At 68.6% G+C, this 43,610-nt stretch carries 35 protein-coding genes and 2 pseudogenes (1 of these 37 running past the window's edge); 22 read left to right on the top strand and 15 right to left on the bottom strand.

Translation table 11 applies throughout. From position 1 onward, the window contains the following. Window positions 1-573 precede the first annotated feature (573 nt). The 4 genes from H295_RS0138500 (at window position 574) to H295_RS47365 (ending at window position 7,046) form a co-directional block, all read left to right on the top strand. Window positions 574-2,982 carry a DEAD/DEAH box helicase gene (locus H295_RS0138500; protein ID WP_020139654.1) on the top strand — a complete coding sequence of 803 codons (2,409 nt, stop codon included), beginning with the start codon at window positions 574-576 and terminating at the stop codon, window positions 2,980-2,982. A gap of 58 nt (window positions 2,983-3,040) precedes the next feature. Next, window positions 3,041-5,140, top strand: a complete 2,100-nt coding sequence (tap, locus tag H295_RS0138495; RefSeq protein WP_020139653.1) for a telomere-associated protein Tap — start codon at window positions 3,041-3,043, stop codon at window positions 5,138-5,140. 5 nt (window positions 5,141-5,145) lie between these two features. Continuing rightward, complete coding sequence (gene tpg / locus H295_RS0138490; protein WP_020139652.1) at window positions 5,146-5,706, top strand: telomere-protecting terminal protein Tpg; 561 nt, start codon at window positions 5,146-5,148, stop codon at window positions 5,704-5,706. 674 nt (window positions 5,707-6,380) lie between these two features. Beyond that, the gene (locus H295_RS47365) at window positions 6,381-7,046 is read left to right on the top strand and encodes a hypothetical protein (protein WP_158691088.1); all 666 of its coding nucleotides are present in this window, start codon (window positions 6,381-6,383) and stop codon (window positions 7,044-7,046) included. A gap of 534 nt (window positions 7,047-7,580) precedes the next feature. Here H295_RS47365 and H295_RS47700 read toward each other — a convergent pair. After that, a complete protein-coding gene (locus H295_RS47700; RefSeq protein WP_199788643.1) occupies window positions 7,581-7,730 on the bottom strand; it encodes a hypothetical protein in 150 nt (49 codons plus the stop codon). Window positions 7,731-8,092: 362 nt separating this feature from the next. Here H295_RS47700 and H295_RS48265 point away from each other — a divergent pair, with 362 nt between their 5' ends. Together H295_RS48265 and H295_RS0138470 are read left to right on the top strand one after the other, a co-directional pair. Beyond that, on the top strand, window positions 8,093-8,359 hold the full coding sequence (locus H295_RS48265) for a hypothetical protein (RefSeq protein ID WP_234021726.1): 267 nt from the start codon (window positions 8,093-8,095) through the stop codon (window positions 8,357-8,359). A 165-nt stretch (window positions 8,360-8,524) separates the two neighbouring features. Further along, window positions 8,525-9,166, top strand: coding sequence for a nucleotidyltransferase domain-containing protein (locus tag H295_RS0138470; protein WP_020139647.1), 642 nt, complete (start codon window positions 8,525-8,527; stop codon window positions 9,164-9,166). A gap of 296 nt (window positions 9,167-9,462) precedes the next feature. On the opposite strand, the gene H295_RS0138465 is transcribed toward H295_RS0138470, so the two are convergent. Next, window positions 9,463-9,954: a hypothetical protein gene (locus H295_RS0138465; RefSeq protein WP_020139646.1), complete on the bottom strand. Its 492-nt coding sequence runs from the start codon at window positions 9,952-9,954 to the stop codon at window positions 9,463-9,465. A gap of 166 nt (window positions 9,955-10,120) precedes the next feature. Next, the gene (locus tag H295_RS48260; protein ID WP_234021774.1) at window positions 10,121-10,495 is read right to left on the bottom strand and encodes an ArsR/SmtB family transcription factor; all 375 of its coding nucleotides are present in this window, start codon (window positions 10,493-10,495) and stop codon (window positions 10,121-10,123) included. Window positions 10,496-10,645: 150 nt separating this feature from the next. Here H295_RS48260 and H295_RS46240 point away from each other — a divergent pair. The 3 genes and pseudogenes from H295_RS46240 to H295_RS44285 all read left to right on the top strand — a co-directional run. Beyond that, a pseudogene (locus tag H295_RS46240) lies at window positions 10,646-10,921 on the top strand (ATP-binding protein); the annotation flags it as partial. 298 nt (window positions 10,922-11,219) lie between these two features. Then, window positions 11,220-12,080: an NAD-dependent epimerase/dehydratase family protein gene (locus tag H295_RS0138450; protein ID WP_020140688.1), complete on the top strand. Its 861-nt coding sequence runs from the start codon at window positions 11,220-11,222 to the stop codon at window positions 12,078-12,080. Window positions 12,081-12,248: 168 nt separating this feature from the next. Continuing rightward, a complete protein-coding gene (locus tag H295_RS44285; protein WP_020140687.1) occupies window positions 12,249-13,118 on the top strand; it encodes a LysR family transcriptional regulator in 870 nt (289 codons plus the stop codon). Here the strand turns inward: H295_RS44285 and H295_RS0138435 are convergent. Both H295_RS0138435 and H295_RS48500 read right to left on the bottom strand, forming a co-directional pair. Continuing rightward, window positions 13,069-13,545, bottom strand: coding sequence for a hypothetical protein (locus tag H295_RS0138435; protein WP_020140686.1), 477 nt, complete (start codon window positions 13,543-13,545; stop codon window positions 13,069-13,071). The two genes, H295_RS44285 and H295_RS0138435, sit on opposite strands and share 50 nt — an antisense overlap. 351 nt (window positions 13,546-13,896) lie before the next feature. After that, entirely contained in the window at window positions 13,897-14,148 is a 252-nt protein-coding gene (locus tag H295_RS48500; RefSeq protein WP_078616874.1) for a transposase, read from the bottom strand. A gap of 50 nt (window positions 14,149-14,198) precedes the next feature. On the opposite strand from H295_RS48500, the gene H295_RS44275 reads away from it, so the two are divergent. Continuing rightward, the gene (locus H295_RS44275; RefSeq protein ID WP_020140684.1) at window positions 14,199-14,453 is read left to right on the top strand and encodes a hypothetical protein; all 255 of its coding nucleotides are present in this window, start codon (window positions 14,199-14,201) and stop codon (window positions 14,451-14,453) included. A gap of 178 nt (window positions 14,454-14,631) precedes the next feature. On the opposite strand, the gene H295_RS48495 is transcribed toward H295_RS44275, so the two are convergent. The 3 genes from H295_RS48495 to H295_RS0138410 form a co-directional block, all read right to left on the bottom strand. Beyond that, window positions 14,632-14,763: a hypothetical protein gene (locus tag H295_RS48495; protein WP_020140683.1), complete on the bottom strand. Its 132-nt coding sequence runs from the start codon at window positions 14,761-14,763 to the stop codon at window positions 14,632-14,634. A gap of 328 nt (window positions 14,764-15,091) precedes the next feature. Further along, window positions 15,092-16,189 carry a barstar family protein gene (locus H295_RS0138415; RefSeq protein WP_020140682.1) on the bottom strand — a complete coding sequence of 366 codons (1,098 nt, stop codon included), beginning with the start codon at window positions 16,187-16,189 and terminating at the stop codon, window positions 15,092-15,094. Between the two features lie 309 nt (window positions 16,190-16,498). After that, complete coding sequence (locus H295_RS0138410; protein WP_020140681.1) at window positions 16,499-17,107, bottom strand: TetR/AcrR family transcriptional regulator; 609 nt, start codon at window positions 17,105-17,107, stop codon at window positions 16,499-16,501. A gap of 81 nt (window positions 17,108-17,188) precedes the next feature. Between H295_RS0138410 and H295_RS0138405 the strand changes: the two genes are divergently transcribed. Further along, entirely contained in the window at window positions 17,189-17,965 is a 777-nt protein-coding gene (locus H295_RS0138405) for an SDR family oxidoreductase (RefSeq protein ID WP_420706289.1), read from the top strand. A 520-nt stretch (window positions 17,966-18,485) separates the two neighbouring features. Here the strand turns inward: H295_RS0138405 and H295_RS0138395 are convergent. The 4 genes from H295_RS0138395 to H295_RS0138375 all read right to left on the bottom strand — a co-directional run bounded on the left by H295_RS0138395 (window position 18,486) and on the right by H295_RS0138375 (window position 22,579). Continuing rightward, a complete protein-coding gene (locus tag H295_RS0138395; RefSeq protein WP_020140678.1) occupies window positions 18,486-19,136 on the bottom strand; it encodes an HAD family hydrolase in 651 nt (216 codons plus the stop codon). A gap of 43 nt (window positions 19,137-19,179) precedes the next feature. After that, on the bottom strand, window positions 19,180-19,338 hold the full coding sequence (locus H295_RS47360; protein ID WP_020140677.1) for a hypothetical protein: 159 nt from the start codon (window positions 19,336-19,338) through the stop codon (window positions 19,180-19,182). A 1,106-nt stretch (window positions 19,339-20,444) separates the two neighbouring features. Then, window positions 20,445-21,434, bottom strand: coding sequence for an aldo/keto reductase (locus H295_RS0138380; RefSeq protein WP_020140675.1), 990 nt, complete (start codon window positions 21,432-21,434; stop codon window positions 20,445-20,447). A 212-nt stretch (window positions 21,435-21,646) separates the two neighbouring features. Continuing rightward, a complete protein-coding gene (locus tag H295_RS0138375; protein WP_020140674.1) occupies window positions 21,647-22,579 on the bottom strand; it encodes an oxidoreductase in 933 nt (310 codons plus the stop codon). Window positions 22,580-22,693: 114 nt separating this feature from the next. Here H295_RS0138375 and H295_RS0138370 point away from each other — a divergent pair, with 114 nt between their 5' ends. Further along, window positions 22,694-23,287, top strand: a complete 594-nt coding sequence (locus tag H295_RS0138370; protein ID WP_020140673.1) for a TetR family transcriptional regulator — start codon at window positions 22,694-22,696, stop codon at window positions 23,285-23,287. A 277-nt stretch (window positions 23,288-23,564) separates the two neighbouring features. Here H295_RS0138370 and H295_RS0138365 read toward each other — a convergent pair whose 3' ends face one another. After that, the gene (locus tag H295_RS0138365; protein ID WP_020140672.1) at window positions 23,565-26,507 is read right to left on the bottom strand and encodes a glycoside hydrolase family 3 protein; all 2,943 of its coding nucleotides are present in this window, start codon (window positions 26,505-26,507) and stop codon (window positions 23,565-23,567) included. 454 nt (window positions 26,508-26,961) lie between these two features. Here H295_RS0138365 and H295_RS0138360 point away from each other — a divergent pair, with 454 nt between their 5' ends. The 7 genes from H295_RS0138360 to H295_RS0138330 all read left to right on the top strand — a co-directional run bounded on the left by H295_RS0138360 (window position 26,962) and on the right by H295_RS0138330 (window position 37,808). After that, complete coding sequence (locus H295_RS0138360; protein ID WP_020140671.1) at window positions 26,962-28,647, top strand: extracellular solute-binding protein; 1,686 nt, start codon at window positions 26,962-26,964, stop codon at window positions 28,645-28,647. Window positions 28,648-28,725: 78 nt separating this feature from the next. Continuing rightward, a complete protein-coding gene (locus H295_RS0138355) occupies window positions 28,726-29,730 on the top strand; it encodes an ABC transporter permease (RefSeq protein ID WP_020140670.1) in 1,005 nt (334 codons plus the stop codon). Next, entirely contained in the window at window positions 29,727-30,668 is a 942-nt protein-coding gene (locus H295_RS0138350) for a carbohydrate ABC transporter permease (RefSeq protein WP_020140669.1), read from the top strand. The genes H295_RS0138355 and H295_RS0138350 overlap by 4 nt, the downstream gene beginning before the upstream one ends. A gap of 170 nt (window positions 30,669-30,838) precedes the next feature. Further along, window positions 30,839-33,190: a sialidase family protein gene (locus tag H295_RS0138345; protein WP_020140668.1), complete on the top strand. Its 2,352-nt coding sequence runs from the start codon at window positions 30,839-30,841 to the stop codon at window positions 33,188-33,190. A gap of 137 nt (window positions 33,191-33,327) precedes the next feature. Further along, complete coding sequence (locus H295_RS0138340) at window positions 33,328-33,585, top strand: hypothetical protein (RefSeq protein WP_020140667.1); 258 nt, start codon at window positions 33,328-33,330, stop codon at window positions 33,583-33,585. An 85-nt stretch (window positions 33,586-33,670) separates the two neighbouring features. Then, window positions 33,671-35,656, top strand: coding sequence for a beta-galactosidase (locus H295_RS0138335; RefSeq protein WP_020140666.1), 1,986 nt, complete (start codon window positions 33,671-33,673; stop codon window positions 35,654-35,656). Between the two features lie 16 nt (window positions 35,657-35,672). Further along, window positions 35,673-37,808, top strand: coding sequence for an alpha-galactosidase (locus H295_RS0138330; RefSeq protein ID WP_020140665.1), 2,136 nt, complete (start codon window positions 35,673-35,675; stop codon window positions 37,806-37,808). Here H295_RS0138330 and H295_RS46985 read toward each other — a convergent pair. Continuing rightward, window positions 37,805-38,752, bottom strand: a pseudogene (locus tag H295_RS46985) (IS5 family transposase). The gene H295_RS0138330 and the pseudogene H295_RS46985 overlap by 4 nt on opposite strands. 113 nt (window positions 38,753-38,865) lie before the next feature. Between H295_RS46985 and H295_RS0138325 the strand changes: the two are divergent. Beyond that, window positions 38,866-39,531 (top strand): nitroreductase, encoded by a 666-nt coding sequence (locus H295_RS0138325; RefSeq protein ID WP_028810138.1) that lies wholly within the window; start codon window positions 38,866-38,868, stop codon window positions 39,529-39,531. 151 nt (window positions 39,532-39,682) lie between these two features. Further along, window positions 39,683-40,492 (top strand): class I SAM-dependent methyltransferase, encoded by an 810-nt coding sequence (locus tag H295_RS0138320; RefSeq protein ID WP_234021773.1) that lies wholly within the window; start codon window positions 39,683-39,685, stop codon window positions 40,490-40,492. 303 nt (window positions 40,493-40,795) lie between these two features. On the opposite strand, the gene H295_RS0138315 is transcribed toward H295_RS0138320, so the two are convergent. Further along, window positions 40,796-42,358: a ricin-type beta-trefoil lectin domain protein gene (locus H295_RS0138315; protein ID WP_020140662.1), complete on the bottom strand. Its 1,563-nt coding sequence runs from the start codon at window positions 42,356-42,358 to the stop codon at window positions 40,796-40,798. An 827-nt stretch (window positions 42,359-43,185) separates the two neighbouring features. Here H295_RS0138315 and H295_RS0138305 point away from each other — a divergent pair. Continuing rightward, window positions 43,186-43,610: the start of a BTAD domain-containing putative transcriptional regulator gene (locus H295_RS0138305; RefSeq protein WP_158691113.1), read on the top strand. 2,488 nt of this gene lie beyond the right edge of the window; 425 of the gene's 2,913 nt are visible here — the first part of the coding sequence; it begins with the start codon at window positions 43,186-43,188; its stop codon lies off the right edge, out of view.

Here is a 43,610-nt window from a genome sequence, read left to right as displayed (position 1 = left end):
CCCGCGGAGCGGGATATGCAGCGCTGGCGCGCTGCATAGAGAACGGCTCCGCTGACGCTCCGCCAGATTTCCGCGCAAGCGCGGAAATCGAATTCCGCAAGCGGAATTCTGAGTGCGTGTTAATTCGCGCAAGCGCGAATTAAGGAAATCCCGCAAGCGGGATTTCTGAGGCTGGCAGCAAGGCGTGTGCATCACGCGCAGGACTGTGTAGGGCTTGGGATTCCCAGCTATCACCCTAGTAACGGGTGTGACGGACCGTCGGCTTGGACGGGGTGCCGACCTCGTTGTAGTGACGGGTTCCGCTGCGCTCCACCCTGAACCCCTTCCCCACTGTCTACCCGTCCCGGCATGTTCGCGTATCGCCCTGTCAGCATAGAGGGCAGCCGACTGTTCGTGGGTGAGATTGAGTCACTGTGCCACCCGCGGGTGTGAAGTTGGCAGACGGTTGATGCATCATGAGTTCTGGGTGTGTAGAGTCTGGGATCAGATGCTACACCCCTACCACCGCGCACCTGCGCCTGAATTATATTTACTATTACGCGCCGCATTCCGCGAAAAAGGAGAACATGGGGCATGGCCGTGAAGCTGCGTGATCACCAGATCGAGGCCGTTTCCGCCATTGTGCGGGGCCTTGATGTTCCGTCAGGCGGTATTCCCTGGAATGGTCTTCGTGGGCAGGTGCACGCCGCGTGTGGGACGGGGAAGACCGTCATGGCTGCCGCGTCGGCGAAGCGGCTTGTGCCCCGGGGGCGTGTGCTCGTGCTGGTGCCGACGCTGGATCTGCTGGCGCAGACCGTGAGGGCCTGGCACGAGGCCGGCCACAAGGGGCCGGCGGTTGCGGTGTGTTCGCTCCAGGACGATCCGGAGCTGTGGTCGTTGAAGGTGCGCTCCACGACGAATCCGATCCAGTTGGCGCTGTGGCACGGGCAGGGGCCGGTGACCATCTACGCGACGTACGCGTCTTTGGGTGTTCTGGCGGAGGCGTTCGAGGGTGTCTACGGTCAGAAGCTTGATCGAGTAGACCTCGCGGTGGTTGATGAGGCCCACAGGACAAGTGGCTCGATGGGTAAGGCGTGGGCCGACATCCACGATCAGAGCGTCATCCAGGCCTCCCGGCGGCTGTACCTGACGGCCACACCGCGGATCTGGGAGGAGCGGCTCAGCCGCGAGGTCGCCGAGGGAGTCCGTGACCCGCTGCCGCGGGAGATGGCGGCTTCCATGGATGATGAGAAGGTCTTCGGGCCCGTCCTGTACAAGCTCTCGCTCGCATCAGCCGTCTCCCGGGGCCTGTTGGCGCGGTACCAGATCATCGTCCTGGAGGTGAAGGACCCGGTCGTCACGCCCGAGCGGCTGATGGGCGAGGAGCGGCACACGGAAGAGGTCCGCGGTCAGCGCCTCGGGGCGCTCCAGGCCGCGTTGCTGCACACCATGGCTGAGCACGATCTGTCGACGTGCATCACTTTCCACCACCGCACCATCGAGGCTCAGGCGTACGCGGAAGGGCTGGAGCGGGTGGCGGCGAAGCTGCACGCGGATCAGCCCGAGACGTACCCGAAGCGGATCTGGGCCGACTGGCTGTGCGGCGAGCACGTCCCCGAACGCCGGCGAGAGGTTCTTGGTTCGTTCGGGTCCACGGCGCAGCGGGCGGTGCTCTCGAACTGCCGTGTTCTGGGCGAGGGTGTCGATATTCGAAGCGTGGATTCAGTTGCCCTATTGGATCCCAAGGGCGCGCCGCACGACATCGTCCAGGCCATCGGCCGCGCACTCCGCCAGAAGCCCGGAGAAGGCAAACTCGCCTCCCTGATCGTGCCCGTCTTCCTCCAGCCTGGAGAGCAGCCCGAGGACATGTTCACCTCTGGATCGTATCGGCCCCTGGTGAAAGTCCTGGAAGGACTGCGGGCTCACGATGAAGAGGTTGTCGAGCTGCTGGCGATTCCTCAGGAGCCGCAGAAGGACGTCGCGCAACCGTCTGTGAACATCGGCTCTGCGCCCGGGGAAGGCGAGGAAGAATCACGGCTGCTGCTCCGTTTTGCCGCCCCCAGGGATCCGGTGATGGTCGCGGACTGGGTGTCCTTCAACGTGATCGATACCGAGCGCCAGGACTGGGCCCGCGGCTGGGCCAAGCTGAAGACGTACGTCGAGCGGGTCGGGAACGCCCGCGTGCCCTACGGACACCGCGAGGGCGCGACACCGCTCGGGCAATGGGTGGCAGAGCAGCGGCGGGCCTTCTTGGCTGGGGAGATGAGCGGGCTGCGTGCCCGCCGGCTGGAGCAGCTAGGCATGGTGTGGTCCCTGGCCGACGAACGCTTCCAGGAGAACCTGGAAGCCGCCAAGGCGTACTACGACCAGCACTGGACCCTCTGCGCTCCCAGGTCAGCGGCGATGCTGGACAGGCCGTTGGGGATGTGGCTCGCGAATTTGAGGCGGCCCGGTGCGTTGGACGGGCACCCGGAGTGGAAGACCGCGCTGGAAGCCGTGGACAAGGACTGGAACCCGGACTGGCCGGCGGACTGGCAACGGCACTACGCCGCCCTGCGCGAGCTCATGGCCGACGAACACGGACAGGCTGGTGAGACCGAGGTACTGCCCGGGCTCACCGTCCACGGCATGGACATCGGGAAATGGCTCGCCCGGCAACGGAAGCCGGAGGTCTGGCAGGCCCTTCACGACGGGCAGCGCGAGCGCCTGGAACAGCTCGGCATCACGCCGCCAGCCCCGGAGCCGGAGGCACCCGCGGAAGCGTCCACGGCGCCCGTGAGCGCCTTCGAGAAGGGCGTTGCGGCCCTGGCTCAGTACAAGGGCCGGGAAGGGCACCTGGCAGTGCCTAGGGGGCACGTAGAGGTGGTCGAGATCGACGGCCAGGAGCACGCCGTCAAGCTCGGAGTGTGGGTCATGAACCAGAAAACCCGGCGCGCCAAGCTGAGTGCCGACAAGCTCCAGGTACTCGCCACGCTGGGGCTGGGGTGGGCTGGTCAGGGTTAAGGGATGGGCTAAGTTTGCGGTTAAGACGTTTCGGGTCTCGACGTGAAGGTGCAGGGTCATGGCGTCTGAGGAAGAGCTGTTCGCGTCCGTCGACGCTCTGCTGAACGAGGAGCCGCATCTGCCGCCTCCGGCGGAGCGGGCTCGGCTGCGTGAGGCTGCCGGCATCACCCAGGCCCGCCTGGCCAGCGCGTTGAAGACCACGACCCAGTCGGTGAAGAACTGGGAGAACGGCCGCAGCGAGCCGAAGTCGCCGCGCCTTGATGCCTACCAGCGGCTGCTGAACGGGTGGGCGGCAAAGTATCCGGCCCCCGGTGCCGTGTCGGCTGCCGCGACAGTGCCGGCAGCGCCTGCCGCCCCGGCCGCGTCCGAGGCGGCGAGGGCAGACGCCCCGCAGCCTGTCGACGTTCCAAATACGGGGCTGGCGCGCCCCGCCGCCCGGTCCGGCGCGACGTCGCGGCGCCCGGCCCCTCAGAAGGCTGCGAGGCCTGCAGCCGATCCGCGGTTCCCGCACGGTCCGCTCGCGGTGCTGGACGGGGACGGCTGCGCGCACGGCGTCGACGGGATCGTGCTCGACTGCCCGGCGACCACGGTGGTGGAACTGGTGGAGTGGGCGCTGCGCGCCTCCGGCCTGGGTGCGCCGCGTCTGCACCGCAACGGCAAGGACAGCGACCCGCTGATCGTGCTCACCGCAGCGGCCGCCGTGAAGCTCGGCCTGCCCGAGCGCCTGGAAGGCCACGAACAGCGCCGCTCCCTGCGCCTGCCGGAGGACCACCCGGTGGTCAAGCAGGTGGTGAAGGCGAAGTGGCGGCTCACTCAGCGCGGGTTCGGTCCGTGGGCAAGGATCTACCGCAAGGTCCAGGGGCACGAACGGCAGTGCGTGCAACTCGCCATCCTGTCGTGGGACGCCCTCGATGAGCGGTCCTGGCTCGGCGTCTCCGAGATGGAACCTGCTGATGTCGCCCGCGTCCTCGGCACCTACGCCCAGCGGGTCATCACGCCGCGCGGCTCCACGGCCGTGTCCGGGCTGGAGCTGATGACGGCGCTGCGACCGCCCACGCGTGCGGTGCGCGACGAAGCGAGCGGGAACTGGGTGCCCGGCCACAACCCCGGCAGCCTCGGGACCGAGCCGATGGATCCGGCGCCGCCGGAGGCTACACCGGAGCACCCCGTCGTCGTGGACAGCGGCTGGACGGGCGGGTTCCTGAATGAGGAGGCGTACCAGTGGGTGCGCGACGTCAGCCTGCTGAGCGATGAGGAGTGCACGCTGCCCTACGTGGTCGGGCTGGACCTCAACACCGCCTTTCTTGCCGCGGCGGCCCGCCTGGTCGTCGGTCTGTCCGCCCCGGACCACTTCCGCGCCCCGGCGTTCAACCCGAAGATCCCCGGCTCCTGGCTGGTCGACCTCTCCCACGTCGAGGTGGACCCGCGTCTGCCCTCGCCCTTCACGCCGGACGGCGTCCGGCCGGCAGGTCCTGCCTGGTACCAGACGCACACCGTCGCCTATGCCCAGGAGCTCGGCTACAACGTCGCCCCGATCGAGGCGTACCTGCGCCGGGAGACCGGCGCCTACCTGGACCCGTGGCACGACCGGCTCAAGACCGCCTACGTCGATACCCTCGCCGACCTCGGCGTCACCAAGGACCTGTCGGACGCGGAGTTCCTGGCGGCGATGGAGCAGCACAAGGACGTCGACCCGGCGATGGCGGCCGTCCTGGCCGCGATCAAGGCGACCGTGAAGGGCGGCATCGGCAAACTGCGGGAGCGTCCGCAGGGCAGGAAGTACAAGGAGGGCGAGCGGTGGCCGGCCCTCCAGCGTCCTACCTGGCGCCCCGACGTCCGCGCTGCTGTCATCTCCAAAGCGCGCGTCAACATGCACCGCAAGCTGCGCAACATGGCGGCGATGACGGGCCTGTACCCCCTCGCCGTGCTCTCCGACTGCGTCGTCTACCCCTCACCGGGCGACTCGCCGCTGGACTTCCTGCCCTATGCGGCCTCCGGCAAGCCCCAGCCCGGTGGTTTCCGTCTCGGGCCGACCCCCGGCCTGGCCAAACTCGAGGGTGTGCAGTCGATGCTGTGGGCGGTCGACCTCATGGAACAGGGCTACAACCCCGCCCGGCACATCAAGGGCGGCGACGCCGTCCTCGACGAAGGAGAGTAAGCGCTGTGGCCGGAGAGATCGACGACGCCATCGAACGCGCCGATCAGGAGAGCTTCACCCGCCAGCCGCCCAAGACACTCCAGGCACGCATCAACTTCCTGATGAAGCAGCTCAAGACGACCAAAGCCGTCGCCCAGGAGATCGGTGTCAGCCAGCGGTCGGTGGAGCGCTACCGCACAGGCGAACGCAAGCACCCGCCCAAGGCCATCGCCGAACGGATCGACGCCGCCGTACGGGCCCGCTGGCAGCCACAGGTCCGCAAACGCCGCCAGAAACAGGCCGCGACCACCGGCGGGATCACCGTAGAAACCCGCGCCCGCTTCGGATACACCGCACCCATCGGCACCACCGACGACGGACGCTTCCGCCGCCTCACCGTCCACCTCCCCCCGCACTACGCACAACGCCTCTTCAACGCCCGCAACACAGGCGCCGGCGACCAGGAGATGCGCCAGATCATCGCCGACGGCCTCAAAGACATCTACTTCCAAGACAGCGGAAACCGCGCCCAAGGGCTCTCCGACGTCACCCTCAACGACATCGACTACCTCGACCTCGACTACTAACCTCACGGGACTCCGGGCCAGGGTCAGTGGCTGAGTCCGCCGACCGCTGCGCGGGCTCGGCCGGTCTCGAACCGGTCCAACGTCTTCAGAGGCGTGCCAGGACTCGCTGCAAATCGTCTCGGTCGAATGCGTGGCCAGAGACCAACAGAGTTCGGGTGTAGGCGTCCAGAGCAGAGATAAGGTTTTGCGAGAATCCCGCTACTGCGGGTAGATCCCAGGCACCGGTGAGCAGGTCGTCGAGGCGGCTAGGGTCCGCTGGCAGGTGGATGTAGATCTCCCACGGCGGGACACCCTTGAGTCTGGCCCGCTCGGAGCGCGGGAACATCCGGTTTCCCACTCGCTCCAGAGCCCGCAGCACCGCCAATTCAGGTGCAGCTGTCATGTCTAGTGCTGTCGCCATCGCTCGGGTCCATTCGTTCGAGTAACGCCTCAGCAGCGCTCGCCCGGGAGCACTGCCAACCTGACGTTAGGCGGGAGCCGAAGCGGACAGTCGGGTCGCACCGAATTTTGACTCGATTGAGTGGGGGCCACTGCTCTCGCCTTCGCCGTACCCGTCCCCGCCTCGCCCGCGTGGCGGATGGGCGATTGGGCCGATCACCCAGATGGAGGCTGGTCTGCGGTAACGCGTGTCGTGGGTGTTCGGGACGTGCGCTCAGCACCGACTGTCAGCACAGGTGGACATCATGGTCAGCATGGAGTTGAGTGCGAAGCTGCCGCGGCAGCGTGGTGATCGCCTGGTCCTGTATGCAGAGACGGCAGAAGAGCAGCGCTCCGGCGCCGAATGCGACCTCAAGATTCGGGACTCAGGTCGTGCACGACGGAGCGTGAGTGGTTGGTGGGATGACTGGCTGCCATTCGAGGGGGGACTCCCCGACCTTGCAGAGGCCACCTTCGTCAGCGGGCAGCAGCTGGTCAGGGCTCTTGAGGCTCGTTATCCGAGCGTGAAAGTAACTTTGCGTTTCGGGCCACGTGCGGCTTGGTGCTCGGCGAAAGAGCGACGGCAGGGCTCGTGGGCTGAGATGAAGATGAAGCGGCCTCCGCTCCATCCGGATACGGAACGGCTGATCCACGCCCTGAGCCCGGAGTGCATGATCTGTGGAACGACCGCACGGAAGCTGGAGATCGCTCACATCCTGGACTGGCCGACCATCCGCAGCCTGATCGAGACGCACCCCCTGTTCAGCAAGGACGATCACGACCTGCGGCGGGCCGCATTGATGTTCCACGACCCTTGGAACATGGGAGTGCTGTGCCGCGACAAGCGCCGCCGCTCTGGCTGTCATGACCAGCAGGAGGACTCCAGGATCACAACAGAGCAGGTACGGCGAGCGAGGGTCTAATTGGATCGTCAGCCTGGCGCCGAACGCTTCTATGGGCGCTATCTCGATCAGAGCCTTGTCGAAGAACGCAGACGGTTTGGCCTCGACATGAACGTGATGGCCAGGGTGCTAGCGCTCTTGTCGGAGGCCGCGAAGGGCAGGGACCCCGATCTCTATGTCCTCAAGCACGGTGAAGTGAGGGTGAACCGGGCACTTGGTGCCATGTGGTTGGGGGAGCATGACTGTCCGGACCACGGCCCCGGCGATGGTGATCGCTAGGGGGCATTGACAGCCGGCAGCCAATTGCCGGAGAGGCACCCGTGGTCGCCCGGATCTTGATCGAGACGGTGGGCACCCGGATGTTCCCTCCACAGGGCCTCCGTTGGGCCCTGGCGCACTGCGGACACACCGCGCTCTCTGCAATCCACTGATCATTCATGCGCGCATGCTGACGGCTCGATCCGCTTACGTCCTGCGCAGCGACGGTGCGCCGTCGCGACCGCGCCGTCACTCTCCGGTGAACGGACGCTGCCCACGCTGTCCAGGAGCCGCACCTCACGTGAGGAGGGGGGTGAGGGCGGCACGGGTCAGGGCTCTGGGCCAGGTGCTGCCCTTGAGGCGAGCCAACGTGGCGGCACCGGCGGCGGCCATCAGCGCAAAAACGGTGACGCCAGCGACAGCGAGGAGGACGACGGCGACGGTCACGGCAAGCTCCCTGCACACCGTGGGGTGTTGACAGGGATCAACCTCCCGGAATGCCTGTGCGCCATGGTTCAGCGAGACGAAAATGAACACGGCGCACACACCACCTGGGGGGCCAGCACATGCACGAGGCGGACAACAGCCGAGGCCTGGCACTCCTGAGCTGCGCGGACGGCTGGAAGAGGCACGAGCCCGGGCCAGGCTGAATCAGACAGAGCTCGCGGGGTTAGCCGGGCTGGGCCGAGCGACAGTGGGCAAGGCTCTTGCACTTGATGAGGGCGTTCCGTCGGCGAATACGGTGGCCCGTCTGGCACGCGCGTCGAAGCTGTCGGCGGGGGGAGCTGCTGGAGTTGCGGCGGACCGCGATGGAGGAAGCGGATGGGCACCCGACCGACATGCCGGGTCCGGGGCGTCCGATCGAGCAGTGGGAGCCGCACGAGCTGGAAGTCCACCCTGCCGGTCCGTGCTCCATCGCGGTCGGCGAGCGGGCCCTGCCGGGATACGTGGAGCGCCGGCATGACGAAGTGCTGGCCGCGGCGGTACGGGAGGCGGCTCAAGGCCGCAGCCGGATCGTGGTCCTGGTGGGCAGCTCGTCGACGGGCAAAGGACCATGCGCTGGAAGCCCGCCGTGAACGCCTTCGGCATCCCCTTCGACGGCCGACTCTCAGCGGCCCGTCAGTCATCATCAACTACCCCAGTTACACCGTTCGTTTGACAGTCCCACAGCTCGCAGGACTTGTTCATCGCCTTCATCGACTACGGCCAGGGACCTTCGAGTCCGCTGATAGATTCCTTCGGTGAGCGAGCAACTGCCCAGCGGCGGAATCGAGTTGTCACCCGACGAGATCGAAGCCCTCCCCGCCAGGTGGTCGTCATGCTGGGCTCCGAGGGAGGTCGCGCAGCGGCTGGCCGGGATCAGCACGCCCTGGTACGTAGCCGCGGGCTGGGCGCTGGACTTGTTCCGGGGCATGCAGACGCGCGCTCATGGAGACATCGAGATCGCGGTTCCGGCAGCGCGCTTTCCCGAGGTCCGCCAGCGCTTCCCCGGATACGCCTTCGACGCCGTAGGCAGCGGCCGGATCTGGGAGAACGCCGCACCGGAGGTGCTGGCCGCCGTGCACCAGACCTGGCTCCGCGATCCGGCCACCGGCAACTACCTGCTCGACGTGTTCCGCGAACCACACGACGGCGACACCTGGATCTGCCGCCGCGATGAGAGGATCCGGCTGCCCTACCACCACATCGTCCATCACACCCAGGACGGCATCCCGTATCTGGCGCCCGAACTGGTCCTGCTGTTCAAGGCCAAACACGCCCGCCGAAAGGATCAAACAGACTTCGAGGCGACCGTCCCGCACATGACCTCGGCTCAGCGCGAGACCCTCGCCGAGCTACTCGCCCGCGTACACCCGGGACACCCCTGGATCGAGGGCCTGTAGCCAGCGGTTTACCGGTGTGACCGCCTCATCGGCTGTCGCCGGCTCTCGGGGAAGCCAGCCTGCTGGAGACCTTGCGTGGTCTCCCACAACGGGGCCGGGCAGTTCCAGGAGTTGCTGTCGGATGGCAGCATCGCGGGCAGCTGCGGCCGGGGCTCCGACCTCTTTCACGAGCGCAGACAGACGGTCGGGACGACTGAATCCAGGCGCAAGGTCCGTGGCGGCAAGGAAATTGGGTCTGATCCTGTGCCGCCCCGGCCGTCGTGGACGGCCGGGGCGTACGCGTGTTCACCCGTGGGTCAGCAGTTGCGGATGGACCAGACCGGCGTCCAGTCGTAGCTGTACACGGTGTTGTCCGGCGTGAACCGCTTGAGCACGTTGCCGCTCTGACCGTAGAAGTACGAGGTGACCCCGCCGGTCTGCGAGTCGACGTAATAGCCGCCGCCGTTCCAGTACGACAGCGAGTACCGGGCGCAGTTGTAGAGGAAGAAGACCTTCCAGTCACCCGTCGTGGGGTCCCACACGGCGGTACAGAGGCTGCCGCTGGTGCAGTTGACCGAGCTGCCGCTGGCCACGTGGACGACCCTGCTCGCAGTCGGCGAGGTGGTCGGCGAGTTCGCCGCGGCGGATTTGGGCGTCACCCCGGCCGGTGCCGCAGGCAGCACCAGCACGTGGCCGCCCTTGGCCCCGCCCTGCTGCGGAGCGGCCTGGGCCGGGCCCGCGACGAACAGGGCCGCCAGCGCCACAGCCAGCGCGCCGAGGAGCCCGATGATGGATCGTTTGTCACTCATTCTGCCTTCAACCCCCTGAGAAAAAAGGCGACTTGGACGCCATCAGACTGTGCGCGTCCGCCGTTGCCCCACAACACGTTTAAGCCGTGGCTTCAGGGCCGGCTGTCGCTCTTCCTGCCAGTGATCCGGCACGTGAAGGACAGCTGCCGAATCCTGCCGGGACCTGTTACAGGGACGGCCTGGGACGGGCCTCGAACAGGGCGATCCCGACCTGCGTGATGGTGTGGAGGACGTACCTGCCGTGCCGGACGCTGACCAGCAAGCCGGCCCGGCGCAGCACCGCGGTGTGCTGGCTGACAGCGGCGCCGGAGATGCCGAACCGCGCAGCGAGCTCGCCGGTGGTCCGGCCGGTGACGACATCCTCCAGGATCGCAGCCCGGGTCCGGCCGAGCAGCGCACCCAACTCCGTACCCTGCCGGCTGCCGCTGCCCACCCAGTGCGGGGTGTGCTCGACCGGATAGACCAGCACCGGCGTCCAGTCGGCCGCGGGAAGGGCCAGGGTGACCGGTCTGCGGATGCAGAAGAAAGAGGGCTGCAGCACCACCCCTCGCCCCTGAAGGCGGACTTCGTGGTCGACGGGATAGTCGGCCTCCAGCACCGGCGAACGCCAGCGCAGCACAGGACTGAAGCTCGCCAGCAGCCCGTCGGTGCCGCCCGCCAGGACGGCACGGGCGCGGACGGCCCGGTCGGCGTCGACCTGCTCGAAATCGACGAACTCGGCTACCTCGAACTCGACCGCTGCCGCGCCGAGATGCTCTTCCAGGTTCTGACCGAGCGGGAGGAGAAGAACAGTATCGCCATCGCTTCCAACGAAGCGTTCACGGGCTGGTCAAAGACCTTTACCGACCCGCGGCTCTGCGCGGCCATCGTCGACCGGCTCACCTTCAACGCCACCCTCATCGAGACTGGCACCGAGTCCTATCGACTGGCCCGCACCAAAGCGAACAAGATCAGCGGCACGAACTAACCGACCTCAACCGATCCCACTGTCCATTTCGACGGCGAGGCGTTGGAGATCGTCAGCCGACAAGGCAGCGACGTGGTGTGGCGGGGCCTCATCCGCTTCGGGCGGACGCCGGGGAAAGTCCAAGACCTGTTTCGGCATCACTGATACCCGTCGGGTATGGCCGTCCGTGCCGTGGACACGGCGGCAGCTGATGCCAGCCGGGTATCACAGCGGTCGGAAAGGGTCTTGGACGCGGACTGGGCCGGGGACGCAGGCTACATACCGAAGTCACCGACTACGGAGATTGGAGCCACCCCTCATGAAGGTCTTTCTCACCGGCGGATCCGGATACATCGGCCAGGCCACGATCAGCGCCCTCGTCAAGCACGGGCACACCGTCGAGGCCCTCGCGCGCAACGACCGCGCCGGCGACATCGTCAGCTCCGTCGGGGCGACGCCGGTACGCGGTGGGCTTGGCGACCTGAAGGTGCTGAACGCCGCCGCCGCCCGCGCGGAGGCCGTCGTCCACCTCGCGCAGGCCGAGACCGGGGACGAGGACCTCGCGGCGGCCACCGCGATGCAGGACGGCATCGGCAACGGCACCTACGTGCACACCGGTGGCACCTGGGTGTACGGCAACACCGAAGGTGTCGTGGACGAGACCGCCCCGTGGAACCCGCCGGGCCTGGTCGCCTGGCGCAAGCCCGTCGAGGACGCGGTCCTCGCCCGCGCCGAGCAGGGCGGCCGCCCCGTGGTGGTGCAGCCGGGTCTGCTGTACGGCGGCGAGAACCGGCTGATCAATATCTTCTACACCGCCCCCGGCAAGGAGGCCGGCGCGATCCCGGTCATCGGTGACGGCGCCAACCACTGGGCCCTGGTCCACATCGAGGACATCGCGGAGCTGTACGTCGCCGCTCTGAAGGCCAAGGCTGGCTCGGTATACGCGGGTGTGGGCGGCGTGAACCCCACTGCCAAGGACGTCTCCCTCGCGGTCGCCAAGTCAGTCGGTCTGGAGGGCAAGGTCGTGTCCATCACGCTGGAGCAGGCGTACGACCAGATGGGTGTCATCGCGGACGCGTTCGTCCTGGACCAGCAGCTCACCCCCGCGCGGGCCGAGGCGGAGCTGGGCTGGAAGCCGACGTTCACCGACCCGCTGGGCGTCCTCGCGCGCGGCGAATGACCCGGTCCTGACACGTGGGTGGGCGGCGAACGTCCACCTGGTCCGGGCGGTAGATTCATGACCTCATGCCTCGGCCGTCGACGCAGACGACCGGGGCACGTCGTTTCCCGGGACGGTCCGGTGACAGTGCGCGGGACCGTCCCCTCCAGAAAGGAGCGGTGACACCGGGTGGATCTTGACCTGCGGAAACTCCGGTACTTCGTGGCCGTGGCGGAGGAACTCCACTTCGGGCGTGCGGCCGAACGGCTGCATATCGCGCAGCCGGTGCTGTCCCGGCAGATCCGCAGCCTGGAGGACGACCTCGGCGCCGAGGTCTTCGACCGGAACCGGCGCGGCACACTGCTGACCCCGGCCGGTGAACAGCTCCTGAAGGACGCGGTCCCGCTGCTGGCGTCCGCGCAGGCGCTGCTGCGCCGGGTGAAGACGGCCGCGCAGGGCACGCCGACGCTCACCATCGGCTTCATGCCGGGGATCACCGTGACCCCGGCGATGGTGGTCTTCACCGGCCGCCATCCCACCGTGAACGTCCGTCTGCTGCGGACCAGTTGGGACGACCAGGTGGAGGTGCTGCTGGACGGCCGGGCGGACGTGAGCGTGGTGCGGCTGCCGATCAACCCGCAGGGCCTGACGGTCCTGCCGCTGTTCAAGGAGCCGCGCGTGGTGATGCTGCCTGCGGGTCACCGGTTGGCGGACCGAACGTCGGTAAGCGTCGCGGATCTCGCTCCGGAGCATCTGCTCCAGGACCCGGACGCCGTACCGGAGTGGCGGGACATCGCGGAGGAGCTGCGCGAGGGGCGGCGATCGGAGGTTCCGGTCATCCACCAGGTGGAGGAGAAGCTGGAGCTGGTGGCGGCCGGGACCGGTATCGCGGTGCTCCCCCTGTCCACCGCGAACTTCTACACCCGCCCCGACGTGGTGCCCCTGCCGGTGGACGACATCGGTCCCAACGAGGTAGCCCTCGCCTGGGTGACCTCCCGGCGCGCCCCGCTCATCGACGACTTCGCAGCAGCGGCCGAAGAGACCCTGGGCAACCGGTGACCCTCCGGGGACGGGGGGCAAAAAGCGTCATCGCGCGCACACCAGTCGGCGCGGCGGCCGGAGCCGCGCAACGGTCACGAGCGTCGCGCTGGATGCCGTCGAGGACCCGGCAGCCCGCCTCGTGAGAGCGGAGCAGTTCGAAGTCGGCGCGGCGGCCGGAGGCGCGCAACCACATCCGGGACAGGATCTCGGCACTCTCCCGCGCCAGCCCCGCCTCGCGCGAACGGCGGGCAGCGAACGCCTCCAGCACGAGCCGCGCCAGCCCGATGGCCTCCAGTTCGGCCAGCGCGAGCGCCGCCCGCCCGTCCTTCAGGGAGGCACGCGCGGCGAGTTCGGCGGGTGTGCACTCGCCGAACTCCATGAGGTCCAGGCAGCACAACTCGGCGGCCTCGGACAGTCCGACAGCCCGCAGGGGCTCCGAGTGCATCGTTCTTCCATTCTCGTTTTCCGTACAGGAAGTCGCTGCTACACGTAACAAAAGGAAGCAAACTACGTGTCCTGCAATACAGTTGGCATAACAATGGCGCGAAATCGCTGACAGTGCTCGTAACACGATCATGGTTGTGCCTTCTTGAGGCGTCTCCAGCAGATGAGGCTGCAGGCCAATGAGACGAAGGCATCGTGGAGTTCGGTTCGGCGTTCCCAGCGGACGGCGAGGCGCTTGAACTGGTAAAGCAGTGCGAAGGTCTGCTCCACGACGTAGCGGAGTTATCCCAGTCCCTTGATGTTCGGGGCGCCCTTGCGGGAGATGACCGGCAGGATCCGGCGGTGTCGCAGCTCATGGCGCACGGCCTTCGAGTCGTCGTATGCCTTGTCGCCGAGGAGCAAGTCGGGGCGTCTGCGCGGGCGGCCGGGCCTTCCGGCGACGGGCGGGATGCCCCTCGACGAGGGCGAGGGTCTGAGTGACGTCGTTGACGTTGGCCGCAGTGGTGATGACCGTGAGCGGGGTGCCGCGTCCGTCGCAGATCAGATGGTGTTTGCTGCCCGCTTTGCGCCGGCCGACCGCCGACGGACGAGCATCCGTACCCACTGCTCGTCCAGGACACCTACAACAACCGCCGGATGCCCGGTGGAGACGTCGTGTCTCTGCGGCGCGAGGTGCAAGAGTTCACGAGTTCCGGGGAGAGATACGAGTGGGAACTCTTCGCACGCAACCACTGGGTCGACGACTCCATGCTGTACCTCCGGGGCCTGTTGGACCTGCTCGCCCCACACATCGCGCAGCCCGGCTATGGGGGCCACTTCCGGAACATATCCGACACCGAAGTGACTGTCTTCGACTTCCGCGATGGAGGGTACGAGCCCTTCAAGATATGGGGTGTCGACTCGCAGTGACCGGACGGCAAAGGGTTCGCGCCGCGCGGTCGTGCCACATCCGTGCCAGAACAGGCGGGGAGTCACGGGGAATCGGGGCACACCAAGGCGCGTGCCACCGGACTCTGCTCAAGGCGGGGGTCCACAGGTCACAGCGCAAGTCACCCCACCTGGCTCCTAAAGTGGTTGTCCAACGCTGTCACTGAGTCCACACCCGCTGGAACTCTTCGGACGGGATGGCTTCCAACGGGTCCTCCTCAGGGTCGAGCGCCTGGTCCGTCTTGATGGCGATCAACTCACCGCGGTCGGGTACGGCCTCGAAGTACCACAAGCCGCCCTCCTCGTCGGCGTGGCGGAAGTGGTGCCGCCGGGCGGCCCCCTCATCAAGAGATCGGAATTACGCCACGCTCTCTGCTTTGATGCGCTCCAGGTCAACCACGGGATCATCGTGCCAGCGAGCGCGTGCGGTTGGACCGTTCTGACATCCACAGGTGACACCAACGACCCCGGACACCAGCGCTTCCAGGCGATCCTGCACGGCTGGCGTGGCCAGGCGGCTCCCCGACAGTGCCGAGGAGCGATCGAACTCCTAAAGCGGGGGTCGCCGTTCGAATCCTGCCGGGGAAGCCATCCGGACTGGGTAGACCTTCGGACGGGGATCACGCCAAGGTTACGTGTATGCCCCCCTCAGCTAGGACATCGAGGACGTCGGCGAATAGGTCGTGGGGCTGGCCGTCTGGAGTCAGGGTCCGGGACAGGTACTTGCGTGCGGTCCCGGCGCTCCGCCAGAGCAGGGTTGCAGGGGCGGCGAAACCAAAGGTGCCGTGCAAGCAGTCGTCGAGGGCGGCCAGACAGCCGCCGAAGTAGCCCCCCGGCCCGTTCACCGTCTCCCCAAGCGCCAGATACAGGCCCGGTTGGTCGGTGATGTGTCGGCCGTCGAGTTCGTAGGCATGACCAGCCGGCCGGTCGAGGTGAGAACGGCGACATGCCCGCTCGCGGACGAGATCGAGCCAGGCCCCGCGGCGCCGAGTGTCGAGGCCCGCCCAGGCACCCAGGGTGTCCGGCGACCCGGCGAGCCACTGCTCCCAGACGGGCCGGGCGAATTGAGGAACGGGGGTGAAGAGCTGCCCGCCAAGCTCCAGGTCGATCAGATCTGTCCCGTAGGAGGATGGGCGCCAGGAGCGGACTTTGGCCCACAGCAGCCGATCGGTGAGCGGCTCGCCCTGGGCGTCCTGTATCTCCAGGGCGGCCTCCTCCAGGTCCAGTGCCCGCCGGGTGCCCTTCATCAGTGCCGCTCGCAGCTGATCACCCTGGGCAAGTCTCTGCAGGACGAGCAGGGGCACAGCTTGGTCGGCCGGCAGGACGCGGGTGAATTCCCGACAGGAGCCCAGCCACCGATGTCCGTCGTGTACTCGGACACGACCCATGTGTCTCTCAGGCGGACCTTCGTAGTCGTCCAAGCCAGTGAGCACGAGACTGCCGGTCCCCAAGAGTTGTCCTGGGGTCTCCGCGTCCTCCAGCAGCCAGGGCTCAAGTGCATCGTCGTCCGGCACCATCCACACCCGGCTGCCGACCCACCCCTCGACCTGGGCACCTTCCGGCACCCAGCCGAACAGTTCATACGTCCCGCGCCGGGGCTCCCCAAAGAGTCCCTCTACTGCAGCGCACACGCCCCAGACGTCGCCGCGCTCCGTCTCCGTCAGCCTGTACCGCCCGTGCCTGCGATAGTCCCAGTCCTCACGCACGGTCGTAATCATGCCCAGACCAGGCCTTCACGACGAAGCTATTTTCCCAGTCGGTCAAGGTGCCTCAAACAGCCTCTGACCCCAGCGCAGGCGGCCTGGGTGAGTGTCTAACTGCGTGACAACGCAGGCGAACAGCGGCGAACAAGCCCGTACGTACGCGAACCGTCAGTGCAGGTGACAGCCACACCAGCCCAAGGCAGGGCCCCCACCCCAGTTGCTTCGGGACGTTGCGGTCCGACGAGAAGTACACGAACGTCGTGGCCCGGCTCTGTCGCACGGGAGACGAACCGCCCTCCCCCTGAGCGGGGCGGGCCCGGCGTCTCAGGCGCCCGGCGCCGGCCAGGCCGTCATGGTGTACTCGGCCACCCGCCGCAGCTCCTGCGCGCTCGCCCCGTCGCGCGCCTGCTGGGACATGCCCTGGACGACAGCGGCGAAGTAGACGGCCAGGGCCCGGGTGTCGGCGCTGCCCGCGAGGGTTCCCTGGTCCTTGGCGTCCGTCAGTCGTTTCTCGAAGGACCGTACGTTCGCCGTCCGGCGGGCGCGCAGGTCCTCCTCGACGTCCGCGGTGCCCGGGGAGTAGTTGACGGCCGCGCTGATGATGAGGCAGCCGGCCGGATGCTCGGGGTCAGTGTAGGAGAGCGCCGCCTCGTCCAGCATCCTCGCGAAACCCGCGCGCGCGTCGCTCTCTTGGTCCAGGGCGTTCTCCATGAACGCCCCGAAGGTGTCGCCGTAGCGCTCGACGACCTCGGTGAACAGCGCGCGCTTGTCGCCGAACGCCGCGTACAGGCTCGGCGGGGAGACCCCCATGGCGGCGGTCAGGTCGGCAATGGACGTGCCCTCGTAGCCGTGCTGCCAGAACAGCAGCGTGGCCCGCACGAGCGCGACCTCACGGTCGAAGCTCCGCGGCCTGCCGCGCTTGGTCGTCGTCATGACCAGATTTTACAGCGATCGCTATGGAAATCAGGTAGCCTATTTCCGTAGTCATCGCTACAGAATATGGATGTGGAAGGCATGGAGCCCATGGGCGCGCTCGCAGGAAAGACAGCACTGGTGACCGGCGCAAGCCGCGGGATCGGCCGGGCGATCGCCGAACGGCTGGGGAGCGACGGAGCGCTGGTGGCCGTCCACTACGGACGCAGCGCCGCCGCCGCACACGAGGTCGTGGAGACCATCCGGTCCAAGGGCGGCACCGCCTTCGCCGTCCACGCCGAGCTGGGCAAGCCCGCAGACGTGGAGGCACTCTGGGAGAGCTACGACCGCCAGGCCCTCGAACACGCGGGCAGCACGGAACTCGACATCCTGGTCAACAACGCCGGCATCACGCCGCGCGGTGAGATCGGGCAGACCACGCCCGAGGCGTTCGACGAGGCCGTCGCCGTCAACATGCGCGCGCCGTTCTTCCTCACCCAGCAGGGCCTCACCCGCCTGCGGGACGGGGGCCGGATCATCAACACCTCGTCCGGCGCCACCCGGATCGCGCTCACCGACATCATCGCGTACTCGATGACCAAGGGAGCCGTCGACGCCTTCACCTTCACGCTCGCCAAAGCGCTCGGCTCACGCGGCATCACGGTCAACTCGGTGGCCCCCGGCATCGTCGACACCGACATCAACGCCTCCTGGCTGCGCGGCAACGCGCAGGCCGAGGAGTCGGCCGCCGCGCTCTCGGCGCTCGGCCGGGTGGGCCGCCCCGAGGACGTCGCGGACATCGTCGCCTTCCTCGCCTCCGACGACGCCCGCTGGGTGACCGGGCAGACCATCGACGCCACCGGTGGCTCCCAGCTCTGACCGCCGAGCCGGCCGCCTTGGACGAGACGGGACCGCGCCCGCGCACGGGTGTCAACGGGGACACCGCGATCACACGCACACACGACACTCTGCTGCCGGAGGCCCCCATGCACGTCGTCATCGCCTGGTGGGACGAGCGACGCACCACCCAAGCCCGCGATCCGCGGCCTCACCCGTCCGGCAAGAGCGAACTCCATCCCCGGGCCGACGAGTTCCCCGGCCTGTGCACAAGCCGGTGAATCACCGACCCGGAAGCCGACCGCCAGGGACTCGCCCTCACCTGGGACTCAGCCACCAGCGCCGACCACTCACTACCGGCCCTCTCCCAGCACGTATTCGGCTGCGCCCCCTCCCACCGATGGGGCTTCGAACTCGACGACACCACACCCCCGTCCCAGGACAGCCCGGAACTGCCGCCCCGACTGAACCTCCTGCTCCACGCCTGAACACACGCGCGGCGAGGCAACCGCACCCCGGCTCACGGACCCGGATGCCAGCGCCTCCCCACGTCCGTCATGCCTTATCTCGCCGTAGTGATGACGTAGTCGATCGCGGTGGCGACGTCCTGGGCGACATGGGTGGGCTGGTAGGAGTCCTGGGCCCATTGCTGTCCGTTCGACACCCACACGCTTCGAAGCCCGAGCGCGTCGGCGCCGGCGATGTCGGCATGCGGGGAATCGCCGATGACCCACCCGCCCATGAGGGGCACTGCGACGGCATCCGCGGCAGCGTGGAAGATCTCCGGTTCGGGCTTCTTGCGGCCCACCGCCTCGGAGATCACCCAGCCCTGAACGATCTGGTCGAGTCCGGTGCGACGGATCTTGGCTTCCTGTTGGGCAGTGCGGCCGTTGGTGACGATCACACAGGTCCAGCCGTCGGCCTGTGCTTTGTCCAGGGCCTCGCGCGAGAGGTCGGCCAGTACGACGCGATCGGCGGCGCCGTGGTCGAGCAGGGCACGGATGGACTTGGCGGGCACCATGTCCCGGTACCGGTCGGTCATGGCCGCGGCAACATCGTGGCGGGCGGTATAGCCGCGGGCGTCGAGAGCCATCACCCACGTGAGATCGGAGGCGGGCAGGCGATGCTCGGTCAGGAATGCACTGACGGCATCGCGGAAGGCGCAGTCGCGGTCGACCAGGGTGTTGTCGAGATCCAGCATCAGCAACGGCATGATCGGCAGTAGACCACGGGCGCCGATCTCCGGGCAGGTGGGTTTACCACCCAACGTCGACGTGGCCGGCGAGGTAGACGAGGGTGCCCTGCGCATCCGTGCCGAAGGCGGCGGCGACGAGCGTGGGGTCCGCGGTGTTCACCAGGTCGACGAGACGAGTGCTGCGGATCGCCCCGGGCAGATACCCGCAGTCGTCAAGCACCTGGAAGAGAGAGGCGGTTGAGGCCGGGCTCCAGGGCCGTCGCGGTCATCTGATCTGCGCCCCGGGCAGATCCAGGGCAGCTGCGGATCACCGCAACCCGGCAGTGCCGCCCTGCCGTCCTCCTCACACCACAGATCATCCCGCCGTACCCACCTCACGGCCAGGAACCACGAACACCTGCTCAGGGATTCCCTTGCCCGGATCAGAGATCCCGTTGCTCAGATTTGATGTCGGCATGCCCGGCCAAGTGGCTGGAGCTGGACAGGAACTTCACAGCGGGGAGGAGGCTCACATGTTCCTCCGCCGCTCCCCATCCCTTGACTCAGCCGGTGTTCCGGCGCCGACTCGGAGAGCCTCCACACATGCACACACCCCGCGCCGGCCGGCGCTCAGGCTGGTGCCGAGTACGCCGTGACCGGGCCGCTGGCCCTGGGGATCGGCGCCCTGCGCCCCACCCCGGCCCAGGCCACCACACCCAGCCCGCACACAAGAAGTTCGACAGGGACCAGCGGACCACTGCGCAAGACCACCCCCACCGCGAGGAACCTGGCGACATCGCTCCGCCCGTCCGCGACGCCCTGGCTGCGCTTCCTGTACGAGATGAGGACCGCACCGGCTACGAACGCAACGCACTCCGGCACTGAATCGATACCGACCGCGACAGGTGCACCAGGGTTCGAACCGCACCTTTGAGCGGAAATGAGTAGTCCTCCCCCGTACGACCCCACCTTCTCCGCGACCACCCGCACCCCCCACACTGACCCCCTGATTCCACTCCCCAAGGCCTCAGACTCCAGCCCCCCACCCAGACCGCCAAAGAACACGAAACCCACACCAACAACCCCGGGCGAGCTTGACGCCGATCCGGGACAAGCCGTCGGCAGTGGCCTGACAGACGGCCGCCCTTGCGAACCGCCCGGTTCGAGCCTGGTTCCAGGGCACGGCGCAGGACACCGGCCCAGGGACAACTGGCCCTCAGCGTTGTCGCTGCGACTGCCATTGCACCCCCATCGCCGGCGGTCCTACGAAGCGCACGCCGCACGACGGTTTCGATGACCGACCCACGCGCCCTACAGAGCCCCGGTGCGGTGTGTGCGCCCCTCCGCTTACCGGTTGACGGACCGCATCCCTGCCTCGTCGTACCGCTCACCGGCCGCCTCGGGCAGCTCCGCGTCGATGCGGGCCAGGTCGTCCTTGGTCAGGTGGATGTCGACGGCGGCGGCGTTCTGCTCCAAGTAGGTGCGGCGCTTGGTGCCCGGGATCGGCACCAGGTCCTCGCCCTGGGCCAGCACCCATGCGATGGCCAGCTGAGCCGGGGCCACGTCCTTCTCAGCGGCGATCTCCTTCACCTTCGCCGCCAGCCGCAGGTTCGCCTCCAGATTGGCGTCCTTGAAGCGCGGGTTCTGGCGGCGCCAGTCGTTGGCGTCCAGGTCGTCCGGCGAGGTGAACCGCCCGGCGAGGAAACCCCGGCCGAGGGGCGAGTACGGGACGAAGCCGATGCCCAGCTCCCTGCAGGCCGGCAGCACCTCGGCCTCCACATCCCGCGACCACAGCGAGTACTCGCTCTGCACGGCCGTGACCGGGTGCACGGCGTGCGCACGGCGGATGGTCCGGGCGCTCGCCTCGCTCAGCCCGATGTGACGCACCTTGCCCTCGGCGACCAGTTCGCCCAGCGCGCCGACCGTCTCCTCGATGGGCACGTTCGGGTCGACGCGGTGCTGGTAGTACAGGTCGATGTAGTCGGTGCCCAGACGCGTCAGCGAGCCGTGGACGGAACTGCGGACGTGTTCGGCCGAGCCATCCTGCGGGCCGACCGTGCTGATGTCACCCGGTACGGCGTCGTCCATCCGGTAGTTGAACTTCGTCGCAACCACATACTCCTCGCGGCGCCCCCGGATCGCCTCACCGACCAGGGACTCGTTGGTGAGCGGGCCGTACATCTGCGCGGTGTCGAGGAAATTCACCCCGAGGTCGAGGGCGTGCCGGATCGTCGCGATGCCCTCCTCCTCGTCAGCGGTTCCGTAGAAGGCGGACATGCCCATGCACCCCAGGCCGATGGCCGATACCTGCAATTCCCGCAGACTGCGCTTCTGCATGGTGTGTCCCAGCCTTTCCTGCACACTTGGTCATCCTTCGGGCGGCACGAAGTCTCCTGTCCAGCCAGACACAGCCGCCGACACCCCGCATCCCGGGAGGAGCGGGCGCTGAGACGGCCTCGTGCGCCGCTACGTCCCCGACGCTACGACTTCGAGTGCACTCCATGGCAAGTGCCAGCTGAGAACGGCGGTCCGGCTGCCATGGCCGTGGGTCATGCTGAAGGAGCGGGTGCGTAGGCGACGCCGGTCAGTTCCTCGGACAGTGCCCACAGGCGGCGTGCGGTGTCAGGGTCCTGCGCCGCAGGGTCGGGGCGGACGACCGTGGGATGTCCGCGCAACTCCTTCCATCCGTCGGGGCCGAAGAACTGCCCGCCCTCGACGTCCGGTGCCGTCGCGGCGCGCAGCTGGGGAAGCGCGCCGGTCTCGACGTCCTGGGCGAACAGCCGGTTGACGAGGGCGCCTCCCACCCGGAACAGGCCGGTCGGGCCGGTGCGCTGGAGGTTGGTGGCGGTGATCCCGGGGTGGCCGAGCAGGCTGCGTACCGGACTGCCGGCCGCGCGGAGCCTGCGGTCGAGTTCCAGGCCGAAGAGGACATTGGCGAACTTCGACTGGTCGTAGTACTTCACGCGCTGGTACTTCCGGGCGCCCGAGAGGTCGTCGAAGTAGATCTGCCCGCCGTGATGCCCGATCGAGCTGACCGTCACCACACGCGGGTCCCGCCCCTGCCGCAGCAGGTCCATGAGCAGGCCGGTGAGGGCGAAGTGGCCGAGGTGGTTGCCGGCGAACTGTGACTCGTGGCCCTGGGGGCTCAGCGTTCGGGGTGGCGTCATGACCCCGGCGTTGTTGATCAGGACGTCGACCTGCAAGGCGTCGTCATGCACGCGGGCGGCGAACGCCTTGACCGAGTCCAGGTCGGCGAGGTCGAGATGGCGTGTCTCAAGGCTTGCGTCGGGATCGGCGGCGCGGACGTCGGCGACGGCCCGGCGGCCCTTGGCCTCGTTGCGTACGGCCATGACGACGTGCGCACCGTGCCGCGCCAGGTGGCGGGTGGTGGCCAGGCCCAGGCCGCTGTTGGCTCCGGTGACGACGAAGGTCCCGCCCGTCAGGTCGGGGATGCGGGATGCGGTCCATTTACTGTCTGACATGAGGCCCAGACTGCCATTGATGGCACAGTGAGTCAATCAAGGCGTGGCGGGACTCGCCTGGCTCGGACTAGCATCTGTGCCGTGGGAGATACAGAGACGGCCCCGGCGGCCAACATGGCGGAGCGCAAGCGCCGGCTCGTGCGCAGCGAACTGGCTGAGGCCGCGGTCAAGCTGCTGGCCGACCAGGGGTTCGAAGAGACGACGGTCGACCAGATCGTGGCCGCCGTGGGAATGTCACGCCGTACGTTCTCGCGCTACTTCGATTCCAAGGAAGACGTGATCGTGCACATGCTGGCGGAAGCCGGCGTGAGGCTGTGCGCGGAGCTGAACGCCCGGCCGGCCGACGAGCCGCCCGCGCTGGCGTTGCGTCGCGCCCTGTCGGTGTTCACCTCGATGAGCGTCGGCAATCCGGCCAAGATGCTGCGCGTGAGCAGGTTGATCCTCGACACCCCGGCCCTTCTGGCCCGCTTCCTGGAGCGGCAGTCCCAGTGGCAGGCCGAGATGACCGGCATCCTCGCCCTGCGAGCCGGACTGGCCCCGGACGCCGACCTGCGTCCTGCCGTCGCTGCCGGCGTCACCCTGACGGCCTTCCAAGCCGCCCTGCGCCGCTGGGTGGACAGCGACGGCAGCGAAAGCCTGGACGAACTCGTCGATCAGGCTCTTGCCCTGGTCGGACCGGTGATCCAACTCGGAGTCGATGCGGGCTGACCGACTCCCGAACTGCATGTCGGCCCGTCACATGGCGACTGGACAGCGCGCAGAAGAGCACGGCCGCGTACGGTCTTGCCGTCCACGGCGATCGGCCGCAGCCCGCCCGCGGCGGCGGGGGTGTTCCGGGCCGTGCGGAAAGAGCCGACGCGGCGTCCGGCGCAGCACCATCCAGACAGGCCAGCAGCCGCCGCGGCCCCTGCCTGACCAACCAAGCACCCGAACCCGCATGCGCATGCGCCGGCAGAACCACTTGCCCGCACCAACGGTCCGGTCCTTACCGCGTCCCGCCGCCGATCGCGGCCAGGTGGGCACCGCCCCGCAGAACGAGATGCAGATCGTGCACCCCGGTCACCTCCGCGGGCAGCGGTGCGCTGACCGTGCGCCAGTCGTACCGGCCGTCGGTGTCGGCGGGGACGTGGAGGGCGGCCAGCAGGCTGCCGGTGCCGGGGCCGCCGTCGGCGTAGATCTCGACGGTCGCGTCCTCTTGCGTCGCGCGGGACACCTCGGCCGTGATGACGCGCGGTCCGTCTGCCGGACTGCCCAGGTCGACCGAGCGGTAGCGCAGTCCGCAGCAGGTTTCGCCGGTTGCCGGCGTGACCGCCTCCCCCTCCTCCCGGGTGGCGTCGACGAGCGTGCCGCCCACGCACTCGTCGAAGTCGACGGCCCTCAGTCGTCCGCCGACGAGGCCGCGGGCGGGAAGGGCCGGCCCCGTCACGGTGAGGGGCGCCGTCAGGGCGATGGCTTGGGCCGAGTGCCCGATCAGGATCTCGTACTGTCCCGGGTCCACGGCGAAGGCACCGGCTGAGACCGACCAGTGAGCCAGGGCCGCGACGGGCACAGCGAACTCCAGCCGCCGCCGTTCGCCGGGGCCGAGGGAGACCTTGCGGAAGTCCGTCAGTCTGCGCCTGGGCGCATGGTGGCGGGCGGCGAGCGCGCGGGTGTAGAGCTGCACGGTCTCGGTGCCCGTGCGTGTTCCGGTGTTGGTGAGCTCGACGCTCACGGCCAGGGTGTCGTCCTGCGCCGCTTCCTGGGCGGACAGCCGCAGGTCGGAGTAGGCGAAGGTGGTGTAGGACAGGCCGTGCCCGAAGGGGTACAGCGGTGCGGCTTCGTGGTACTGGTACGTCCAGCCGGCGCTGATGATGTCGTAGTCGAGGCGGCCGGGCAGCGGGTCGTCGCCGCGGTACCAGGTCTGTGGGAGCCGTCCCGACGGTTCGGCCTCGCCGAGCAGGATCGCGGCGAGTGCCCGGCCCGTCTCCTGCCCGCCGTGGGAGGTCCACACCACGGCGGGCAGGTGCTTGTCGGCCCAGTCGACGGCGTACGGGTAGCTGCTCATCACGACCAGCACGGTCGCGGGGCGCGCGGCGGCGACGGCGCGCAGCAGGGTTTCCTGTGCGGGCGGCAGCACGATGCCCCTACGGTCCTCGGTCTCGCGGCCGTTGATGTGCGGGTCGTTGCCGAGGACGACCACGGCGACGTCCGCCGAGGCGGCGGCAGCGATGGCTTCGGCGATTCCGTTCCTGACCACCGTCCGGGTCCAGCGTTCCGCCTTTTCGGGGGCTTCGGCGGAGAGGGTGACCCGGCCGGTGGCGGCGTCCACGGCGGCGTATCGGCCGTTGCTGACGTTGCGCAGCAGTACCGTGCCGTCCGGCTGGGGTTCCAGCCGGAAGGTCTCGTGGACGAACCAGCCGTTGGGCTGCGCCTGGTCGGCGGCGAGGGTGAGGTGGCCGTCCTTGAGGGTGACGTAGCGCTCGGTGCGCGCGTTGCGGAGGGTCAGCACGCCTTCACCCCAGTCGAACAGGTCGTGGCAGGCGCCGTCGCCCGCCTGCTGCTCGGCCGAGGGAGCACCGGCCACCATGGGCCCACCGGGGTCGGGCGTCGGCACGCGCAGCAGGCCCCCGGTGGAGGCGGCGCGCAGCGTGATCCGGTCGACTCCCTCCGCGCGGACCGGTTCGGCGCCGCGCTCCTCGAGTGCCGCCCCGAGGCCGGTGGCGACGGTGATCCGGTACGGCATGGTGCCGCTGTACCAGTCCTCGAAGAGGGTGTCCGCCAGCGGACCGACGAGCGCCACGCGCCGACCGGGTGCCGGTGACAGCGGCAGTGCACCGTCGTTCTTCAGCAGCACCACCGACTCCGTGGCGGCGCGCAGCGCGAGCGCACGGTGTGCGGGGCTGTCCACCACGTCGTCGCGGATGCCGGCGTAGGGGCCGAGGTCCGGGTCGAACTCGCCGAGGCGGAAACGTATCGACAGGTGGCGTCGGACGGCGCGGTCGATGTCGGCCTCGGTGAGCAGTCCGCGGTCGACCGCCGTGCGGAGCCTGCCGAGGGTGATGCTGCCGTCCTCGCGCTGTTCGGTGATGCTGTCGACGCCGGCGCGTACCGCCGCCGCGTGGGAGGTGGGGTGGTCGTCGAAGTAGTGCTCCGATTCGGCCAGGTTGGTCACGGCTCCGGCGTCGCTGCAGACGAACAGCTCGTTGCCGGTGGGCTCGGCCCAGCTTCGTACCTCGGTCTCCAGCAGTGGACTGACGTGGCAGGGGCGGCCGTTGATGAGGTTGTAGGCCGGCATGACGCCGGTGGCGGCACCGGACGCGATGGCCGGGCGGAAGGCGGCGAGGTCGTATTCGTGCAGCACCCTGGGCGGCACCGCGGAGGAGGTGATGTCGCGCTCGTTCTCGTTGTTGTAGGCGAGGAAGTGCTTCAGCAGCGGTGCCGTGCGCAGGTGGACCGGGTGGTCCCCGGCCAGCCCGCGGCAGAAGCTGACGGAGAGCCGGCCGGTGAGCAGCGGATCCTCCGCGTACCCCTCCTCGTTACGGCCCCAGCGGGGATCGCGCAGCAGGTTCACCACGGGCGCCCAGACCTGGAGGCTGTGCCGGTGTCCGTCGACGGCGGGGCGCTGGTGGAAGGCACGTACCTCGGTGCCGACGGCCGTGGCGACCTCGTGCAGCAGTTCCTCGTCCCAGGTGGCTCCCAGGCCTACCGCCTGCGGGAACACGGTGGCCGGCCCCAGCCAGGCCACGCCGTGCAGCCCTTCGGTGCCGGTCTTGAAGGGGGCCAGTCCGAGGCGGGGAACTCCTGGTGAGTACTGGTAGAGCAGCTCGATGCGCTCGTCGAGCGTCAGCCGGGAGATCAGGTCGTCGACGCGCTGGGCGAGCGGGAGCACGGGGTCACGGAACGGCAGGTCGGTGACGGGCGGCTCGGGGGTTGTGGCGGCGGTACTCACCTGAGAGGCCCCTTGCAGGAGGTCGAGGGAGAGGACGTGGAAAGCGTGGGCGACTGCGGGCCCGGGCGGCGTACAGCTCTCCTGGATCACACAGCCGTGCAGTCGAAGCGCTTCGACGTTCGCATGACGCTGAGTCGTGTGTCAATCACAGGGCTACCGGCCGTCGCAAGGGGTTTGTACAGCGTTGGCGCCCCTCCGGAAGTCCGACCCGGGTATGGGCTCACCTGCGGATAAGCCGTATGACGGCAAGGCTCGCCACGACCCTCGAACGCGCCTGTTACCGAAAAGTGACCTGGACGGCCCGTTGTCGTGTCCGGAAACGCGGTCTTAGTGTCACCGAAACGTCGAAGCGCATCGACTCGGATTCCGCCCGCCCTCCCGACATCAGGTCGCCGGACGACTCAGCGTCGGCCCGCCCGCCGGTCGGGGCCACGAAAACGAAGGGCCCAACGACATGAGCACCGAGATGAACCGCCGAGCCGTCCTGCGAACGGCCGCCGGCGCAGCGGGCGCCGCCGCCCTCTCGCCGCTGCTGGCCGCCTGTGGCGGCAGCGGCTCCGGTACCGGCAAGGGCGGCACGAGCAGCAAGAAGGGCCTGGCCGCCGCACTGCCCGCCTATGTGCCCAGCGCGGTCGGCAAGCCGGACTTCCCGTCCGTCACCTTCCCCAACGGAGCGGTCACGGAGCCGGGTTACCTCACTTACCCCGCCGAGCCGGTCACCACGGTGAGGAAGACCCCGGGCCAGGGCGGTCACTACACGTCCGCCACGCCGCTCTGGGGCACCATCCCGCCCGCCGGCAACCAGTACTACCAGGCCATGTCCAAGGCGCTGGGCACCACGATCAAGATGCAGCCGGCCAACGGCAACACCTACGGAACCTCCCTGGCCACCCTCTCCGCCTCCGGCAACCTCCCGGACTGGGTGCAGATCCCGGCCTGGATGAACGGGCAGGTCCGGACGGGCGGGCTGGTGGGCCGCCACCTGGCCGACCTGACGCCCTACCTGTCGGGCGACCACGTCAAGGAGTACCCCAACCTGGCGGCCATCCCCAGCAGCGGATGGATGGCGGGCGCCTGGGAGAACAAGCTCTACGGCATCCCGTGCTTCACCAGCGGCACGAGCTTCAACCAGATCATCTTCTACCGGCACGACGTGCTGCAGGACCACGGCATCGACGCCGCCGACATCAGGTCCGCGGACGATCTGATGCGCGTCGGCAGGGAACTCACCGACGCCAAGGCGGGACGCTGGGCGTTCGACGACATCTGGACGTACTTCAACGGTGCGTTCGGTGTGCCGCAGAAGTTCCGGGTGGACGGCGGCGAACTGGTCCACAAGTACCGGACGCCGGAGATCCTGGAAGCCCTCAACTGGCACCACAAGCTGGCGAAGTCCGGCTTGATGAACCCGGACGCGCTGGCCGGCAACGTCAACGACAGCAAGACCCGGTTCTACGCAGGCAAGACCGTCATCACGGGCGACGGCATGGGAGCCTGGGGGGTCAGCGACGCACAGTCGGGACAGGCGGCCAACAAGACGTACCGGCGCGGCCTGTTGCCGGTCTTCGCGGCGGACGGCCACTCCAGGCCGTACGTCTACATCGGCTCGGGGACCGGGTACGTGAGCTACGTCAACGCGCGCCTGAAGCCGGGCCAGATACGGGAGTTGCTCTCCGTGGCCGACTACCTGGCCGCGCCGTGGGGTTCGGCCGAGTACACGATGGCCATCTACGGCGTCAAAGGCGTGGACTACAACCTGGTCAAGGGAGTTCCCGTCGCGACGCCCACCGGGCAGCAGAACGTCCAGCAGGCCACGTATCCCTTCCTGGCCGCGTGCCCGAACACGGTGAACAACCCGGGTTACCCGGAGATCACCAAGGAGCAGTGCGCCTGGCTCAAGGCCACAGCGCCGTTCGCGGTCAAGCCGGTCTTCTGGAACCTGAACGTCACCGTCCCGGGCCGGTACAGCGCCGCCGACACGGCGCAGGCCGTCGAGGACACCATCACCTCCGTCATCCACGGGATCAAGCCGGTCTCGGCCTTCCAGGAGGCGGTCAGCACCTGGCGGCGCAGTGGCGGTGACCAGCTGGTGGGCTGGTACCAGGACACGATTCTCGCCAAGTACGGCGCCAACCAGTAGCGGTGAAGCGCAGTGACCGGGCCGTCGGCGCGACGCAGACCGCGACCCGGGCGGAACGAGCCGAGCCAAGGAGGATGGGTGCACACCACAGTCGTCGACGTCAGCCCGGACAGCCCGCAGCACGAGCCGCGACGTAGAGCGGCCGGGCGGCGGGCGACCCGGGCGGACGCCCCGAGCCTCACCTTCAGGACGCGGCTGCGCCGCGACAAGTCCCTGATCCTGATGACCCTGCCGGTCGTCCTTCTGCTGCTCATCTTCAACTACGTACCGATCCTCGCGAACATCGTCGCCTTCAAGTACTACGACCCGCTGGTCGGAGTGATCGACAGCGACTGGATCGGACTGGACAACTTCCGCCAGCTGTTCGGCGATCCCCTCTTCTGGCAGGCGCTGAAGAACACCCTGGAACTCAGCATCGTCCAGCTGGTGCTCTTCTTCCCGGTACCGATCATGCTCGCGCTGCTGCTCAACTCGGTGCTCAGCAGCCGGATCCGGTCGGTCATCCAGTCGGTCACCCTGCTGCCCCACTTCTTCTCCTGGGTCCTGACGATCACCCTGTTCCAGCAGATGCTCGGTGGGGCCGGGCTGCTCAACCAGTTCCTGCGCAACCACGACATGACGCCGTGGAACATCATGACCGACCCGCACACCTTCCAACTGCTGGTCACCTCGCAGGTCGTGTGGAAGGAGTCCGGCTGGGGCATCATCGTCTTTCTCGCCGCGCTCGCCGCGCTCGACCAGAACCTCTACGAGGCGGCGGCCGTGGACGGCGCGGGCCGCTGGCGCCGGCTGTGGCACATCACGCTGCCGGGCATCCGCGCCGTCACCGTACTGATGCTGGTGCTGCGCCTCGGCAACATCCTCAGCGTGGGTTTCGAGCAACTGCTCATCCAGCGGGCGGCGGTCGGGCACGACGCGGCCGACGTCCTCGACACCTTCTCCTTCTACTACGGCATCGCGACCAACAACTACGGCTACGGCGTGGCGGCGGGCATCTTCAAGAGCGTCATCTCCCTGCTGCTGCTGTGGGGCGCCAACAAGCTCGCACACGCCATGGGCGAGGACGGACTGTACCGCCGATGACCGATCTGACCGCAGCCGCCACGGCTGCCCGCCGCCGCAACCCCGCCCGCCCCGTGTGGGAGGAGCCGCCTTCCGTCGCCGGTCAGGCCGGCAAGTCTGCCGTCCTCGTCGTCATCCTGCTCGCCGTCCTGGTTCCGCTGTGGTCCGTGGCGATCACCAGTCTGTCCACGCAGGCGGCGATCAACGACGCCGGGGGCATGGTCCTCGTACCGCGCGACCTGACCCTGAACGCCTACGACACGATCCTGCAGGGCGACCCGGTCGCCCGGGCACTCGTGGTGAGCCTCGGCATCACCGTCGTGGGCACCGCGTTCTCCATGGTGATCTCGGTGCTGTGCGCCTACGGGCTCTCCCGCAGCGGATCGCTGGGCCACCGCACCATCCTGATGCTGCTCATCGTCACCATGTTCGTCAGCGCCGGACTGATCCCCAGCTACCTGGTGGTCGTGGGACTCGGCGGATACAACCAGTACTGGGCGCTGATCGTGCCGAGCGCGGTGAGCGTGTTCAACATCATCGTGCTGCGCGCCTTCTACTCCGGAACGGCCACCGAACTCATCGACGCCGCCCGGATGGACGGCGCCAGCGAGTGGCGCATCCTGTGGTCGGTGGTCCTGCCCACGTCGCGCGCGGTCACCGCGGTGGTCACGCTGTTCTACGCCGTCGGCTACTGGAACTCCTTCTTCAACGTCATGCTCTACATGCCGCTCGACAGCAGGAAGTGGCCGCTGCAGTACGTGCTGTACCAGTACGTCAACCTCGGCTTCAACCTGCCGGGACAGACCAACTCCGGCTTCGGCGACGGAAAGTCGCTGACGGCTCCCCTGTCGCTCCAGATGGCGGTGGTCGTACTGACGCTGCTCCCCGTCGTCCTCGCCTTCCCGTTCCTGCAGAAGCATCTGGCCAAGGGCATGCTCACCGGCGCGATCAAGGGCTAGGGACGCACATGACGCAGCACATCACCGAACGCCCTCGAGCGCCAGGGCGAACACGCCTCGAGGTCGGCTGACACCGTCCACCCGCCCGTCCCCAACCACATCCGAGCCGACGGGACCTCTGCCTGTGCACAGGCCCCGTACGGACGCGCACCGAAAGGCCAGGAACCGCCATGACGCATGCCCCGCACCTCTCCCGCCGAGGACTGCTGGCCGCCGGCGCGGCCACGGCCGCGCTCCCCGTGCTCGCCCCGTCCGCCGCCTCGGCCGCGTCCGCCGACCCGGCCGGCAAGGCCAGACGTACGCCGTACACCTTCCGCAACGCGGAGATCGTCGGCGGCGGTTTCGTCACCGGCATCGTCTTCAACCAGCGCGAGCCCGGACTGGTGTACGCCCGTACCGACATCGGCGGCGCCTACCGCCTCGACAAGGCGTCCCAGCGGTGGATCCCCCTCACCGACGGGGTCGGCTGGGACGAGTACGGACACACCGGCATCATCAGCATCGCCACCGACGAGACCGACCCCGACCGCGTCTACCTGGCGGCGGGCACCTACCCCATGCCCGAGTGGGACCCGAGCCTGGCCGCGATCCTGCGCTCGACCGACCGCGGCCGTACCTGGAAAACTACTCCCCTGCCGTTCCGGCTGGGCGGCAACATGCCCGGCCGGGGCATCGGCGAGCGGCTGGCGATCGACCCGCACCGCAACAGGATCCTCTACCTGGGGGTGCGCGGCGGCAACGGGCTGTGGCGCAGCACCGACTACGGCAAGACCTTCGCGCAGGTGACGAGCTTTCCCAACGCGGGCAACTTCGTGCCCGACCCCAACGATCCCGACGGCCCGAACGGCGACAACCTGGGTGTGCTGCAAGTCGTCTTCGACAAACGCACCGCAAGGGCGGGCAGGGCCACCCGGACGATCTACGTCACCGTCGCCGACAAGGACAACATCCTGTACCGGTCGACCGACGCGGGGGCGACCTGGGAACGCGTTCCCGGGCAGCCCACCGGGTTCATCCCGCACCACGCGGTCCTCGACCACGTCGGCGGCTACCTGTACCTGGCGACCAGCAACACCGCGGGCCCCTACGACGGCTCCAAGGGCGACGTGTGGAAGCTGGACACCGCCAGCGGCACCTGGACCCGGATCAGCCCGGTCCCCTCCACCAGCGACGACAACCAGTGGGGTTACAGCGGGCTGACCATCGACCGGCAGAACCCGGACACCCTGATGGTGTCCACCCAGGTCAAGTGGTACCCGGACTGCTTGCTCTACCGCTCCACCGACGGCGGCGCGAGCTGGACCCCCGCATGGGAGCTGGGCCCGAATTCCGAGCGCACCCTGCGCTACGACATGGACGTCTCCGCCGCCCCCTGGCTGACCTGGAACGCCTCGCCGTCGCTGCCGGAGATGACCCCCAAGCTGGGCTGGATGATGGAGTCCGTCCAGATCGACCCCTTCGACTCCGACCACTTCATGTACGGCACCGGCGCCACGATCTACGGCGCCGACAACCTCACCGACTGGGACAGCGGCGGCACGGTGCACCTGTCCGTGCGGGCCCAGGGCCTGGAGGAGTGCTCGATCGCCTGCGTGATCAGCCCGCCCGTCGGCCCCGCGCACCTCTTCTCCGGCGTCGGGGACGTCGGCGGCTTCCGCCACACGGACCTGAACAAGGCGACGAAGATGTACGACCGTCCGACCTTCGGCATCACCACCGCCCTGGACTACGCGGAGCTGGCGCCCCACACCCTCGTGCGGGTCGGCGACCCCACCAGCGGCTGGACCCAGCATTTCGCCGTCTCCACCGACAGCGGCGCCACCTGGACACCCTCGGGCAGCGAGCCGGCCGGCCTGACCGGACCCGGGGGCCATGACCAATCCGTCGCCGTCAGCGCCGACGGCAGGCGGATCGTCTGGTCACCGGACGGAGCGCCGGTCAGCTGGTCCGACGACCACGGAGCCACCTGGACCGCGTCGAAGGGCTTGCCGGCCGGGGCCTCGGTGCGCTCCGACCGGGTGAACCCGGCGACGTTCTACGCCTACGACTCCGGCGTCTTCTACCTCAGCACGGACGGCGGCACGAGCTTCAAGGCCACGGCGGCGACCGGTCTGCCCACCGCGGGCAACGTCCGGTTCAAGCCGGTACCGGGCCACGAGGGCGACATCTGGCTGGCCGGCGGCACCGCCAAGCCCACCACCCCCACACCGTACGGGCTGTGGCGCTCGACCGACTCCGGGACGTCCTTCACCAGGTTCCAGGCGGTGGACGAGGGCGACGTCGTCGGATTCGGCAAGGCCGCACCCGGCGCCACCTACCCCGCCGTCTACACCAGCTCCAGGATCCACGGCGTACGCGGCATCTTCCGCTCGGACGACACGGGCCGCACCTGGACCCGCATCAACGACGACCGCCACCAGTACGCCTGGACCGGCAACACCATGACCGGGGACCCCCGGGTCCACGGCCGCGTCTACTTCGGGACCAACGGACGCGGAGTCATCTACGGCGACCCCACGTAAGTTCCGCCTCGGGCTCGCCCAGCTCCGCAGCCGCCGTTCCGAAGGGGAATCCGACGACGCCCCGGCCACCAGGGCAGGACGACCGCCTTCTCCTCGTCTGTGTGATCCCCCCACTCAGCACACATTCCGGAGGGCTGATGAACATCCGTATCGGCTGGGTCGCGCTTCTCGCGGCTCTGGCTATCGTCCTCACCCTGCCGAACTCGGCAGCGGCGGCCTCATCGACGTACTGGTTCAAGTACTACGCGACCGACATCAGCCTCGGCGGCCGTACCTGGAACATCTACGAGTACGACTGGCCGGACGGCGTCAGCCACACCATCAGCATCATGGCCGGCTGGGAGTTCGGGCCGGGCACCTACTCAGCGAGCTCCTGGGGCGTCGCGGGCTTCTGACGCCGCGACGAACCGAAGGGCGGACCAGTAACCGGCCGTCCTGTGTCCATAAGCGCCGCCCGACTCTCCACAGGGAAGCACCGTCATGACCACACGTAGTGTCACCGACCGCCTGGGTGGGCTCGCCTTCGGCGGGGACTACAACCCCGAGCAGTGGGACGAGCCGGTCTGGAAGGAGGACGACGAGCTCATGCGCCGGGCCAGGGTCAACCTGGCCACGGTGGGCGTCTTCTCCTGGGCCCTCCTCGAACCGGAGGAGGGACGCTACGACTTCGCCTGGCTCGACGCCCACATCGACCGCCTGCACGGGAACGGCGTGGCCGTCGACCTCGCCACCCCGACGGCCTCCCCGCCGCCCTGGTTCACCCTGGCCCACCCCGACGCGCTGCCGGTCACCCCGGACGGCACCCGCCTCACCCACGGCAGCCGCGACACCTACTGCCTCACCGCGCCCGCCTACCGCAGTGCGGCCCGCCGGATCGCCTCCGCCCTGGCCGAGCGGTACGGCGACCACCCCGCCCTCGCGCTGTGGCACGTGCACAACGAGTACGGCACGCTCTGCCACTGCGACCACACCGCCGCAGCCTTCAGGGGGTGGCTGCGCGCCCGCCACGGCTCGCTGGACGCCCTCAACGACACGTGGGGGACGGCCTTCTGGAGCCAGTGCTACACCTCCTGGGAGCAGGTACTGCCACCGCGCGCGACGCAGTGGCACAAAAATCCCGGCCAGGCACTGGACTTCCACCGGTTCTGGTCGGACGAGATCATCGCCGCCTACCGCGAGCAGCGCGACGCGATCCGCGTCCACAGCGACCGGCCGGTGACGACCAACCTGATGCTCCCCGGCTACCAGAACGTGGACCTGTGGTCCCTGGCCCGGGAACTCGACGTGGTCACCTCCGATCACTACCCCGGGTCGCCGGGCCTGGACGCCGCCGCCGACACCGCCTTCCACGCCGACCGCACCCGCTCCCTGGCCGACGGCAGCCCGTGGCTGCTGATGGAACAGGGCACCAGCACCGTCTACGACCGCGACCGCGTCCTGGCCAAGGAGCCCGGGGAGATGCTGCGCCACACCCTCGGTCACATCGCCCGCGGTTCGGAGGGCGCCCTCTTCTTCCAGTGGCGTCAGTCCCGGGCCGGCGCCGAGATGTGGCACTCGGCGATGGTCCCGCACGCGGGCCCCGACAGCCGCATCTTCCGCGAGGTCACCCAGGTCGGCGACGCGATCGCCCGGCTCGGCGAGCTGGCCGGATCGACCGTCTCCGCCCCGGTGGCCGTCCTCCACGACGCGGACGCCTGGTGGGCCCTGAGCGTGGACGGCCTGCCCTCCCCCGACCTCGGCTACCACGAGGCACTGGGTCAAGCACACCGGGCGCTGTGGGACGCGGGCGTCACAGTCGACTTCGCCCACCCCGGACAGGAGTTGGGCCGCTACCGGCTCGTCATCGCCCCGGCCCTGTTCCTGATGTCCGACGCGGGCGCCGAGAACCTGCGCCGTTACGTCGAGGGCGGTGGGACGCTCCTCGTCCAGCACGCCGGCGGATTCGTCGACGACCGCCTCCACGCCCGGCTGGGCGGCTACCCCGCCGGGCCGCTGCGCGAGGCACTGGGCATCCGCGTCGAGGAGTACCGGCCGCTGCGGCGGGAGGAGCGGATCGCCCTGTCGGACGGGTCGTACGGCACCGTCTGGAGCGAGTCCCTGCGCAGCGGGAACGCCGAGACGCTCGCCGCCTACACCCAAGGCATGCTCACGGACCGTCCCGCGCTCACGCGGCACCGCTACGGCGCCGGGCAGGGCTGGTACCTCTCCACCCGCCTCAACGGCGCCGGTTACGGCGCTCTGATCCATCGGCTGCTCGACGAGGCCGGTGCCGGCCCGGACACGCCGGGTCTGCCGGCCGGGGTGGAAGCCGTCACCCGGCACGCACCCGACGGCCGCCGCTGGCAGGTCCTGATCAACCACGGACCGGACACCGTGTCCCTGCCGGAGCCCGCCCACGACCTGCTCACCGGCACCACGGCACGCGACCTGCCGCCCGGTGCCTGCGCGGTGCTGCGCAAGCCCTGACCTGGAAAGGCCACCCATGACCAAGCAACAGCAGAGCATCCGCTGGGGGCATGCGGCCCTCCAGTTGGAGATCCTCCTCGACGACGACGGCAGCCCGCGCCTGACTCACCTCGGACTGCCCGGCGAGGCGGACAGCAGCCCCGGCACACCCCTGCCCCTGGTGGAAGTGACAGCCGCGGGCCACGGCCGCCGATGGTCGGGCAGCCGTCTCGTCGACACCGGCCTCGGCGGGCGGTTGCGCCACCGGGCCCACCACGCGACCCGCGACGGCGACTGGCACACGCTGACCGTCCATCTCCACGACCCGGAGACAGGGTTGGCCGCGGAGGTGACCTACCGGTCGCCGGACGGTGTGCCCGTGCTTCGTAGCGAGGTGACCCTGCGCAACGAAGGGCAGACCACGCTTCACCTGGAGTCGGTCAGCTCTCTCGTGGTGGGCGGCCCGACCGCGGAAGGTCCGGAGGCTCTCGACGCCGCGGACCTGCTGTGGGCGGAGAACGACTGGCTCGCCGAGTGCCGCTGGCAGCGGCAGCCGATGCGCCGGACCACACCCGCCCTCAGCGGACGAGTGACCTACGGTCACGGCAAGGCGGGCTTCGCCCTGAACGGCCAGGGCACCTGGTCCAGTTGCGGACACCTGCCGATGGGCGGCCTCACGGACCGCCTCTCCGGCCGCACCTGGGTATGGCAGATCGAGCACAACGGCGGGGGCTGGCACTGGGAGTGCGGCGAGCGGGACAAGGCGGCCTACACGGCACTGTTCGGGCCCACCGACACCCACCACGGCTGGCGCCACCCCATCGCGCCCAGCGCCGCCTTCCGGACCGTACCCGCCGCGCTGGCCTTCAGCGCCGACGGCGGTCCCGACGCCGCGTTCGCCGCGCTGACCCACTACCGCCGCGCCCAGCGCCGTCCGCACACCGACCACCACCGCCTGCCCGTCGTCTTCAACGACTACATGAACTGCCTGATGGGCGATCCCACCACCGACAAGCTCCTGCCGCTGATCGACGCGGCCGCCGAGGCGGGTGCCGAGTACTTCGTCATCGACGCCGGCTGGTACGACGACGATGACGGCGGCTGGTGGACCACCGTCGGCGCCTGGGAACCGGCCGCCTCACGCTTCCCCGGGGAGAAGGGGATCCACGAGGTGCTGGACCACATCCGCGAGCGCGGCATGGTCCCCGGCCTGTGGCTGGAGCCGGAGGTGATCGGCGTGCACAGCCCCATGGCCAAGGCCCTGCCCGACGAGGCGTTCTTCCGCCGCGACGACGTGCGCATCTCGGAAGTGGACCGGCACCACCTGGATCTCCGCCACCCCGCCGCCCGTGCCCACCTGGACCAGGTCGTGGACCGCCTGGTCGGCGAGTGGGGCGTCGGCTACCTCAAGCTCGACCACAACATCGATCCCGGCTCCGGCACCAGCGCCCGCCCCGGCGAGACCCCGGCCGCCGGCCTGCTCGGCCACAACCGCGCCCATCTCGACTGGCTCGACGGCATCCTCGACCGGCATCCGCACCTGGTGGTGGAGAACTGCTCCTCCGGCGGCATGCGCTGGGACCACGCCCTGCTGTCCCGGCTCCAACTGCAGTCCACCAGCGACCAGCAGAACCTCCAGCTCTACGCCCCCATCGCGGCCTCCGCACCGACCGCCGTCACCCCCGAGCAGGGGGCCGTATGGGCCTACCCCCAGCCGGAGGACTCCCTCGACGAGGTCGCCTTCACCATGGCCAACGCGCTCCTCGGCCGCATCCACCTCTCCGGCCGCATCCCCGAACTCGCACCGGAGGCCCGGGCCCTGGTTCACGAGGCGGTCGCCGTGTACAAGGCCATCCGCGCCGACCTGCCGCAGGCGGTGCCGCTCTGGCCACTCGGCCTCCCCGCCTGGGACGACCCCTGGATCGCCCTGGCCCTGCGCACCCCCACCACCACCTACCTCACCGTCTGGCGCCGCCCCGGCGGCGACCCCTCCGCCACCCTCCACCTGCCCCACCTGCGCGGCCACCACATCCACGCGGACCTGCTGTACCCGTCCACCGGCCAGGCCACCACGACCTGGAACCCCGGCACGGGGGACCTCTTGCTGACCCTGCCCGCCGCCCCTTCTGCCGTCTTGTTTCGCCTCGGCCGCAGGGAGACGAGCGCGGCTTAGGGAGGGTCCTGGCGATCATGAGCGGAGCTGGATGTGACGAGTGCGGCTGCGGTGACGGTGCCGAGGTAGACATAGCCGCGCTTGTCGAACCTGGTCGCAATCGCGCGGAAAACCCTCAGCTTGTTGATCGCCCGTTCGACGGTGGTGCGCCTCTTGTAGCGGTCCTGGTCGAAACCAGGCGGCCGACCGTCGGCGCTGCCGCGCCAGCCCGGTTGGCGTCCTGGTCGGCTATCTCCGGGATGACGTGCCGGATTCCTCGTCTGCGCAGGTAGCGGCGGGTTGGGCGGCGGCTGCGCCTTGTCTGCGCTGACGCTGTCCGACTTCGTATGAGGCCTGCCAGTGGCGAGCCTCGGCACGCGGACCTTGTCCATGACCGGCTCGAGCTGGGTGCAGTCGACCGTCTGCCCAGGCGTGATGACCAGCGAGAGCGCCCGGCAGCGGCCGTCCGCACCCAGGTGGATCTTGGTGGTGAACCCGCCGCGTGAGCGGCCGAGCGCCTCACCTCCCGCACCACCTCCGCCAGCCATTCGATCCGTTCCACCCGGACCGAGCGGCTTTGACCGCCCAGACGAAGCCCCTTTTTGACAGTGGGCGGCGGAGCCTGTTGGGCGCCAGCGGTGTCGTGGTGTGCGCGCACGGATGGCGTGTCGACAGAGATGTCCCAGTCAATCTCGCCGACCGCGTCCGCCTCGGCCTGGACCTGATGGAGGAGCATTTCCCACGCTCCGTCCGCTGACCAGCGGCGAATGCCGCTCCTGCACCGTCTTCCACGGTCCGTACCGTTCAGGCAGATCACGCCACTGCACGCCCGTGCGTATCCGGTGGAGCACCCCGTTCACAACCTGGCGGTGATCCCGCCACCGACCGCAACGCCCGTTGCTCACTGGTAGAGGCGGCTCCAGCCATTTCCACTGAGCATCCGTCAAGTCACCTCGGCCTCCCACAGTCCCGTCAACGACTGGACTGATCGTCGGGACATCTTCCAGCCTCCGGCGATGTTCGGTGCTGACCGCTGAATACGGTGGAGGGGCCCGGTCGAATGAGAGGACGCGCAGACGTGGATGTGTATCAGGCCGTGGACAGTCGTCGGGCCGTACGGGCGTTCAGCGATGAGCCGGTGCCCAGGGAGGTACTCGAACGAGTGCTGACCGCAGCGACGCGGGCTCCCTCCAGTGGGAACCTCCAACCGTGGCATGTGTATGTCGTGACTGGCGAACCCTTGGCCGAACTGAAGAGACACGCAACCGCCAGGGCACTGGCACGGGACCCGGGTGATGAGCGGGAGTACCCGATGTACCCGGACGAACTGACCTCGCCGTATCTGGACCGCTTCTCCGCCGCGGCCGCCCAGCGGTACAAGTCCCTGGGAATCGAGCGCGACGACCCTGACCGGCCCCAGAAGATCGCCACCTTGAACTCGGAGGCGTTCGGGGCGCCGGTCGTCCTCTTCTGCTATCTCGACCGGACGATGGGGCCCGGACAGTGGGGTGACGCGGGGATGTACCTGCAGACGGTCATGCTGTTGCTGAGGGCGGAAGGATTGCACAGCTGCCCCCAGGTGATGTGGACCATGTATCGCAAGACTGTCAGCCAGATCGTCGGAGCCGATGACGGACTCGTGCTCTTCTGCGGCATCTCAGTGGGATGTGAGAAGGAAGGCATGCCAAGGCTGCGTACCGGGCGGGCGGACATGACGGAAACGGTGAGCTTCATCGGAGTGTGACCGCTGACAGCCGAGATCGACAGGAGACTGCCAAGCGGGGCACGCCTCGGCGGATGCCCCACCACTGGCTGGCCCCTCCGCCCTGCCGAGCAGGTGGTGGCGGCCTACTTGGCCGTCGTGTCGGCCGCGCGTCTCAAGGGAGTCTGGCGCCGTGGAAATTCCGTTGCTGGAACAGCGGCGTCTTCGGTCGAATGCCTTCATGACTCATGACGGATTAGCGAACCACGTGGATCAGAACCGACGCTTCTGGGATGACGAGGCGGCTGCGTGGCACGGTCCCCTCGCCCGTGATCACTGGGCGCAGGTGGAACCGTCCTGGGGGTTGTGGGCCACTCCCGAGTCGCAGGTGTCCCTGCTTCCGGACGGCATCGAGGGGATGCGCGCCATTGAGTTGGGCTGCGGTACTGCCTACGTTTCCGCTTGGCTGGCCAGAGCAGGAGCCCACCCGGTCGGGATCGACCTCTCGGAGAAGCAGCTCGCCACTGCGCGCGCGATGCAGACGGAGTTCGGCATCGACTTCCCCCTTGTCCTGGGGGATGCCGAGAAGGTGCCCTACGAGGACAACACGTTCGACCTGGCGATCAGCGAGTACGGCGCCTCTCTGTGGTGTGACCCCTACCAGTGGATCCCGGAAGCAGCCCGGCTCCTCGTTCCTGGAGGCCGGCTGGTGTTCTCACGCTACTCACCGCTGTTCGCGCTGTGTACAGCGCCCGAGGGACCAGCATCCACCACTCTGTCCCGGGGCCAGTTCGGTCTGACGCGGCTGGACTGGGGGAACCGCGTGGAGTTCGTCCTGCCGCATGGTGAGATGCTTCGTCTGCTGCGGGCCTGTGGCTTCGTCGTCGAAGACCTGATCGAGGTTCAGGCACCGGCATCTGCGCGGGACTACGCAGAGGTTTCCGCCGACTGGGCCCAGCAGTGGCCCAGCGAGGAGATCTGGAAGGCTCGGCTGGCAGGCTGACAGCTCCGTAGGCATCCTCACAGATCAAGAGGAACCGCAACGGCTTCCCAGGCCGCCTGCACTATGCAGGGGCTGCCCGGCCACCGCAGTCTGCGCCGGCGTCTCGGCACGTTCCGGGCACTGCCGTCTGCCCTCCTCCCGCTCGACACCGCCACACGGAGATCTCCGTGCGGTGAAGACTCGACACGTCCCCTACCCCGGAGGTCCTCGTGAGCGTCGCGGTCGGTCAGGCCGGGAATCCGTACCGCACGGGGCACAGCCGTGCCGGGGACTGCTCCGAGCCCCCGGCACGCACCTTCCGACCTACTGCCGGCTCCATTTCTGGTTGGAGCCGCCGTTGCAGGTCCACAGCTCGACGAGGGCGCCGTTCGCGGTGGAGCCTCCGGTGACATCCAGGCACAGCCCGGACTGGACGCTGGTGACGGTGCCGTCGCCGTTGAGATTCCACTGCTGGTTGGCACCGCCGGTGCAGTCCCAGATGACGACCTTGGTCCCCGGGGAGGTCCCGAAGCCGTTGGCGTCCAGGCACTTGTTTCCGTAGACCCGCAGTTCCTTGGCGGCGGTGGAGGTCCACTCCTGGTTGGTGCCGCCGTTGCAGTCCCAGATCGCGGTCTGCACGCCGTTGGTGGTGCTCGCGCCGGGCACGTCCAGGCAGCGGTTGGAGCCGGTGCCGCGCAGGACGTTGCCGGTACCGCTTCCGCCTCCGGGGTTGGTGCCGGTGCCCCAGCCCCACTGGAGCCGGTCGAGGCCGGACTGGTTGGTGAGGGTCAGGGACAGGTTGGTGCCGGTGCCGTTCAGGGAGGTGATGGCGCAGGAGGCGTTGTCACAGGGCCCGGGACCCTGGGTCTGGTTGGTCTCCTTGACGCCGGTCCACAGGACGGAACCGATGCCGAGGCTGCGTACGGTGTCGGTGAGGGCGTAGAGGTACGAGATGTTGTTGGTGCCGTCCTTGGGGCCGTTGTAGTTGACGCCGGTGTTCATCGGGACGCCGAACTCGGTCAGTACGGCGCGGTCGGCATAGCCGCACAGGTTGTTCGTGAACTCCTTGACCCAGTCGGCCTCGGTGGTGTGGGAGATGCCGAACATGCTGTAGATGTGGAGGGACAGCAGGGTCCCGGACAACCGGGAGTCGGCGCCGACGGCGCACAGATTCTGGTCGGCCCACAGGCCGGGGACGATCACGTGGTCACGGGGGAGGCTGGGGTAGTGCGCCAGCCAGTCGGCCTCGAAGTCGGTCAGGTCGGTGCTGTTGTACGCCCAGGGCTCGTTCATGATGTCGAAGTAGAAGTTGCTCTTCGCGCCGTACTTGTTGATCATCGTGTCCCACATCGCGTAGAACGACGCGGTGTCACTGACCTTTCCGTTCTGCAGCCACGGCGCGACGATGACCTTCATGCCCAGCGCGGTGGCGGCGTCCAGCGCCGCGGTGTAGCTGCCCCACCAGGTTCCCGAGGTGGTCGCCGCGTTGAACCCCATGCGGACGGTGTTGGCCCCCAGGCCCTGGAAGCCCTTGAGGATGGCCGTGGACTTCGTGTACGTGGTGGCGTAGTCGTCCGACGTGGACAGGCCGACGGGGATGTTCGGGCCGGTGATGAAGTTGTCGTCGGGATCTGCCCAGTTCACTCCGTGGAACTGGCTGGTGGCCGATGGCGCCGTGGCGGCCTGCGCCGGAGCGGCGGTGCCGCCGGTCAGTAGTCCAAGCAGCGCCAGGGCTGAGGCCGCCGAGCCGGCGATCAGGCGCCGGGCGGCCAGGAGGCTGCTGCGGCCGACGCCCTGACGTCTTTCCGGGTTGGCGGAAGCGTGCGGTTGCCCATAGGTCGCTGGATGTTCCCGGTGGCGAAGCAGGCGCGTCGTGGTTATGTTCACGAAGTCTCCTAGCGAGCTTGTGCGATTGCCGTGAGGGATCCCGGAGTTGCTGCCTCGGCAGGGGGCAGTGACGGCCCACACGGGGGCCACGGCCGGCGAACCTTTGGCAGGACCGGGTAGCACCGTCCCGTGCATGTCTCCTTGTGTTTGATTTCGTCTGCCACCCCCGCAGTCCTCGTTGGTGCGGCGCTCGCCGACGATGCGTGACGATTACCTGTCGATACATGGGATGAATACGGCGGGAGCCGGGGCTGAGTGACCTTCTTGGCGCGACCCTCACACCCGATTTACTGGGACCGGAGGAGAGCTTGCCTCCCTGGAACGGGCCGGTCAAGAGTTACGGCACGCAACGATGGGAGTAGACATGGGATCTGTTGCTTCATCAGGAGTCCATGACTGGACGCCTTGTAAGCCGCATGGAAGAAGGGTGCCGAAGTCTTTGCCAGCGGGCTTTGAACCAGATCACCGTTTCCTACGTTTGATTGTGCCGCATATTGTCGTATTGAGTTCCAGCCCGCCATGGTCCCCAGGTGCTTGACGAATGGGGGCGGCCTCACCTTCGCCTCGCTCAGCCCGGGCCGCGGGCGGTCGCACCGTGTCGGCAGAGCTCATGCATGGTGACCGGGTTGATGCCGGACCGGCCGGACTCGGTGAAGTTCCCAATCAGCGAGCACAGAACATCCGGACGTCGCGCTCCGCGGACCCTGCCCGGCTGCACCACGTCACGGGACGCGATCGGGCGGCGCGCCACTTGCAGGGAACGCGCGAAGAGGTACGCAGATTGTGTGTGGGAGGCATACAGCGTGGGGTGCAGGACCGTCCTGGAAGTGGAACTGTCCACTGCGGCCGGGCATCTGGGGGAAGTGAGCGTGGACCACGAACTCGCGTCGTTCGGCGCGGCATTACGTGCCCATCGCAAGCAAGCCGGACTCACTCAAAAGCAGCTCGCCGACCAAGCCGGGGTCAGCGTCCGCACGGTCCGTGCGATCGAGCTCGGCCAGGTTGATCGCCCTCACACCGCGTCGTTGCGGATGCTCGGTTTGGTGGTCGGCTTGGAGGGACCCGGTGAGGCTGCCACGGCGGGATGCCAGGTTGAGGTGCTCGGACCGCTCGTGGTGCGGCGCGACGGTCAGGTCGTGGAGGCGGGAGGGGCGAAGCAGCGCAGTCTGCTCGCTGTACTCGCGCTGCGGTGCAACGACATCGTGTCCCAGGCGGAGATCATCGACGTGCTGTGGGGAGACGGCCCCCCGGC

The organism is Streptomyces sp. 351MFTsu5.1, from assembly GCF_000383655.1.
GTDB lineage: Bacteria > Actinomycetota > Actinomycetes > Streptomycetales > Streptomycetaceae > Streptomyces > Streptomyces griseorubiginosus.
Note: the sequence above shows the minus strand (reverse complement) of the source record. Positions and strands in the feature narration are given on the sequence as shown.

What these genes read in the sequence shown, in the direction of transcription:
- H295_RS0138375 (WP_020140674.1), bottom strand. Translation starts at nt 22,579, where the DNA reads ATGTCAGACAGTAAATGGACCGCATCCCGCATCCCCGACCTGACGGGC.
- H295_RS0138405 (WP_420706289.1), top strand. Translation starts at nt 17,189, where the DNA reads ATGGAGCCCATGGGCGCGCTCGCAGGAAAGACAGCACTGGTGACCGGC.
- H295_RS0138500 (WP_020139654.1), top strand. Translation starts at nt 574, where the DNA reads ATGGCCGTGAAGCTGCGTGATCACCAGATCGAGGCCGTTTCCGCCATT.
- tap (WP_020139653.1), top strand. Translation starts at nt 3,041, where the DNA reads ATGGCGTCTGAGGAAGAGCTGTTCGCGTCCGTCGACGCTCTGCTGAAC.
- H295_RS0138360 (WP_020140671.1), top strand. Translation starts at nt 26,962, where the DNA reads ATGAGCACCGAGATGAACCGCCGAGCCGTCCTGCGAACGGCCGCCGGC.
- H295_RS0138410 (WP_020140681.1), bottom strand. Translation starts at nt 17,107, where the DNA reads ATGACGACGACCAAGCGCGGCAGGCCGCGGAGCTTCGACCGTGAGGTC.
- H295_RS0138340 (WP_020140667.1), top strand. Translation starts at nt 33,328, where the DNA reads ATGAACATCCGTATCGGCTGGGTCGCGCTTCTCGCGGCTCTGGCTATC.
- H295_RS0138335 (WP_020140666.1), top strand. Translation starts at nt 33,671, where the DNA reads ATGACCACACGTAGTGTCACCGACCGCCTGGGTGGGCTCGCCTTCGGC.
- H295_RS0138330 (WP_020140665.1), top strand. Translation starts at nt 35,673, where the DNA reads ATGACCAAGCAACAGCAGAGCATCCGCTGGGGGCATGCGGCCCTCCAG.
- H295_RS0138350 (WP_020140669.1), top strand. Translation starts at nt 29,727, where the DNA reads ATGACCGATCTGACCGCAGCCGCCACGGCTGCCCGCCGCCGCAACCCC.
- H295_RS0138450 (WP_020140688.1), top strand. Translation starts at nt 11,220, where the DNA reads ATGAAGGTCTTTCTCACCGGCGGATCCGGATACATCGGCCAGGCCACG.
- H295_RS0138370 (WP_020140673.1), top strand. Translation starts at nt 22,694, where the DNA reads ATGGCGGAGCGCAAGCGCCGGCTCGTGCGCAGCGAACTGGCTGAGGCC.
- H295_RS0138380 (WP_020140675.1), bottom strand. Translation starts at nt 21,434, where the DNA reads ATGCAGAAGCGCAGTCTGCGGGAATTGCAGGTATCGGCCATCGGCCTG.
- H295_RS0138465 (WP_020139646.1), bottom strand. Translation starts at nt 9,954, where the DNA reads ATGAGTGACAAACGATCCATCATCGGGCTCCTCGGCGCGCTGGCTGTG.
- H295_RS0138435 (WP_020140686.1), bottom strand. Translation starts at nt 13,545, where the DNA reads ATGCACTCGGAGCCCCTGCGGGCTGTCGGACTGTCCGAGGCCGCCGAG.
- H295_RS0138345 (WP_020140668.1), top strand. Translation starts at nt 30,839, where the DNA reads ATGACGCATGCCCCGCACCTCTCCCGCCGAGGACTGCTGGCCGCCGGC.
- H295_RS0138395 (WP_020140678.1), bottom strand. Translation starts at nt 19,136, where the DNA reads ATGCCGTTGCTGATGCTGGATCTCGACAACACCCTGGTCGACCGCGAC.
- H295_RS48265 (WP_234021726.1), top strand. Translation starts at nt 8,093, where the DNA reads ATGGAGGAAGCGGATGGGCACCCGACCGACATGCCGGGTCCGGGGCGT.
- H295_RS0138415 (WP_020140682.1), bottom strand. Translation starts at nt 16,189, where the DNA reads ATGATTACGACCGTGCGTGAGGACTGGGACTATCGCAGGCACGGGCGG.